At 70.8% G+C, this 55148-nt stretch carries 63 protein-coding genes, 1 pseudogene and 1 riboswitch (2 of these 65 cut by a window edge); of the genes and pseudogenes, 7 read left to right on the plus strand and 57 right to left on the minus strand.

Going from position 1 to position 55148, the window contains the following annotated elements:
* The 4 genes from QSK20_RS15125 to QSK20_RS15140 all read right to left on the minus strand — a co-directional run.
* Window positions 1–407 carry the 5' portion of a GTP-binding protein gene (locus QSK20_RS15125; RefSeq protein ID WP_285789248.1) on the minus strand. Its footprint begins 217 nt before the window's first position, so only the first 407 of its 624 coding nucleotides appear in the window; its start codon is at window positions 405–407; its stop codon lies off the left edge, out of view.
* On the minus strand, window positions 388–753 hold the full coding sequence (locus QSK20_RS15130) for a DUF742 domain-containing protein (protein ID WP_088982087.1): 366 nt from the start codon (window positions 751–753) through the stop codon (window positions 388–390). Before QSK20_RS15130 ends, QSK20_RS15125 begins: the two co-directional genes overlap by 20 nt.
* 65 nt (window positions 754–818) lie before the next feature.
* Window positions 819–1226: a roadblock/LC7 domain-containing protein gene (locus QSK20_RS15135; RefSeq protein ID WP_088982086.1), complete on the minus strand. Its 408-nt coding sequence runs from the start codon at window positions 1224–1226 to the stop codon at window positions 819–821.
* Complete coding sequence (locus QSK20_RS15140; RefSeq protein WP_285789249.1) at window positions 1223–4372, minus strand: sensor histidine kinase; 3150 nt, start codon at window positions 4370–4372, stop codon at window positions 1223–1225. Before QSK20_RS15140 ends, QSK20_RS15135 begins: the two co-directional genes overlap by 4 nt.
* A gap of 443 nt (window positions 4373–4815) precedes the next feature.
* Between QSK20_RS15140 and QSK20_RS15145 the strand changes: the two genes are divergently transcribed.
* On the plus strand, window positions 4816–6000 hold the full coding sequence (locus tag QSK20_RS15145; protein WP_285789250.1) for an ABC transporter substrate-binding protein: 1185 nt from the start codon (window positions 4816–4818) through the stop codon (window positions 5998–6000).
* A gap of 174 nt (window positions 6001–6174) precedes the next feature.
* Here the strand turns inward: QSK20_RS15145 and QSK20_RS15150 are convergent, their stop codons facing one another.
* Together QSK20_RS15150 and QSK20_RS15155 are read right to left on the minus strand one after the other, a co-directional pair.
* A complete protein-coding gene (locus QSK20_RS15150) occupies window positions 6175–7020 on the minus strand; it encodes an ABC transporter permease (protein ID WP_285789251.1) in 846 nt (281 codons plus the stop codon).
* A 138-nt stretch (window positions 7021–7158) separates the two neighbouring features.
* Window positions 7159–8190, minus strand: coding sequence for an ABC transporter substrate-binding protein (locus tag QSK20_RS15155; protein ID WP_285789252.1), 1032 nt, complete (start codon window positions 8188–8190; stop codon window positions 7159–7161).
* A gap of 274 nt (window positions 8191–8464) precedes the next feature.
* Between QSK20_RS15155 and QSK20_RS15160 the strand changes: the two genes are divergently transcribed.
* The 4 genes from QSK20_RS15160 to QSK20_RS15175 all read left to right on the plus strand — a co-directional run bounded on the left by QSK20_RS15160 (window position 8465) and on the right by QSK20_RS15175 (window position 12486).
* Entirely contained in the window at window positions 8465–9247 is a 783-nt protein-coding gene (locus tag QSK20_RS15160; protein WP_285789253.1) for an ABC transporter ATP-binding protein, read from the plus strand.
* Between the two features lie 2 nt (window positions 9248–9249).
* Window positions 9250–10197, plus strand: coding sequence for an LLM class F420-dependent oxidoreductase (locus QSK20_RS15165; protein WP_285789330.1), 948 nt, complete (start codon window positions 9250–9252; stop codon window positions 10195–10197).
* Window positions 10194–10487, plus strand: a complete 294-nt coding sequence (locus QSK20_RS15170; RefSeq protein ID WP_285789254.1) for a cupin domain-containing protein — start codon at window positions 10194–10196, stop codon at window positions 10485–10487. Before QSK20_RS15165 ends, QSK20_RS15170 begins: the two co-directional genes overlap by 4 nt.
* 157 nt (window positions 10488–10644) lie before the next feature.
* A complete protein-coding gene (locus tag QSK20_RS15175) occupies window positions 10645–12486 on the plus strand; it encodes a hypothetical protein (RefSeq protein WP_285789255.1) in 1842 nt (613 codons plus the stop codon).
* Between the two features lie 3 nt (window positions 12487–12489).
* Here QSK20_RS15175 and thiC read toward each other — a convergent pair whose 3' ends face one another.
* The 7 genes and pseudogenes from thiC to QSK20_RS15210 all read right to left on the minus strand — a co-directional run bounded on the left by thiC (window position 12490) and on the right by QSK20_RS15210 (window position 18604).
* On the minus strand, window positions 12490–14082 hold the full coding sequence (gene thiC, locus QSK20_RS15180; protein WP_285789256.1) for a phosphomethylpyrimidine synthase ThiC: 1593 nt from the start codon (window positions 14080–14082) through the stop codon (window positions 12490–12492).
* A gap of 20 nt (window positions 14083–14102) precedes the next feature.
* Window positions 14103–14888 carry a bifunctional hydroxymethylpyrimidine kinase/phosphomethylpyrimidine kinase gene (gene thiD, locus QSK20_RS15185; protein WP_285789257.1) on the minus strand — a complete coding sequence of 262 codons (786 nt, stop codon included), beginning with the start codon at window positions 14886–14888 and terminating at the stop codon, window positions 14103–14105.
* Between the two features lie 227 nt (window positions 14889–15115).
* A pseudogene (locus tag QSK20_RS15190) lies at window positions 15116–15715 on the minus strand (thiamine phosphate synthase); the annotation flags it as partial.
* Between the two features lie 74 nt (window positions 15716–15789).
* Complete coding sequence (locus tag QSK20_RS15195; RefSeq protein ID WP_396864424.1) at window positions 15790–16557, minus strand: thiazole synthase; 768 nt, start codon at window positions 16555–16557, stop codon at window positions 15790–15792.
* 5 nt (window positions 16558–16562) lie between these two features.
* The gene (thiS, locus tag QSK20_RS15200; RefSeq protein WP_285789259.1) at window positions 16563–16763 is read right to left on the minus strand and encodes a sulfur carrier protein ThiS; all 201 of its coding nucleotides are present in this window, start codon (window positions 16761–16763) and stop codon (window positions 16563–16565) included.
* A gap of 78 nt (window positions 16764–16841) precedes the next feature.
* Window positions 16842–17984, minus strand: a complete 1143-nt coding sequence (gene thiO, locus QSK20_RS15205) for a glycine oxidase ThiO (RefSeq protein ID WP_285789260.1) — start codon at window positions 17982–17984, stop codon at window positions 16842–16844.
* Window positions 17978–18604 (minus strand): thiamine phosphate synthase, encoded by a 627-nt coding sequence (locus QSK20_RS15210; protein WP_285789261.1) that lies wholly within the window; start codon window positions 18602–18604, stop codon window positions 17978–17980. Before QSK20_RS15210 ends, thiO begins: the two co-directional genes overlap by 7 nt.
* Window positions 18599–18708: riboswitch (TPP riboswitch) on the minus strand. Its footprint overlaps the gene before it by 6 nt.
* 159 nt (window positions 18709–18867) lie before the next feature.
* On the opposite strand from QSK20_RS15210, the gene QSK20_RS15215 reads away from it, so the two are divergent.
* Window positions 18868–19788, plus strand: a complete 921-nt coding sequence (locus QSK20_RS15215) for a type IV toxin-antitoxin system AbiEi family antitoxin (RefSeq protein WP_285789262.1) — start codon at window positions 18868–18870, stop codon at window positions 19786–19788.
* Window positions 19789–19898: 110 nt separating this feature from the next.
* On the opposite strand, the gene QSK20_RS15220 is transcribed toward QSK20_RS15215, so the two are convergent.
* From QSK20_RS15220 to QSK20_RS15230, 3 genes are all read right to left on the minus strand, one after another.
* Window positions 19899–20843, minus strand: a complete 945-nt coding sequence (locus QSK20_RS15220) for an aldo/keto reductase (RefSeq protein WP_285789331.1) — start codon at window positions 20841–20843, stop codon at window positions 19899–19901.
* 134 nt (window positions 20844–20977) lie between these two features.
* Window positions 20978–22657, minus strand: a complete 1680-nt coding sequence (locus QSK20_RS15225) for an ABC-F family ATP-binding cassette domain-containing protein (RefSeq protein ID WP_285789263.1) — start codon at window positions 22655–22657, stop codon at window positions 20978–20980.
* A 41-nt stretch (window positions 22658–22698) separates the two neighbouring features.
* On the minus strand, window positions 22699–23304 hold the full coding sequence (locus tag QSK20_RS15230; RefSeq protein ID WP_285789264.1) for a class I SAM-dependent methyltransferase: 606 nt from the start codon (window positions 23302–23304) through the stop codon (window positions 22699–22701).
* Between the two features lie 123 nt (window positions 23305–23427).
* Here QSK20_RS15230 and QSK20_RS15235 point away from each other — a divergent pair, with 123 nt between their 5' ends.
* Window positions 23428–24624 carry a hypothetical protein gene (locus QSK20_RS15235; protein ID WP_285789265.1) on the plus strand — a complete coding sequence of 399 codons (1197 nt, stop codon included), beginning with the start codon at window positions 23428–23430 and terminating at the stop codon, window positions 24622–24624.
* A gap of 28 nt (window positions 24625–24652) precedes the next feature.
* Here QSK20_RS15235 and truA read toward each other — a convergent pair whose 3' ends face one another.
* The 41 genes from truA to rpoB form a co-directional block, all read right to left on the minus strand.
* Complete coding sequence (truA, locus tag QSK20_RS15240) at window positions 24653–25483, minus strand: tRNA pseudouridine(38-40) synthase TruA (RefSeq protein WP_285789332.1); 831 nt, start codon at window positions 25481–25483, stop codon at window positions 24653–24655.
* A gap of 68 nt (window positions 25484–25551) precedes the next feature.
* A complete protein-coding gene (rplQ, locus tag QSK20_RS15245; RefSeq protein WP_088982069.1) occupies window positions 25552–26112 on the minus strand; it encodes a 50S ribosomal protein L17 in 561 nt (186 codons plus the stop codon).
* Between the two features lie 34 nt (window positions 26113–26146).
* Window positions 26147–27169 (minus strand): DNA-directed RNA polymerase subunit alpha, encoded by a 1023-nt coding sequence (locus QSK20_RS15250; protein WP_088982068.1) that lies wholly within the window; start codon window positions 27167–27169, stop codon window positions 26147–26149.
* A gap of 100 nt (window positions 27170–27269) precedes the next feature.
* Window positions 27270–27896, minus strand: coding sequence for a 30S ribosomal protein S4 (gene rpsD / locus QSK20_RS15255; protein ID WP_285789266.1), 627 nt, complete (start codon window positions 27894–27896; stop codon window positions 27270–27272).
* A 13-nt stretch (window positions 27897–27909) separates the two neighbouring features.
* Window positions 27910–28317, minus strand: a complete 408-nt coding sequence (gene rpsK, locus QSK20_RS15260; protein ID WP_030329919.1) for a 30S ribosomal protein S11 — start codon at window positions 28315–28317, stop codon at window positions 27910–27912.
* Window positions 28318–28335: 18 nt separating this feature from the next.
* Entirely contained in the window at window positions 28336–28716 is a 381-nt protein-coding gene (gene rpsM, locus QSK20_RS15265; protein WP_088646990.1) for a 30S ribosomal protein S13, read from the minus strand.
* A 265-nt stretch (window positions 28717–28981) separates the two neighbouring features.
* Complete coding sequence (gene rpmJ, locus QSK20_RS15270; RefSeq protein WP_088982067.1) at window positions 28982–29095, minus strand: 50S ribosomal protein L36; 114 nt, start codon at window positions 29093–29095, stop codon at window positions 28982–28984.
* Between the two features lie 97 nt (window positions 29096–29192).
* Entirely contained in the window at window positions 29193–29414 is a 222-nt protein-coding gene (infA, locus tag QSK20_RS15275; protein WP_007073013.1) for a translation initiation factor IF-1, read from the minus strand.
* 229 nt (window positions 29415–29643) lie between these two features.
* Window positions 29644–30150 (minus strand): DUF1707 SHOCT-like domain-containing protein, encoded by a 507-nt coding sequence (locus QSK20_RS15280; RefSeq protein WP_502888905.1) that lies wholly within the window; start codon window positions 30148–30150, stop codon window positions 29644–29646.
* Window positions 30151–30368: 218 nt separating this feature from the next.
* A complete protein-coding gene (map, locus tag QSK20_RS15285; RefSeq protein WP_285789268.1) occupies window positions 30369–31220 on the minus strand; it encodes a type I methionyl aminopeptidase in 852 nt (283 codons plus the stop codon).
* Window positions 31221–31332: 112 nt separating this feature from the next.
* Window positions 31333–31986 carry an adenylate kinase gene (locus QSK20_RS15290; protein ID WP_285789269.1) on the minus strand — a complete coding sequence of 218 codons (654 nt, stop codon included), beginning with the start codon at window positions 31984–31986 and terminating at the stop codon, window positions 31333–31335.
* Window positions 31987–33315 (minus strand): preprotein translocase subunit SecY, encoded by a 1329-nt coding sequence (gene secY / locus QSK20_RS15295; RefSeq protein ID WP_285789270.1) that lies wholly within the window; start codon window positions 33313–33315, stop codon window positions 31987–31989.
* Window positions 33316–33556: 241 nt separating this feature from the next.
* Entirely contained in the window at window positions 33557–34000 is a 444-nt protein-coding gene (gene rplO, locus QSK20_RS15300; protein ID WP_088982063.1) for a 50S ribosomal protein L15, read from the minus strand.
* Window positions 34000–34182: a 50S ribosomal protein L30 gene (gene rpmD, locus QSK20_RS15305; RefSeq protein WP_088982062.1), complete on the minus strand. Its 183-nt coding sequence runs from the start codon at window positions 34180–34182 to the stop codon at window positions 34000–34002. Before rpmD ends, rplO begins: the two co-directional genes overlap by 1 nt.
* Entirely contained in the window at window positions 34182–34796 is a 615-nt protein-coding gene (gene rpsE, locus QSK20_RS15310; RefSeq protein ID WP_088982061.1) for a 30S ribosomal protein S5, read from the minus strand. The genes rpmD and rpsE overlap by 1 nt, the downstream gene beginning before the upstream one ends.
* 33 nt (window positions 34797–34829) lie before the next feature.
* Window positions 34830–35219 (minus strand): 50S ribosomal protein L18, encoded by a 390-nt coding sequence (gene rplR / locus QSK20_RS15315; protein ID WP_285789271.1) that lies wholly within the window; start codon window positions 35217–35219, stop codon window positions 34830–34832.
* Complete coding sequence (rplF, locus tag QSK20_RS15320) at window positions 35216–35758, minus strand: 50S ribosomal protein L6 (protein WP_088982059.1); 543 nt, start codon at window positions 35756–35758, stop codon at window positions 35216–35218. The genes rplR and rplF overlap by 4 nt, the downstream gene beginning before the upstream one ends.
* Window positions 35759–35774: 16 nt before the next feature.
* Window positions 35775–36182 carry a 30S ribosomal protein S8 gene (gene rpsH, locus QSK20_RS15325; protein ID WP_013288624.1) on the minus strand — a complete coding sequence of 136 codons (408 nt, stop codon included), beginning with the start codon at window positions 36180–36182 and terminating at the stop codon, window positions 35775–35777.
* 97 nt (window positions 36183–36279) lie between these two features.
* Window positions 36280–36465, minus strand: a complete 186-nt coding sequence (locus QSK20_RS15330; protein WP_007073023.1) for a type Z 30S ribosomal protein S14 — start codon at window positions 36463–36465, stop codon at window positions 36280–36282.
* 1 nt (window position 36466) lies between these two features.
* On the minus strand, window positions 36467–37036 hold the full coding sequence (rplE, locus tag QSK20_RS15335; protein ID WP_088982058.1) for a 50S ribosomal protein L5: 570 nt from the start codon (window positions 37034–37036) through the stop codon (window positions 36467–36469).
* Window positions 37036–37356 (minus strand): 50S ribosomal protein L24, encoded by a 321-nt coding sequence (gene rplX / locus QSK20_RS15340; protein ID WP_172900294.1) that lies wholly within the window; start codon window positions 37354–37356, stop codon window positions 37036–37038. Before rplX ends, rplE begins: the two co-directional genes overlap by 1 nt.
* Window positions 37353–37721, minus strand: coding sequence for a 50S ribosomal protein L14 (rplN, locus tag QSK20_RS15345; RefSeq protein WP_007465279.1), 369 nt, complete (start codon window positions 37719–37721; stop codon window positions 37353–37355). The genes rplX and rplN overlap by 4 nt, the downstream gene beginning before the upstream one ends.
* Window positions 37722–37819: 98 nt before the next feature.
* Complete coding sequence (gene rpsQ, locus QSK20_RS15350) at window positions 37820–38101, minus strand: 30S ribosomal protein S17 (RefSeq protein WP_285789272.1); 282 nt, start codon at window positions 38099–38101, stop codon at window positions 37820–37822.
* The gene (rpmC, locus tag QSK20_RS15355; protein WP_088982056.1) at window positions 38098–38334 is read right to left on the minus strand and encodes a 50S ribosomal protein L29; all 237 of its coding nucleotides are present in this window, start codon (window positions 38332–38334) and stop codon (window positions 38098–38100) included. The genes rpsQ and rpmC overlap by 4 nt, the downstream gene beginning before the upstream one ends.
* Window positions 38334–38759: a 50S ribosomal protein L16 gene (rplP, locus tag QSK20_RS15360; RefSeq protein ID WP_007465292.1), complete on the minus strand. Its 426-nt coding sequence runs from the start codon at window positions 38757–38759 to the stop codon at window positions 38334–38336. Before rplP ends, rpmC begins: the two co-directional genes overlap by 1 nt.
* 3 nt (window positions 38760–38762) lie before the next feature.
* On the minus strand, window positions 38763–39620 hold the full coding sequence (gene rpsC / locus QSK20_RS15365; RefSeq protein ID WP_285789273.1) for a 30S ribosomal protein S3: 858 nt from the start codon (window positions 39618–39620) through the stop codon (window positions 38763–38765).
* The gene (gene rplV, locus QSK20_RS15370; RefSeq protein WP_285789274.1) at window positions 39620–40069 is read right to left on the minus strand and encodes a 50S ribosomal protein L22; all 450 of its coding nucleotides are present in this window, start codon (window positions 40067–40069) and stop codon (window positions 39620–39622) included. The genes rpsC and rplV overlap by 1 nt, the downstream gene beginning before the upstream one ends.
* A 35-nt stretch (window positions 40070–40104) precedes the next feature.
* A complete protein-coding gene (rpsS, locus tag QSK20_RS15375) occupies window positions 40105–40386 on the minus strand; it encodes a 30S ribosomal protein S19 (protein ID WP_020520478.1) in 282 nt (93 codons plus the stop codon).
* A 12-nt stretch (window positions 40387–40398) separates the two neighbouring features.
* Window positions 40399–41238 carry a 50S ribosomal protein L2 gene (gene rplB, locus QSK20_RS15380; protein WP_285789275.1) on the minus strand — a complete coding sequence of 280 codons (840 nt, stop codon included), beginning with the start codon at window positions 41236–41238 and terminating at the stop codon, window positions 40399–40401.
* A 12-nt stretch (window positions 41239–41250) separates the two neighbouring features.
* A complete protein-coding gene (rplW, locus tag QSK20_RS15385; protein ID WP_088997375.1) occupies window positions 41251–41553 on the minus strand; it encodes a 50S ribosomal protein L23 in 303 nt (100 codons plus the stop codon).
* Window positions 41550–42215, minus strand: a complete 666-nt coding sequence (gene rplD / locus QSK20_RS15390) for a 50S ribosomal protein L4 (RefSeq protein ID WP_285789276.1) — start codon at window positions 42213–42215, stop codon at window positions 41550–41552. Before rplD ends, rplW begins: the two co-directional genes overlap by 4 nt.
* A complete protein-coding gene (rplC, locus tag QSK20_RS15395; RefSeq protein ID WP_285789277.1) occupies window positions 42212–42877 on the minus strand; it encodes a 50S ribosomal protein L3 in 666 nt (221 codons plus the stop codon). Before rplC ends, rplD begins: the two co-directional genes overlap by 4 nt.
* A gap of 11 nt (window positions 42878–42888) precedes the next feature.
* Window positions 42889–43197: a 30S ribosomal protein S10 gene (gene rpsJ, locus QSK20_RS15400; RefSeq protein ID WP_007073037.1), complete on the minus strand. Its 309-nt coding sequence runs from the start codon at window positions 43195–43197 to the stop codon at window positions 42889–42891.
* Between the two features lie 350 nt (window positions 43198–43547).
* Window positions 43548–44741 carry an elongation factor Tu gene (tuf, locus tag QSK20_RS15405; RefSeq protein ID WP_285789278.1) on the minus strand — a complete coding sequence of 398 codons (1194 nt, stop codon included), beginning with the start codon at window positions 44739–44741 and terminating at the stop codon, window positions 43548–43550.
* 170 nt (window positions 44742–44911) lie between these two features.
* Window positions 44912–47008, minus strand: coding sequence for an elongation factor G (gene fusA / locus QSK20_RS15410; RefSeq protein ID WP_285789279.1), 2097 nt, complete (start codon window positions 47006–47008; stop codon window positions 44912–44914).
* A 77-nt stretch (window positions 47009–47085) separates the two neighbouring features.
* A complete protein-coding gene (gene rpsG, locus QSK20_RS15415; RefSeq protein WP_046567226.1) occupies window positions 47086–47556 on the minus strand; it encodes a 30S ribosomal protein S7 in 471 nt (156 codons plus the stop codon).
* A 1-nt stretch (window position 47557) separates the two neighbouring features.
* Window positions 47558–47932, minus strand: a complete 375-nt coding sequence (rpsL, locus tag QSK20_RS15420; protein WP_014440718.1) for a 30S ribosomal protein S12 — start codon at window positions 47930–47932, stop codon at window positions 47558–47560.
* A gap of 461 nt (window positions 47933–48393) precedes the next feature.
* Window positions 48394–48777: a hypothetical protein gene (locus QSK20_RS15425; RefSeq protein ID WP_285789333.1), complete on the minus strand. Its 384-nt coding sequence runs from the start codon at window positions 48775–48777 to the stop codon at window positions 48394–48396.
* Between the two features lie 638 nt (window positions 48778–49415).
* Entirely contained in the window at window positions 49416–49784 is a 369-nt protein-coding gene (locus tag QSK20_RS15430; RefSeq protein WP_285789280.1) for a hypothetical protein, read from the minus strand.
* Window positions 49785–49889: 105 nt separating this feature from the next.
* Window positions 49890–53783 carry a DNA-directed RNA polymerase subunit beta' gene (locus QSK20_RS15435; protein ID WP_285789281.1) on the minus strand — a complete coding sequence of 1298 codons (3894 nt, stop codon included), beginning with the start codon at window positions 53781–53783 and terminating at the stop codon, window positions 49890–49892.
* Between the two features lie 87 nt (window positions 53784–53870).
* Window positions 53871–55148, minus strand: the 3' portion of a protein-coding gene (gene rpoB, locus QSK20_RS15440; RefSeq protein ID WP_285789282.1) for a DNA-directed RNA polymerase subunit beta. It continues 2163 nt past the right edge of the window; only the last 1278 of its 3441 coding nucleotides appear in the window; the start codon falls outside the window, past its right edge — the gene reads right to left on this strand; it ends in the stop codon at window positions 53871–53873.

Consider the following 55148-nt stretch of genomic DNA (forward strand, 5'->3'; position numbering starts at 1 on the left):
AGCTTGCGGTTCTCGAAGTAGTCCAGCGGCGCGAACGCGTCGGTGATCCGGCGGGTGTCCACCAGTACGGCGGCCCCCACCGCGCCCTTGATGATCTCGTCCCACATGAACCAGAACCGGGTCTGGCCCGGGGTGCCGAAGAGATACAGGATCAGGTCCTCGGCCATGGTGATCCGGCCGAAGTCCATGGCGACCGTGGTGGTCTGCTTCCCCGGCACCTTGGACGGGTCGTCGATACCGACGCCCGCCGCCGTCATCACCGCCTCGGTGGTCAGCGGGGTGATCTCCGAGACCGCGCCGACCAGGGTTGTCTTGCCCACGCCGAACCCGCCCGCGATCACGATCTTCGCGGAGGTGATACCCCGGTTGCGGCGTGCCCCGGCGGGGTCATAGCCTGCGAAGTCCACTTAGCACCCTCTCAAGCAGTTCCATCCGCTCCTCGTACGCCTCGGCGGGAGCGGCAGTGTGTAGCGTCAGCAGACCCTCGGCCACCATGTCGGCGACCAGTACCCGGGCCACGCCCAGCGGCACTCGGGTGTACGCCGCGATCTCCGCCAGAGACTGCGGACGCCCCTCGCAGATCGTGGCGATGCGATGCTTGTCATGGCCGGCGAAACGGGACTCGGCGACGGCGGTGGGGCTCGCCGTCATCACCGCCTCCAGAGCGATGTCCTGGCGCGGCTCGGTTCGTCCCCGGGTGACCGCGTACGGACGCACCAACGCGCCGCGCGGGTCCTCTCGCCTCCGGTCCATTCGCGATCACCTCCTTCCGCCGGCGCCGCCTGTCGGCACCGGATGACGGTTTCTGCTCGCCGCTACTACCGGACCACGGCCTCTCGGGGCAACGGCACCAGCGCCGCCCCGACCCGTTCCACCAGCAGCGCCATCTCGTACCCGACCTGGCCCACGTCGCAGCTGCGGGCGGCGAGCACCGCCATCGACGAGCCGTCGCTGATGGACATCAGGAACAGGTACCCGCTGTCCATCTCGATGACGGTCTGGAGCACGCCACCGGCGCTGAACATCCGGGCCGCGCCCTCGGTCAGGCTGACCACGCCGGAGGTGATCGCGGCGAGCTGGTCGGCCCGGTCCGCCGGCAGGTCACGCGAGGAGGCGAGCAGCAGCCCGTCCGCGGACACCGCGACGACGTGGGCGATCCCCGCCACGCTGTCGGCGAAGTTGGTGAGCAGCCAACCCATGTCCTGCATAGCCGCTGGCCTGTTCATCGGCTCGTCTCCTTCGAATCGCTGTTCAGGTCCGCACCGGCCGTCCGACCGCGTTGCACACCGCGGTGGTAGGCCGACAGCAGACCGCGTACTTCGTCAGGGGTGCGCCGGGTGCTGGCCCGGCTGCCCTTGGGCTCGACGCCGCCGGGAACGAGCTGCGCCTGCGGCACCCGCTTCGGCAGCCCGGAACGGGTGGTGCCCGCAGCGGCCGGCTCGGCGGCCTTCACCGCCCGCGACCAGCCCTCGTCCGCCGCCGTACGCCAACCGTCCGTGCCGCCGGTCGGCGCGGGCGCCGGCGTCGGCTCGGCCTGGGCCACCGGGGCCGGGATCGGCGTCGGCTCGGCCGCCGGGGCCGGGATCGGCGGGACCGCGGCGACCGGCTCGGGGGCCGGCGTCGTCGGCGTGGTCGCCATGGGCGGCGGCGTGTACGACGGAGGCGGCGGCTGCGTCACCGGCGGCGTGGCGGCCGGGACGACCGTGGCACCCGGCGTACGTCCGGGCAGCTTCGGCAGCTGCGGAACCTCGGTGGTCGGGGCGCTGGCCGCCGGCGCGGCCGGTGCCTGGTCGAACTGCGGGCGGGCGAAGATGGCCGTCGCGTCGTTGCCGTGGGTACGGAACCAGGCGGTCTCCATCTCCCGGAAGATCGGCGCCTCGGCCGGCTCGGCCGGCCGGGGAGCCGGCAGGGCGGGCGTGGTGAGCGGGGCCACCGACGGCGGCAGGGCCGGCGGGGTGGCCACCGGACCGGCCACCGGGCCGGCGGGCAGCGTGGGAGCCGGAGGCGGCGCGGGCTGCGCCGACCGGTCGTTCCCCGGGGTCCGCTGCGGCAGCGGGTTCAGGGTGGGGAACGCGGTGGTCGGCGTACCCGCCAGTCCGCTGCCCGCGACCGGCGTCGTCGGGGTGAACGCCGAGGTGGCCAGCGTCGGCGACGCCGTGGCCGGGCCGCCCACGTTCACCGTCGGCCCGGTGTCGCGGGTCTCGTTGGAGGCCGGCCACGGGGTCGGTGACGGGTTGGTGCGCCACTGGTCGGTGGTGAGGGTGGCCGCCGAGGTACGCCCGGTGCCGGCGAGCGGCTCGCCGAACGGGGACGGCGATCCGGCGGCCGGGGCCTGCTCGACGGCGAGCGGCTGACGCGGCCGGGGCAGCGGGTCCCGGGCCGGGCCACCGCGACCCTGCGGCAGCACCACGGTCGAGTTGGGCAGGGTGACCTGGGCGACGGTGCCGCCCTCCACGTTGCGCCGCAGTTCGACCCGGATGCCGTAGCGGGACGCCAGCCGGCTGACCACGGCGAGACCCATCAGCCGGAACGCCGCGACGTCCACCGTCGACGGGGCGGCCAGTCGCCGGTTGAGCGAGTCGAGCTGCTCGTCGGTCAGGCCGAGGCCACGGTCCTCGATCTGGATCAGCACGTAGTCGCGGATCCGCCGGCCGTCGGCGACCACGGTGGTGGTCGGCGGCGAGAACCGGGTGGCGTTGTCGAGCAGCTCGGCGACGAGCCGGACCACGTCGTTGACGGCGTGGGCGGCGACCGAGATGTCGGTGTCGACGGTGCCGAACTCGATCCGGTTGTAGAGCTCCACCTCGGACTGCGCGGCGCGCAGCACGTCGACCAGGAGCGCGTCGTCACGACGCGGCACGGCCGAGTCGGCGCCGGCGAGCACCAGCAGGTTCTCGTCGTTGCGGCGCATCCGGGTGGCCAGGTGGTCCAGCTCGAAGAGCTGGGCGAGCCGCTTCGGGTCCTCCTCGCCACGCTCGATGGCGTCCAGCTCGCCGATCATCCGGTCGACCAGGGTCTGACTACGACGGGCCAGGTTGAGGAACATCGCCGAGACGCTGGCCCGCAGGGCGGCCTGCTCGGCCGCGATCCGGACCGCCTCCCGGTGGACGACGTTGAAGGCGAGCGCGACCTGGCCGACCTCGTCCTTGTTGGTCAGCTTGATCGGGTCACGGACCTCCTTGACGACCTCCTCCACGCCGCTGTCGCCGACGTTGCCCATGTTCTGCAGCCGCTTGACCGCCTCCGGCAGGTCGTGGTTGGCCACCGAGAGCGCACCCTCCCGCAGCCGGCGCAGCGAGTGGTTGAGCGACCGGGCCAGCACGACGGCGAGGGTGATGGCGATGACGAGGGTGAGCAGCACCAGCAGCGACTCGATCACGGCCTGCCGGATGACCGCCGTACGGGCGTCGTCGGTCTGGCTGAGCAGCCGGTCCTGGAGCTGCACCTCGGTCCAGCGCATCAGGTCGTTGACCGCGCCGATGGCGAAGGTCGCGTCCTCGGCCCGGACCAGGGCCGGCGTCTGCCCGACGGAGCGGGTGATGTCGGCCGCGACCCGGTCGGCGAGGACCACCGCGTCACCGGTGACCGTGTTGTCGACCAGCGCCTGCTGGGTCGGGTCCGCGGCGAGCGAGAACGTGAGCAGGGCTTCCTGCTGGCTGGTGAGCGTGGCGACGAAGGAGGAGTACTGCTCCTGGTCGATCCGGTTGGCCGCGAGCGCGGCGAAGGCGACGGCTTCCTGTTCGGCGACGGCCGACTTGGCGCGGCTGAACGCGGCGACCGCCCGCCGGCTGTCGGCGAGCGCGCCGTCACCGGGGAGCTGGGCCAGCGCGTCGCCGTAGCCGACCAGGTCGGCCAGGACGACTCCGTACCGCAGCACGGCCGCGGAGACCGGCATCTGGCGGCGGTCCACCACCTCCTGCCGGGTCGCGTTCAGGGTGGCCAGGTGGTCGTCGACGATCCGGAGCCGGTCGCTGACCGCCGAGGGCACCTCGCCCAGCTCACGCCGTTGGGCGTTGTACTGCGAGACGCGCTGGTCGGTGCGGCGCACGTGGAGGTTGAACGAGTCCGGCTTGGCGGTGGGCGAGGCCAGGTAGGTCGCCGCCGCCATCCGCTCCCGGTGCAGGTCCTGGGTGAGCGCCGAGATGTCGACCGAGAGCGCGGTCAACGAGCGGGCCTGGTTGGCCTCGACGGCGCCCTCACCGACCGAGATGAGACGTACGGTGGCCAACGCGACGACCGCGGCGACGGGTACGACGAGGATCAGCGCCAGCTTGGACCGGATCCGCGCGTCGCGCAGCCGGGGCAGCCGGCGCCGTCGCTTCTCCTGGGTGGGCTGACCGCTCTCGGGCAGGGTCGTAGGTGCGGTGCTCACGACATCGCCTCCGTCGTTTCTTCCACGCTTGACCCGCCGACCCGCGCCTGGTGCAGCGGACAGCGCCACGCGCGGCACGGCCGCGATTTCATCAGAGAAGATCGGGTTTGGGAAGCCGCAGTGAGACAGGAAACGTTAGGAGAGCACCAAACCGCTGAAGTGGTCAACTATTACCTTCATTTCCACAAGGCCCTGATCAGGGCAGATGATCCACAGTATTCGTCCGCATCTGCTCAGTGAGCATTTGCAAAACCTCGGGGCCACCACCATGTGGGACGGCCATCCCGAAACGCCCCGGCCTCCCGCGCTTGACCACGAGGGCTCGGCATTGGCAAGGTTTTGCAGGCTTCGCGCACACCGTACGGCAGACCCATCCCGTTCCTCCACTGAGGACGGAAATAGCGGGGATCGGGCACCGCCCACCCGCCACTTGGAGGACCAAGTTGAGCCCCTTCCGCTCCGTGACCACCGCGGCGCTCGCCTCGGCCGTCCTGGCCACCACGCTCACCGGCTGCCAGTTCGCCGAGGAACCACAGGACACGAGCCCCATCGTCATCGGCGTCGACCTCGAACTCTCGGGACCGCAGGCGGCCACCGGCAAGGCGTACCAGCGCGCCCTGGAACTCAAGCGCGACCAGTTGAACGCCTCCGGCGCCCTGGGCGGCCGTAAGGTCGAACTCAAGGTCCGGGACAACCGCTCCGACGCCGCCGAGTCACAGCGCAACATCGGCGACTTCGGCAACGACGCGTCGGTCACCGCCGTCATCATGGGCGGTTGCAACGAGTGCGCGGTCAACGCGGTCCGCACCATCGACGAGAAGAAGGTCCCGACGATCGCCCTGGCCGCGTCCGGCGCGATCACCACCGCATCCGCCGCCCAGCGCTCGTACGTGTTCAAGCTGGCTCCGAACGCCACGGACAACGCGAACGCCCTCACCGCCGAGCTGACCCGGCGCGGGGTCAAGGACGCGGCGCTGCTGCACAGCGACGACGACTACGGCCGGGAGGGGGTCAACACCCTGCGCGCCGAGTTCGCCAAGGCGAGGATCAAGATGACGGCCGTCCGGGCGGTCAAGGGCACCGACACCGACGTCACCGCCCCGGTGGAGGCGCTGGCCGAGGAGGAGCCCGACGCGCTGGTGCTCTGGACCCCGTCCGAGCAGGCGATGCTCGCCACGACCGCAGCCCAGAAGGCGAAGTTCAAGGGTGGGCTCTTCCTCGACGCGGCGGCGGCCGGTGAGCTCTTCCTCGGCGCCTCGGCCCGCTCGGCCGAGCAGGCCACCCTGGTCTTCACCCAGACCATGGTGATCGACGACGTCATCGCCACCACGCCGGCCAAGGCCGCCCGCCGGCAGTGGTTCCGGGACTACACCGCCCGCTTCGGCGGGTACAACGGCTTCTCCTCGTTCGCCGCGGACGCCGTGCAGCTGATCGCGGACGCCGAGCTGCGTGCCGGCGGCGAGCCCGGACGGGTCGACCGGGACGGGCTGCGCGACGTGCTGGAGACCTCCCAGATGGACGGCCTCTCCGGCCCGATCCGGATGACCCCGGACAACCACTCCGGACTGATGCCCCAGGCCCTGACCACGCTGGTCGCCCAGGGCGGTCGGTGGCGGCTCGCTGGGTGATCTGGTGGGTGTGGCCCACCACAACCGGCTCCGGGCGGTCAGGCTTGATCCCTGCGCCGGTTGTGGTGGGCCACACCTTTGGTGAGCTTCGGGGTCTACGGTCGACGTGGGGTTGCCGGTCGACGTGGGCCTCGTTGGTCGTCGGGCGGGTCCGTTGGTCGTCGGGCGCGGGTGTCAGCGGCTGGACGTGGTGGCGCGGACCCAGGGCAGGGCGAGCCGCTCCAGCAGCACCAGCGCGAAGTAGAGCACGATGCTCATGGTGGCGATCAGGACGATCGCGGCCCACGAGGTGGAGTAGGCCCCCACCCCGTTGAACTGGAGGATCTGGTAGCCCAGGCCAGCCTCACCGGCCTGGAACTCCCCGATCACCGCGCCGATCGCGGCCAGCGGCATGGCGACCTTGAGCCCGACGAAGATCTGCGGCAGGGCCGCCGGGAAGCGCACCTTCCGGAACGCCTGCCACCAGGAGGCGTTCAGGGAGCGGGCCAGTTCGGCGAGCTCGGCCGGCGTGGTGGTCAACCCGGTCGCGGTGGAGAGCACGATCGGGAAGAAGCAGAGCAGGAACACCATGGTGAGGATCGGCTTCTGCCCCCAGCCGAGGGAGACCACCAGCAGCGGCCCGAGCGCGATTTTCGGGACCGCGTTGACTGCCACCAGCAGCGGTGAGAACATCCGCTCCACCCGCCGGGAGGCGGCCAGCGCCAGACCGATCAGGATCCCGGCCACCGTCGACAGCAGGAAGCCGACGACCGTGGACAGGGTGGTCGCCCCGGTCGCCTCCAGCAGCACCGACCAGTTCTCGACCAGGGCCCCGAAGACGTCCTCCGGCGGGGGCAGCGAGGCCGGGTGGACGAGCTGGAACACCGAGGTGACCAGCCACCACGCGACCATCGCGACGAGGACGCCGAGCAGCGGCAGGCCGATGGCCGCCGACCCGGGTCCGAGCCGACGGGCCCCCGCCCGGGCCGGGGTCGGCTTGGTTGTCGCGGGCTCCGCAGCCCGCTCCTGCAACTCCGTCATGTCATCTTCCTTCTCCTCGGTCCGTCGGGTGGAGGTGTCCCGGGCCATGCGTGGGAGCCTCCCCCGCGCCGACGGCCGGAGCGCGAGCGGGGGGTGCGTTCCGCCGGTCACGGCGGAACACACCCCCGGGTGGATCGGTCAGGCCTTCGGCGCGAGGTTGAAGTCGACGACCTGCTCCGGGGTGATGTTCTGCTTGAGCGCCCCGGCGCCCTGGAGGATCGCGATGCTCTTGGCGACCCGGCCGCTGTCCAGCGCGCCGATGGCGGTGCCGGAGTTGCTGGACCGGACGTAGCCGGCCATCAGCTCCAGTTCGGCGGCGGCGGAGACCGGGTTGGCCTCGGCGACGTTCTTCTTCAGGATCTCGCCGGCCTCCTTCGGGTTGGCCAGGCTGTACTCCAGGCCCTTGAGCAGCGCGGCGGTGAAGCGCTTGACCATCTCCGGGTCTTCCTTGGCGATCTTCTTGGAGGTGATCAGCGCGTTGCCGTAGAGGTCGGTCATCACGTTGCTGTACGGCAGCATGACCGGCTCCTTCTTGGCCACCGCCCGGACCGTGGGCGCACCCACGACGAACTGGCCGATGCCGTCGACGCTGCCGGCGGCGAGGATGCCCATCAGGGCCTGGGCCTCGCCGTTGACCCACTTCACCTTGCTGTTGTCGATGCCGGCCAGCTTGGCGTAGGTCGGGAAGAGGTTCCGGACCACCGAGGACGGGGTGTCGGCGAGGGTCTTGCCCTCCAGGTCCTTCGGGGAGGCGATGCCCTTGTCCGACGTGGTCACGATGGCGGCCATGGTGCGCTGCTGGATGGCCGCGACGGCGACGAAGTCCTTGGGCTTGTCGTCCCCGCCGCCGAGCTGGAGGAGGCCGCCGGTCAGGTCGATCGGACCGAAGTCCGCCTGCCCACCGACGATGTTCTGGATGACGGCGCCGGTACCCTGGCCCGGCTTGATGTCGACGTCGAAGCCGGCCTCCTTGAAGAAGCCCTTCTCCTTCGCCACCCACGCGTAGGAATCCCGGCCGAAGTTACCGAAGGAGGTGAGATACGTCACCTTCCGCATCGAAGCGCCGTCGCCACCACCGGAGCCGGAGTCGGAGTCACTGCTGCAAGCGGAGACCAAAGCCAGGGCCGTAGCCAACGCAGCCACGGCGACAGTGCGGGTCAACCTTCTCATTGTCGTGCACCATGTCCTTTCCAGACCGGCAGCGATGGCCACCGGAGGAGTTGTCGAGCCGGATGACGCCGTGGTGAGGGGGGGGGTGGGGACCGGCGTCATCTTCGCGGGGGACTCTTCGCCGGCACAGCGTACGAGAGAGTCACCTTGGCGACACCAGGTGGATCCGGTTACGGAACGACAACAGATTGTTGTCCACCCTGGACGGTGTCAAGCAGACGTAATGCCGTTAGCCTTGCGTCGCTCGCGAATACCGTGGATGGGAGAACGCCGGATGATACGACTGTCGGGGGTGTCGCGCACCTTCACCGGTCGCTCCGGTCAGGTCGAGGCGTTGCGTGGCATCGACCTGGACGTTGCCGAGGGCGAGTTCGTCGCCGTGCTCGGGCGGTCCGGTTGCGGCAAGTCCACCCTGCTCCGGCTGATCGCCGGGCTGCTCCCGGTCACCGCCGGGCAGGTCGAGGTGGACGGCCGGCCGATCACCCGGCCCCGGCAGGACATCGCGATGCTGTTCCAACGCCCGGCGCTGCTGCCCTGGCGCAACGTGCTGGACAACGTCCTGCTGCCGGTGGAGATCTTCGGCTGGAGCCGGTCCAAGCACCGGCAACGGGCCCGTGACCTGCTTGAGGTGGCCGGGCTGGCCGGATTCGAGAAGCGGCTGCCGCACGAGCTCTCCGGCGGCATGCAGCAGCGGGTCTCGCTCTGCCGCTCGCTGATCGCCGAGCCTCGGGTGCTGCTGATGGACGAGCCGTTCTCCGCCCTCGACGCGCTCACCCGCGAGGAGCTCTCGGTCGAGTTGCAGCGGGTGCACATGCAGAACCAGGCCACCATCGTGTTCGTCACCCACTCCATCGACGAGGCGGTGCTCCTCGCCGACCGGGTGGTCGTGCTCAGCCCCCGGCCCGGGCGGATCCGCAAGGTGGTCGACGTGGACATTCCCCGCCCACGCAGCCTCGGCCGCAACGCGCACCTGGCCGACGTCGCCCGGGTCAGCGCCGACCTGCACGAACTGCTGATGGAGCGGGACCCGGCGCCGGCCGGGACGAAGGGGCGATGACCGTGCGGGTGTGCGTCTTCGTCGAACCGCACCGGGGAGCCACCTACGACGACCAGCTCCGGTTCGCCCGTCGGGTGGAGGAGACCGGCTTCGAGGGGTTCTTCCGGGCCGACCACTACCAGTCGATGGGGACCGACGCCGGCCTGCCCGGCCCGACCGACGCCTGGCTGACCCTGGCCGCGCTGTCCCGGGAGACCTCCCGGATCCGGCTGGGGACGCTGGTCAGCTCGGCCACGTTCCGGCTGCCCGGACCGCTGGCCGTGATGGTGGCGCAGGTCGACCAGATGAGCGGCGGCCGGGTCGAGCTGGGCATCGGCGCCGGCTGGTACGAGCGTGAACACCTCTCGTACGGCATCCCGTTCCCACCCGTGGTGGAACGTTTCGACCGGCTGGCCGAGCAGCTGGAGGTGGTCACCGGCCTCTGGCGTACCCCGGTCGGTGAGACGTACCACCACGACGGCCCGTACTACCGGCTGGTGGACGCCCCCGCCCTGCCCAAACCGACGCAGGTGCCCGGTCCGCCGATCATCGTCGGCGGCAAGGGCCCGAAGCGCACCCCCGAGCTGGCCGCCCGGTACGCCGACGAGTTCAACATGCCGTTCCGGAGCGTGGCCGAGACGGCTGCGGCGTACGAGCGCGTACGCGAGGCGTGCGACCGGCACGGCCGGGACGCCTCGGGACGCCCCCCGCTGGTGTTCTCCGCCGGGATCGTGGTGGCGGTCGGGCGTACCGACGCCGAGACCCGGCGACGGGCCGAGCCGCTGCACGCCAAGAGCGCGCTGCCCCCGGAGGACGCGGTGGTCGGTTCGCCCGCCCAACTCGTCGACCGGCTCGGTGAGTTCGCCGCGATCGGCGCCACCCGGGTCCACCTGCGTCTGATCGAACTCGACGACCTGGACCACCTCGACCTGATCGCCGGCGAGGTGCTACCCCGACTGGAGGCGCGATGAGCACGGAACTGGGCCCGGTGGGCCAGGAGATCGTCCTGGAGAACGACAAGGTCCGGGTCTGGCACATCCGGCTCGAACCGGGTGAGTACCAGCCGCTGCACCGCCACGACCACCCGTACCTGGTCATCGCGGTGCAGGGCGGGAAGAACGTCATCCAGACCGTCGACGGGACCCGGATCGACGCCGACGAGCCGACCGGCGGCGTGGTCTACCGGGACCCGGGTGCCGTCCACATGCTCACCAACGTCGGCGACACGACGTACCTCGCGCGGCTTGTCGAACTGAAGTAGTCACCACCGGTGGATTGAGTAGCCACCCCCGCGGACCGACGTAGCCGTCGGGTAGGTACCTGAGTTGCCGTCACCTTCGAGCGTCGAGGACGGCGCGCCTGTCGCGTGATGCCCCGTTTTGGTGGCGATCGGGGTCGACGGGCCGTAACGTGCGCACATGGCCATACGGACCTGGGGCAGATCTCTGCTGGTGGCGCTCGGGGTGAGCGCGCTGGCCGGGGCCGGCCAACTCGGCATCGCGTACGGTCTCGGCATCCTCCGGTTCGCCCGGTCCTTCGTCGACGCTCCCGGCCACTGGCCGGCGCAGCTCGTCTGGGTGAGCTGGTTCGCGGTCGGCGCCACCATGGTCGGGGCCGTGTTCGCCGAGCGGTACGCCCGCCGGGCCGACCTTCCGGTCACCACCGTCGTGCAGGTCACCATCGCGGTGGCCGCCACGCTGGGCGCGACGGTGGTCGCACCGTTGTGCATGCTGCCGGCCGGCAACGCGCAGGTGCCCTCCGGGGACCCGGTGCTGACCGTCGCGGTCAGCGCCCTCTTCGGCGCGCTGGCCGGGACGGTCGCCGCCCTCGCCGTGCTCCGGTACGCCCCGGTGACCTGGAACGTCGCCGCGTCCACCGCCGCGCTCTGGCTCCTCGCGCTGCTGTCGGTCGTACCGTCGCTCGGTACGACCGGGCCGCTGCCGACCGTACGCCTCGGCGCGCTGGACCCGGCCTGGCTCTCGCCGGACACCGCCGGACGCCTGGCCATGCTGATCCTGCCCGGTCTGGCGCTGCTCGTCGGAGCGGCCGTGGCCGGGGTGGCCCGGTGGCGCGGCCAGCCCCCGCTCTTCGGCGGCGTCAGCGGCGTGGCGGCACCGCTGCTGGTCGCGGTCGCCTACCTGCTCGCCGGTTCGGGGCAGGGCGACGACGGCTACCAGTCCGGGCCCTACCTGGCCGCGCTGCTCGCGGTGCCGGCCGGAGCGCTCGGGGCGACCGCCGCCACCGTGCTGCGCCGGCCGGCGTTGGACGCCGCCACCCTGCTGCGGTGGCCGCCGCCGGCCCTCGCCACCCTGCTGCACCGGTCACCGCCGGCCCTCACCGCCCTGCTGCGGCGACCGCTGCGGACCCGGTCCCGGAGCGACGCCATCGAGCCGACCGACATCCTGCGTCCCCTGCCCACCGACCCCGGACTGCCGCCCGTACCGGCACCCGCCCACCCGACCGACGCCCCGGTCTCCGCTCCGGCCCGGCCGACCGGTGACCCGGCACCCGCTCCGGCCGGCTCCGCCGCGGCGGCCCCGCCCGTTTCCGCCGCGACCGGCCACGACGTCGAAGCCGCCTGGTTCGAGACCACGATCCCCCAGCCGGCCGTACCCACGCCGGAGCCGGCCGGAGGCGTCACCGCAGAGTCGTCCGGCCAGGCCGGGCCCCAGCCGATCGGGCGACTCCCGTGGCACGTCCCCCAGCCCGCCGGCGCCGACCGGGACCGGCCGGGCACGACGGACTGGCCGAGTACGCCCGGCACGGCGCAGACCGTGTCGACCGGGGGGTTGGACTGGTCGCGCCCCTCCCCGGACCGGTACGCCGGTGACGTTGGTCCCGTCCCGGTACCCACCCCCCGCGAGATGCCGGGGCCCGGACACACCGACCCGACGAGCGGCGGCACACCGGAGGACACCGGCGCGTCGACCGGCACCGGACCGGGGGCGCACGGTTCGGCAGCTCCCTTGCCCAGAGCGGCCGGAAGCGCCGGTGACCCGGGTGACGCCTCGGCCGTCGGCGGGTTCCGCAAGCTGCGCGGCCTGCTCCGGCGCGACCGGTCCCCGGCCGGCGCGGGCACCGGCGGCCGTTCGGAGGGGAGCGGCGGTCGCGAGCGGGCGGAGCCGGCGCTGCTCCCCCACGACGAGGAGTACGTCGACTGGGTCGCCCAGCTGGGTCAGCCGATGCCGGACCCGGTCGCCCCCTCGGACCCGGGCGACCGGCGCAGCCTCCGCTCCGACGCACGGCACCCGCACGACTGACGGTCAGGCCAGCGGAAGGTAGACCCGGCTCCCCGAGGCGACGAACTCCTCGGACTTGTCCCGCATGCCCCGGGCCGCGTAGTCCTTCAACTCCTGCGTGATCTTCATCGAACAGAACTTCGGCCCGCACATCGAGCAGAAGTGCGCGGTCTTCGCCGGCTGGGCGGGCAGGGTCGCGTCGTGGTACGCCCGCGCGGTCTCCGGGTCCAGCGAGAGGTTGAACTGGTCCTCCCAGCGGAACTCGAACCGGGCCTTGGAGAGCGCGTCGTCCCGGGCCTGTGCGCCGGGATGCCCCTTGGCCAGGTCGGCCGCGTGCGCCGCGATCTTGTAAGCGATCACGCCGGCCTTCACGTCGTCCCGGTCGGGCAGGCCGAGGTGCTCCTTCGGCGTCACGTAGCAGAGCATCGCGGTGCCGAACATGCCGATCATCGCCGCGCCGATGGCCGACGTGATGTGGTCGTACGCGGGCGCGATGTCGGTGGTCAGCGGGCCGAGCGTGTAGAACGGGGCCTGGTGGCACCACTCCTGCTGGAGGTCCACGTTCTCCTTGATCTTGTGCATCGGCACGTGTCCCGGGCCCTCGATCATCACCTGCACGTCGTGTGCCCAGGCGACGCCGGTCAGCTCACCGAGGGTCCGCAGCTCGGCGAACTGGGCCTCGTCGTTGGCGTCCGCGATCGAGCCCGGTCGCAACCCGTCGCCGAGGGAGAACGTGACGTCGTAGCGGGCCAGGACCTCGCAGAGCTCGGCGAAGTGGGTGTAGAGGAAGTTCTCCTCATGGTGGGCCAGGCACCAGGCGGCCATGATGGACCCGCCCCGGGAGACGATCCCGGTCACCCGGTCGACGGCCAACGGCACGTACGGCAGCAGCACCCCGGCGTGCACGGTCATGTAGTCCACGCCCTGCTCGGCCTGCTCGACCACGGTGTCCCGGAACACCTCCCAGCTCAGCTTCACCGGGTCACCGCCGATCTTCTCCAGCGCCTGGTAGATCGGCACCGTCCCGATCGGCACCGGCGAGTTGCGGACGATCGCCTCCCGGGTCTCGTGGATCCGCCGGCCGGTGGAGAGGTCCATCACGGTGTCCGCGCCCCACCGGGTCGCCCAGGTCAGCTTCTCCACCTCCTCGGCGACCGAGGAGGTGACCGCCGAGGTGCCGATGTTGGCGTTCACCTTGACCAGGAACGCCTTCCCGATGATCGCCGGCTCGCACTCGGGGTGGTTGACGTTCAACGGCAGCACCGCCCGTCCGGCCGCGATCTCGGCCCGGACGAACTCCGGGGTCACGCCCTCCCGGATCGCCACGAACTCCATTTCCGGGGTGACGGTTCCCGCCCGGGCATACCGGAGCTGCGTCGGCCGTTTCCCGGTCACGCCCGCGAGCGGGGTGCCCGCCCCGCGTACCGGGGCGACGTCGCCGCGTTCGGCGATCCACGGTCCACGCAGCGGTGGCAGTCCGACCTCCGGGTCGGAGCCGGGGCCGGAGGTGTCGTAGAGCCGCACCGGCGGGTTGTCCCCGGTCAGCTCCACCTCGGCGAAGGGCACCCGGACATCCGGCCGGGACCCCTCGACGTAGACCTTGCGTCGTGCCTGCATGACAGCCTCCCTGGTGGTCGTCAGGACCAGCCGAAGTGGTCCAGCGGGCCACGGCCCGCGCCCAGTTCCCAGTTCCGCGCGCCGGTCAGCGCGCGGGTGACGTACTCCTTGGCGGTCGCCACCGCCGTCGGCACCGGTTCGCCCGCCGCCAGTCGGACGGCGACCGCCGCCGAGAACGAGCAGCCGGTGCCGTGGTTGTGCCGGGTGTCCACCCGGGGCGCGCGGAGCACGGTGGTGCCGCCCGGCCCGTGCAGCACGTCGACCGCCTCGCCGTCGGTGTCCACGTCGCCGCCGGTGACCACCACGTACGCCGGGCCGCCGGCCGCGAGCGCCTCGGCGGCGGCGACCATCTCCCCGACCGTGGTCACCGGCGCTCCGGTGAGGGCCTCGGCCTCCGCCCGGTTCGGCGTCACCACCAGCGCGTACGGCAGCAGCCGCTCGACCGCCCCGACCACGCCGAGCCGGTGTCCGCTGGTGGCGACGAGCACCGGGTCGACGACCAGGTTCGGCAGCCGCCCGGCCCGGGCCGCCCCGGCCACCACGTCGGCGATCGCCGGGGTGCCGAGCATGCCGGTCTTCACCGCCCGGACCCGGAAGTCACCGAGCACGCTGTCGAGCTGGTCGGTGACCGTGGCCGGGGGCAGCGGCAGGACGGCGTCCACGCCCCGGGTGTTCTGCGCGGTCACGGCGGTGAGCACGCTGGTGCCGTACGCGCCGAGCGCGGCGAACGCCTTCAGGTCGGCCTGGATGCCGGCACCGGCGCCGGAGTCCGAGCCGGCGATGGTCAGCACGGTCTTCGGGGTCACTGTCGGTCTCCGGTGGTAGCGGTTTTGGTTGCGGTGGGGGGCTGCGGCCGGGCGTGCCCACTCCGGGCGGTCAGGCTTGGTCCCTCCGTGGTCACGCCCGGCCGCAGCCCCGGGTCGGAGACCTTCGTCCCGACGTTTCGGGTAGCTGGGACGGGGGTGGCGACCTTCGTATGGGCGTGGCGGGTAGCTGGTCCGGGGGTGGCGACCCTCGTCTCGGCGTGGCGGGTAGCTGGCCCGGGGGTGGTCGCCTGCTCGAAGGCGTGGGTCAGCGTGGCGGCGGCCTCGGTGGGGTGCTCGGCGCGCATGAGGGCGCCGAGCACCGCCACGCCGACCGCGCCGGCCGCGACGCAGGAGCGCACCTGGCCGGGGGTTTCGATCCCGCCGAGGGCGAGGACCGGCACCGGGCTGACCCGGACCAGCTCGGCCAGGCCTTCGGGGCGCAGGGGTGGCCCGTAACCGGGTTTGGTCGGGGTGGGATGGACGGGCGAGACGGTGACGTAGTCCTCGGTGGTGAGTCGGGCCAGTTCGGCCGCGTCGTGGCAGGAGCGGCCGACCAGGCCGAGTCGGGGCGGCGGGTACGGGCCGGCGGCCGGCAGGTGGACCGCGTCCCCGTCCAGCGGGTCGGGGCCGGCGACGACCAGGGTGCCGCCCGCGTCGGCCAGGATCGCCCGCAGCTCGGCGGCGAGGGCGGCGCGCTCGGGACGGGGCAGGTCCTTCTCCCGCAGCACCACCCAACGCACTCCCCCGGCCACCGCTGCGGCGACGACCTCGGCCAGCCCCCGGTCGGCCGACCGCCGGTCGGTCAACAGCACCACACCGGACGGGATCGTGGTGGGGACGGGCCCGCCCGGGGGCCGATGCGCACCACGATCGGGAGGTCGAGCGGCGGCGAGCGGGGCGGTCACAGCTCCGGCCGTCCCTCGTCGGGTGTGGACGCCAGCGCGTGGAAGCGGCGTGGGATCCGACCGGCCCGGTACGCCAGCCGTCCCGCCTCGACGGCGTGCCGCATCGCGCCGGCCATCGCCTCCGGGTCCGCGGCCCGGGTGACCGCGCTGGCCAGCAGCACCGCGTCGCAGCCGAGTTCCATGGCGAGCGCGGCGTCACTGGCGGTGCCGATGCCGGCGTCCAGGACCACCGGCACGTCGACCTCCTGCCGGATCAGCCGGATGTGGTGTGGATTGGTGACGCCCAGGCCGGAGCCGATCGGCGCGCCGGCCGGCATCACCGCCGCACAGCCCACGTCGACCAGCCGCCGGGCCAGCACCGGATCGTCCGAGGTGTACGGCAGGACGGTGAATCCGTCGTCGACGAGTTGTTCGGCGGCGCGCAGCAGTTCCACCCCGTCGGGCAGGAGGGTCCGCTCGTCGCCGATCACCTCCAGTTTCACCCAGTCGGTGTCGAAAGCGTCCCGCGCCAGGTGGGCGACCTTCACCGCCTCCCCCGCCGTGTAGCAACCGGCGGTGTTGGGCAGCAGCCGCACGCCGCACCGGTCGAGCAGGTCCAGCAGGCCGCCGTGCCCGCTGGTCGGGTCGACCCGGCGCAGCGCCAGGGTGACCAGCTCGGTGCCGGAGGCGCGGATCGCCCGTTCCAGCACGTGCAGGTTGGCCGCGCCACCGGTGCCCAGGATCAGCCGGGAGGCGAACGTCGTACCGCCGAGGACGAAGGACATACTGCTCACCCGCCCTGAGCCGCGCTGAGCACCTCGACCCGGTCGCCGTCGCGCAGCGCCGTGGCCGGCCAGCCGGCCCGGGGCACCACCTCGCCGTTGACCGCGACCGCCACCCCGCGCTGGTCGGCGGTGACCTCGCGGACCAGGTCCGCCACCGTCGCCGCGTCGGGCAGGCTCCGCCCGACGCCGTTGACCGTCAGTTCCACCTGTCGTCCTTCCGTTGCAGATCACGGACTTCCGTGACGTGTTCGTGGGTCACGGAGCGTGCGTACGCCCTGGTGGGGTCAGCGACCGGTCGCCGGCCGGGTGGGCGGGCCGAACCGGTCCGGGGCGAAGGGGGCGAGCATCGCGTCGGGGGTTCCGGTGGTGACCAGGTCGGCGACCAGGTCGGCGGTGACCGGGGTGAGCACGATGCCGTGCCGGTGGTGGCCCGACGCGACCAGCACCCCGGGCCGACCGGGGAGCGCGCCGATGACCGGGGCGTTGTCCGGGGTGCCGGGACGGAAGCCGACCGTCGTCTCGACCAGGTCGTACTCGGCCAGCTCGGGCAGGAGGTCGACGGCCGCCCGGAGCAGTCGCAGCACCGCCCCGGCGGTGACGGCCGGATCCGTGCGCTCCTCGACGGTCGCCCCGACCACCACCTCCCCGTCGGCGCGGGGCACGACGTACACCTGCTCGCCGTCGACGTACCCCCGGACGACGTGCCGGAAGCCCGGCGGACCGCCACCGGGCGCGCGGAGCCGGAGGATCTGCCCCTTCACCGGCCGGACCGGCAGGCCGGTGAGGGCGGCGGTGCCGCAGCCGGCGGCGACCACGACGGCCGGCGCGACCACCTCGTCGAGCCGGCCGACCGGGGCGTCGACCAGCACCGCGCCGGCCCGCTCGGCGGCGGTACGCAGGGCCACCAGCAGGCGGCGCGGGTCGACCTGGTGGTCGCCGGGGGCGAACGCGCCGCCCCGCACCCCGGGCGCGAGCGCCGGCTCGCGGTCCCGCAATCCGCTGGGGCGCAGCGCGGTGACCGGCAGCCCCAGCTCCCGCTGGTACGCCCCGAGCCGGCGTACCTCGGCCAGGTCGTCGCCGGTGAGACCGACGATCAGGGTGCCCTCGGTGCGGTACCCCAGGTCGACGCCGCTGGCGGCGGTCAGCTCGGCGGCGAATCCCGGCCAGCGGGCGGCGGACTCGACGAGCAGCCCGGTCAGCGCGGTCTCCCCGAAGTACGCCTCGGCGACCGGGGCGAGCATCCCGGCGGCCACGGTGGACGCCCCCGAACCGGACGCCGGATCGTTCACGGTCACCGACAGTCCCCGGGCGGCGCAGCGCCACGCGATCGCCCACCCCACCGCGCCACCCCCCACCACCGCCACCTCCGGTGCAAGCAGGGGACCCCTGTTACCGCCTTTTGATGAGCAAGGGCCCCCTGCTACCACCTGAGGGCTCCGAGCAGCTCGGCGGTCGCGCGGGCCGGGTCGGCGGCGGTGGAGAGCGCCCCGACCACCGCCACCCCGTACGCCCCGGCAGCGCGCAGCGCCGGCACCGTCGCCGCGGTCACCCCGCCGATGGCGATGACCGGCACCGGCACCGCGTCGGCCACCGCGCGTATCCCGTCCGGACCGATCGGTGCCGGCAGGCCGTCCTTGGTGGTGGTCGTGTGGCAGGGACCGACGCCGAGGTAGCCGGCCCCGGCAGCGACCGCCCGCGCGGCGGCTACCGGTTCCCGGGCGGTCGCGCCGAGCACCGCGTCAGGGCCGAGCACCCGGCGGGCCGCGCCGACCGGCAGATCGTCCGCGCCGACGTGTCCGCCCGCCGCGCCGGCCGCGAGCGCCACGTGCAACCGATCGTTGACCAGGCACGTCGCGCCCACCGGCCCGCACAGGTCGAGGATCCGGCAGGTCAGGTCGTACGCCTCGCGGTCGGTGGCGGAGTCCTCGACCCGGACCTGCACCACCAGCTCGGAGCCGGCGACGCCGAGGGCGGCCCGGACCACGGCGAGCGGATCGCGCCCGGGGCGGGTGTCGGTGACCAGATGCAGTCGTCCCATGGACGGCACGGCAACTCTCCTCCCTGCGCCGGCATTACCCGGATCAGGTTCGACGGTCGGGGGCTCCCAGCCCCCCTCTCAGCCCGGTCCACCGGGCTCCCGTGGGTTACTTGCGTGCCACACCGTACGACGGATCCGGGAATCCGCCAAGGAAGCGGTGTCCGTTTTTCCGCAGGTAGGGATGGTTTTCCCGCAACGAGGACAGTGGAGAAAATCTCACAATTGCCCTTCGGGGGCAGCGCGTGACCGTCCGGTCACGGCATGCTGTCCTGATGCCGCGCCTACCCCAGGTTCCGCCCGGTCTCGAGTCCCGGCCCTTCCGCGGCAGCACCGCCGTGGCCCACGGCCTTCTCACCTGGACGATGTTGCGCGGACGCGCCTGGCAGCGGCTGCTGCCGGACGTCTACGTGCACCGGGCGGCCCAGCGACCGGACGACCATCGCATGTGGTGCAAGGCCGTGGCACTGGTGCTCCCGGCCGGCGCCGCGATCGCCGGGTTGAGCGCGGCATACCTGTGGGGCGCCGGTCTGCTGCCGCCGGACGCGCCGGTCACCGTGGTGCTGCCCCGGTCGGCCCGGATGCGCCCGCACGCCCGGGTGGCCGTCACCCGCTCGGTCCTGCCCGACGCTGATCTGACCGTCCACACCGGGCTGCCGGTCACCACCGCGCTCCGGACGGCCTTCGACCTGGGTCGCCGGCCGCCGCGCACCGAGGCGGTGGTCGCCGTCGACGCGCTGCTGCACCATCGCGTGGTGGACCTGCCCGCCCTGCGTCAGTACGCTGCCGGCCGCGCCGGCTGGCCCGGGCTGCCGCTGCTGCGGGAGGTGCTCTCGCTCGCCGATCCGCTCGCCGGGTCCCCGATGGAGACCCGGCTGCGCCTGCTCCTGCTCGACGCCGGGCTACCCACGCCGGCCGTGCGACACGACGTACGCGACGCCGTGGGTCAGCTCGTCGGCCGGGTCGACCTCGCCTACCCCACCCGCCGGGTCGCGGTCGAGTACGAACCCGGCCCGCCCCGCGACCCGGCATGGCTCCGTCGGGAGGCGAACCGGTTCCACGCGCTGCGCGCGGCCGGCTGGCGGGTGTTCCGCTGCACCTCCGACGACGTGCTCCGCCACCCTGCCCGGACGGCCCGGATGGTGGCCGCCGCGCTGCGCGGACGACCCGCGCAACGGGTCAACGGTCTGGTCTGAACCGACCGCCGGCCGGCGTGACACGGATGGCTGCGCCGCCATCCGGGTCCGCTTCCGGCGGCGCGCTCCTGCTCGGTGAGATCGGCCAGCGGTCGGTGCGGAACCGGTGGTCAGAGAAGGGCGCGCAGGGCGGCCAGGTCGTCGTCGTCCGGCTGCCAGGCGCCGGCCTCGGCGTTGGCCCGTACCTGCTCCGGCGTGGTGGCCCCGGCGATCACCGAGGTGACCGCCGGCTGGGCGGCCAGCCCACCGATGGCCACCTGGAGCATGGTCAGCCCTCGCTGGTCGGCGTACGCCCCGATGGCCTCGATGGTCTCCCAGTCGGCGGTGGCGAACCGCTGCGCGTACCGTCCGCCCCCGGAGAGTCGACTTCCCGCCGGAGGCTGCTCGCCGCGCCGGTACTTGCCGGTGAGCAGGCCGTCGGCGAGCGGGAAGAACGGCAGCAGCCCGAGCCCGAACCGCTCGCATGCCGGCACCACCTCGGTCTCCACCGCGCGTTCCAGCAGGCTGTAGTGGTTCTGGGCGCTGACGAACCGGGTCGTGCCGGCGGTCCGGGCGGTCCAGTCCGCGTCGGCGATCTGCCAGCCGCTGAAGTTGGAGTTGCCCAGGTAGCGGACCTTGCCGGCGCGGACCAGGTCGTCCAGGGCGGCAAGGGTCTCCTCGACCGGAGTGCCCGGGTCGGGCTCGTGCATCTGGTAGAGGTCGATGTGGTCGGTGCCGAGTCGGCGCAGGGACGCCTCGACCGCCCGGGCGACGTACCGGCGGGCACCCCGCGCACCGTGGTCCGGGCCGTTCATGCCGTTCATGTCCATCCCGAACTTGGTGGCCAGCACCACGTCGTCGCGCCGCCCGCGCAGGGCCGCACCGAGCATCTCCTCCGAGCCGCCCTGCGGCTGGCCGTAGATGTCGGCGGTGTCGAAGAAGTTGATGCCGGCGTCGAGGGCGGCGTCCACCACCGCACGGGTCCCGGCGAGGTCGAGCTTGCGGCCGAAGTTGTTGCAGCCGACACCGACCACGGACACCACGAGCCCCGAGTCGCCCAGCCGGCGGAAGGTCATCTCAGTCACGAGATCAACTCTAGGCCGCGATGGTTGCAGGGGTCCCCTGCTACTCAAAAAGCGGTAACAAGGGTCCCCTGCTACCACCCGACAACCGCCACCACCCGACAACCGTCGCCGGGTGTCGCCGGGTGTCAGCCGACGTCCCAGACCGGCTCGGGGGTCTCGCGGACCTCGCCGTCGCCGGCAAAGAGGACGAAGCGGTCGAACGTGCGGGTGAACCAGCGGTCGTGGGTCACCGCGACCACCGTGCCGGCGAACGCCTTCAACCCCTCTTCGAGAGCCTCGGCGCTGGCCAGGTCGAGGTTGTCGGTGGGCTCGTCGAGCAGCAGCAGCGTCGCCCCGGACAGCTCCAGCAGCAGCACCAGGAACCGGGCCTGCTGCCCACCGGAGAGGGTGCCGAACCGCTGGTCGCCCTGGCCGGCCAGTTCGTACCGGCCGAGGGCGGCCATCGCGGTGTGCCGGTCCATGCCGGCCCGGTGCTCGTCACCCCGCCAGAGGATCTCGACGAGGGTCCTGGCCATCAGTTCGGGGCGGTCGTGGGTCTGCGAGAAGTGCCCGGGGCGGACCCGGGCGCCGAGCCGGACCACCCCGTCGTGGGCGACCGGGGCGAGCGCCGCGGCCCCGTCGACCGGACCGTTCGCCGGGTCCGGGTCGGTGCCGCCCCGGGCCAGCAGGCGCAGGAAGTGCGACTTGCCGGTGCCGTTCGCGCCGAGCACCGCGACCCGGTCGCCGTACCAGATCTCCAGGTCGAAAGGGTAGGTCAGACCGTCCAGTTCCAGGGCCTCGCAGATCACCGCGCGCTTGCCGGTCCGTCCGCCGGTCAGGCGCATCCGGATGTCCTGGTCCTTCGGGGGTACGGGCGGCGGCCCGGCCTCCTCGAACTTGCGCAACCGGGTCTGCGCGGCCTGGTAGCGGGACGCCAGCCCGTCGTTGTACGCGGCCTTCTGCTTGTACATCAGCATCAGCTCGCGCAGTTTCTGGTGTTCCTCGTCCCAGCGGCGGCGCTGCTCGTCGAGGCGGGCGTGCCGGGCCACCCGGGCGTCGTACCAGGTCGCGAAGCTGCCCGGGTGCACCCAGGCGCTGCCGCCCTCGACGGCGACCACCCGGTCGGCGGTCTGGGCCAGCAGTTCCCGGTCGTGCGAGACGTACAGCACGGACTTGGTGGACTCGCGCAGCCGCGCCTCCAGCCATCGTTTGCCGGGCACGTCGAGGAAGTTGTCCGGCTCGTCGAGCAGGAGCACCTCGTCGGGGCCACGCAGGAGCAGTTCCAGGGCGAAACGTTTCTGCTGGCCGCCGGAGAGCGTCCGCACCGGACGGTCCCGGGCGGCGTCCCAGGGCAGGCCGAGGACGATGGTGGCGACGGTGTCGAAGAGCACCTCCGCGTCGTAGCCGCCGACCTCGCCCCAGGCGGCCAGCGCGTCCGCGTACGCGAGCTGAGCCTTGCCGGCGGCGGTGCTGTACTTGCCGCGCACCTCGGCGGTCCGCATCGCCGCCTCGGTCGCGACCAGCCGGTGGCCGGCGTCGCGCAGCGCGGGCGGGGCGAGGCCGAGCGCCAGGTCGGCGAGCGTGGAGTCGTCGCCGATCATGCCGATGAACTGCCGCATCACGCCGAGCCCACCGGCGCGGGCCACGCCGCCGACGGCGATCGGCAGGTCCCCGGCGACCATGCGCAGCAGGGTCGTCTTGCCCGCCCCGTTCGGCCCGACCAGGGCGACCTTGGCCCCCTCACCGACCCGGAACGACACGTCGGCGAAGAGTTCCCGACCGTCCGGCAGGGTGTGCGCCACCCCGGCCACGTCCACGTATCCCACCCGGGCATCCTGCCCGAGCGAACCGGGCCCGGGACATCCATTTACCGGGTGACGCGGAGCACCCGGTAGCCCTTCTGGCTGGCGTGCCGGACGACCTGCCAGCCCTGGTCGGTGAGCCAGCCGTGCAGCGAGTCGCCGCCGAGGTGCCGGGCGACCACGAGCCAGGCGACGCCGTCCGGGGCGAGCCGGGGCAGCCAGCGCCGCAGCAGGGTGTGCAGCTCCTCCTTGCCGACCCGGATCGGCGGGTTGGACCAGAGCTGGCTGAAGGTGACGTCGTCGGGTACGTCGTCCGGCGCGGCCACCCGCACCCGTCCGGCGGCCCCGACCCGGGCGGCGTTCCCGGCGGTGAGTTCACGGGCGCGCTCGTTGACGTCGACCGCCCAGACCGTCGTCGCCGGGGCGTGGGTGGCGAGGACGCAGGTGATCGGGCCGAATCCGCAGCCGAGGTCGAGTAGCGCCCCGGTGGTCTCCGGCGCGGGCAGCTCGGCCTTGCGGAGCAGGACCGCGGTGCCCGGGTCGAGTCGGTCGGCGGAGAAGACCCCGCCGGCGGAGTCCAGGGTGTAGTCGCGCCCGGCGACGGAGAACTCGACCTGCCGCGGCTGGGGCAGGCTCGCGGGACGGGAGCTGAAGTAGTGGTCGCCGGTCACGTCCGCATTCTCCCGCACCGGCGCGGAGGCGCCGGCACCGACGTTCTGCTGTCCGGAGCGGAGCGTCCAGGGCTAATTTCCCGTTTTACTCCCCGAAAGGAGTAATGCACCTAATCTGAGGCCATGGTGTACCGGTACGAGTCCGATGAGGACGCATTGCAGGGGCTTCCGCACTCCGGAGCCGACCCGTCGGTGGCCCGCGCGCGACGCGCCTCCGCCGGCCCCTCCCCCTCCCGCTTCCCGACGCCGGACCTGCCCCCGGTCCCCCGGGTGACCGCCGAGCCGGCCCGGGCCGCCGTTCCGGTGCCAGCCCCGGGCACGCCGGTGCCCGAGGAGAGCCCTGTTCCCGCCGCCCCGCCCGAGCCACAGCCCACCGACCCGGAACCCGCCGCGCCCCAGGCCGCCACGCCACCGACCACCGCACCACAGACCTTCGCACCACAGGCCGCCGCGCCCCAGACCGTCGACCCGGATCGGGCCGCCGGGGCGGAGGGCGCGCCGCAGCCGGCCGCAGCGTCCGCCGTGGTGTCCCCGACGGTACGTGTGCCCCGGATGGGCGGCCGGCTCTGGCAGGTGGTGGTGGGGGGCGCGGCGGTCCTGGTGCTGCTGGCCATCTGCGGCCTCGGCACCGCCGCCATGCTGATGGAACGGGATCCGGCGTCGGAGTCGCAGAGCCCACCGCCCGCCCAGCCCGGCACGGCGCGCACCGATGAACCGGCCCGGACCGACCTGGACTCGCGTGACACCGACCCGCTGCCGCTGACCGCGCGGGAGGTGTTCCCGAGCCAGCAACTGGTCGTCGCCGACGGACAACCGGCGTACCAGGTCCTCAAGACCCACTCCAGCGCGAGCTGCGCGGTGGCGGCCACCGACGACCTCGCCGACCTGCTGGTCCGACTCGGCTGCAACCAGGTCGTCCGGGGCACCGTCCGGGCACCGGACGGCGAGCACCTGGCCACCGCCGGGCTGTTCAACCTCACCGACCAGGCCACCGCCGAGCGGGTCCGGGAACGGATCCGGGAGATCCTCCAGGAGCGCCGGGGCCGGTTCCTGGCCCTGGAGGCCGGCGACGAGACCGAGGCGTTGACCACCGCCTCGGCCCGGGTCGCCTGGCAGGTACGCGGCCACTACATCGCCTACTGCCTGGTGGTCCGGACCGACGGTCAGTCGGTCGGCGCGAACGACCCGGAGGCGAAGCAGGTGCTCCACGACCTGATCGAACGCCACCTCGACAAGGGCGTGCTGGAACGCCGGGCCGAGGGCGACCTCCTCCAGCCCAACCCGGAAGGGACCCGGAGAACGGATCCGGACACCGACTGAGCCGCCGGCCGGCGGGCCGCCCCGGCGCTCAGGACGTGCTCGGCACCCGCAGGCGACGGGTGAGGTCGGCGCGGCGGGCGTACTCCGTCGGGTCGTCGGGGTAGCCGACCGCGACCAGGGTCAGCCCGTGCGCGGGCGCCACGGTCACCTCGCTCGACCGGTCCCGTCGGCTCAGCAGGCTAGCCGGCCAGTCGACCGGGCGTCGGCCGTCCCCGGCGACCAGCATCGCCCCGACCAGGCTGCGCACCATCGCCTGGCAGAACGCGTCCGCCTGCACGGTGGCGACCAGCAGGCCGTCCGGGTCCCGTCGCCAGTCCAGGCGGGTCACCTCGCGCAGCGTGGTGGCGTTCTCCTTGCGTTTGCAGTACGCGGCGAAGTCGTGCTCGCCCACCAGCCCGGCTGCGGCGGCGTTCAACGCGGCCAGGTCCAGCGGGCGCGGCCAGGCCAGCACCTCGTGCCGGCGCAGCGGCTCGGCGCCCCACGGGGCGTCGGTCACCCGGTACTCGTAGCGCCGGAAGGTCGCCGAGAACCGGGCGTCGAAGTCGGCGGGCACCTCGGTCATCGCCCGGATCCGCACGTCCGGCGGGAGCAGCCGGGCGAGCCGGCGCAGCAGCGCGCCCTCGTGTGCGCGCCACACCTCGCCGGGCAGATCGAGGTGACACACCTGCCCGGAGGCGTGCACCCCGGCGTCGGTCCGGCCGGCCACGGTCAGTCCGGTCGCGACGCCCGCCCCGAGCACCAGGTCCAGGGTCGCGGTGAGCACCCCGGCCACCGTCCGCCGCTCCGGCTGCGCGGCCCACCCCGAGAAACCGGTGCCGTCGTACGCGACGTCCAGCCGAAGCCGGATCCGCTCCTCCACTCGTACCTCCGCGTCATGCATCGGGCCCGGCACCCCGAGGGGTGCCGGGCCCGATGGTGGCCTCATGCTCAGGCCTTGTCGTTCTCGCCGGCCTCGTCGCTGTCCTCGCGGGCGGCGGCGGTGTCGCCGGACGCCGACACCGGTGCCTCGGCGTCCTGGTCGCCGCTCTTGGCCTGCGGAGCCTCGTCGGCCGGGGCGAGCGCCTCGACCTTGTCCTGCTGCGCGGCCTTGCGGGCGGCGGTCTTCCGGTTCGCCTTGGCCTCGGCGACCTGAAGCTCCTCGACCAGCTCGATGATCGCCATCGGCGCGGCGTCGCCCTTGCGCGGACCGGTCTTCACGATCCGGGTGTAGCCACCGTTGCGGTTGGCGTACCGGGGCGCGATCTGGTCGAACAGGGCGTAGACCACGTCCTTGTCCTTGACGACGCCCAGCACCCGCCGCCGCGAGGCCAGGTCACCGCGCTTGGCCTTGGTGATGAGCTGCTCGGCCAGCGGACGCAGCCGCCGGGCCTTCGTCTCGGTGGTCTGGATCTTGCCGTGCTGGAACAGCGCGGTGGCCAGGTTGGCCAGCATCAGCCGCTCGTGCGCGGGGCTGCCGCCGAGGCGGGGGCCCTTGGTGGGCGTGGGCATGCCTGTTGCTCCTCGTTTAGATGCTCAGCCGCGGTTACAGCTGCTCGGTCTCGCGGTAGTCGTCGGTGTCGTAGTCAGCCTCGCCGAAGGTGTCCACGACGTGTGCCGGGTCGAAGTTGGGCGCGGAGTCCTTCAGGCCCAGCCCCATCCCGGCGAGCTTCATCTTGACCTCGTCGATCGACTTCTGACCGAAATTGCGGATGTCGAGGAGGTCGGCCTCGGTGCGCCCGATCAGCTCACCGACGGTGTTGATGCCCTCGCGCTTCAGGCAGTTGTAGGAGCGGACGGTGAGGTCCAGCTCCTCGATCGGCAGGGCCAGGTCCGCCGCGAGCTGGGCGTCCTGCGGGGACGGCCCGATGTCGATGCCCTCGGCGGTCTCGTCCAGCTCCCGGGCCAGCCCGAAGAGCTCCACCAGCGTCGAACCGGCGGAGGCCAGCGCGGTACGCGGCCCCATCGACGGCTTGGTCTCGACGTCGATGATCAGCCGGTCGAAGTCGGTCCGCTGCTCGACCCGGGTCGCCTCGACGCGGTAGGTGACCTTCAGGACCGGCGAGTAGATCGAGTCGACCGGGATCCGGCCGATCTCCGCGCCGGCCTGCTTGTTCTGCGCCGCCGTGACGTAGCCACGACCCCGCTCGACGGTCAGCTCCATGTCGAGCCGGCCCTTGCCGTTGAGGGTGGCGAGCTTCAGCTCCGGGTTGTGCACCGAGACGCCGGCCGGGGGCTGGATGTCGCCCGCGGTCACGTCGCCCGGACCCTGCTTACGCAGGTACATGCTGACCGGCTCGTCGTGCTCGGAGCTGACGCAGAGCTCCTTGATGTTCATGACGAGCTCGACCACGTCCTCCTTGACACCGGGGATCGTGGTGAACTCGTGCAGCACGCCGTCGATCTTGATCGAGGTGACCGCCGCACCCGGGATGGACGACAGCAGCGTACGCCGCAGCGAGTTGCCCAGGGTGTAGCCGAAGCCCGGCTCCAGCGGCTCGATGGTGAACCGGGACCGGGTCTCGTTGATCGACTCTTCGGAGAGGGTCGGTCGCTGGCTGATGAGCATGTCTTCTCTTCTCTTCCGGGGCGCCCGCCATATGACGCCCACGACAAACTGTTCCGGTGGTCCGCCCCGGAACGGGACGGACCACCGCAACGAGCTCCGACTACTTCGAGTAGAGCTCGACGATCAGCTGCTCCTGGACCTGCGTGTCGATGACCTGCCGGGCCGGGAGCGAGTGCACCAGGATCTTCATCTGGCTGGGGATCGCCTCCAGCCAGGCCGGCACCGTCTTCGAGCCGGCCTCGGCCTGGGCCACGATGAACGGGGTGAGCTCCTTGCTCTTGCCCCGGACCTCGACGATGTCGTGCTCCTTCACGCGGAACGACGGGATGTCGACCTTCTTGCCGTTCACCGTGAAGTGGCCGTGCTTGACCAGCTGACGGGCCATGTCCCGGGACTTGGCGTAGCCAGCCCGGTAGACCACGTTGTCCAGCCGCGACTCGAGGATCTGCAGGAGGACCTCACCGGTCTTGGCCTGCTTGGCCACGGCCTCCTCGTAGTACCCGCGGAACTGCTTCTCCAGCACGCCGTACACGCGGCGGGCCTTCTGCTTCTCGCGGAGCTGGAGCAGGTACTCCGTCTCCTTGGTGCGGCCCCGGCCGTGCTGTCCGGGCGGGAACGGCCGCGACTCGAACGGGCACTTCGGGCCATCGCACTTGCTGCCCTTGAGGAACAGCTTCATCTTCTCCCGCCGGCAACGGCGGCAGTCAGCACCGGTGTAACGAGCCATCTCTCTCTACCTCTCAGACCCGACGACGCTTCGGCGGACGGCATCCGTTGTGCGGCTGCGGGGTGACGTCGGCGATCTGGCCGACCTCCAGCCCGACGGCCTGCAGCGAACGGATCGCGGTCTCCCGGCCGGAGCCGGGGCCCTTCACGAAGACGTCGACCTTGCGCATGCCGTGCTCCATCGCCCGGCGCGCGGCGGCCTCGGCGGCCAACTGCGCGGCGAACGGGGTCGACTTGCGCGAGCCCTTGAAGCCGACCTGACCGGCGGAGGCCCAGGAGATGACCGCACCGGTCGGGTCCGTGATGGACACGATCGTGTTGTTGAAGGTGCTCTTGATGTGCGCCTGCCCGTGGGCGACGTTCTTGCGTTCCTTGCGCCGGACCTTCTTGACGGCGGCTCCGGCACGAGCCTTCGGTGGCATAAGTCTGTGCGCTCCTAGTTACTTCTTGCCGGGCTTCTTCTTGCCGGCGACGGTCCGCTTCGGGCCCTTCCGGGTCCGCGCGTTGGTCCTGGTCCGCTGCCCGCGCACGGGCAGACCCCGGCGGTGCCGGATGCCGGCGTAGCAGCCGATCTCGACCTTGCGGCGGATGTCAGCGGCGACCTCGCGGCGCAGGTCGCCTTCTACCTTGTAGTTCGCCTCGATGTGGTCGCGGAGCTGGACCAGCTCCTCGTCCGTGAGGTCCCGAGCGCGCTTGTCCGGCGAGATGCCGGTGGCGGCGAGCGTCTCCTGGGCGCGGGTGCGGCCCACGCCGAAGATGTAGGTGAGCGCGATCTCCATCCGCTTTTCGCGGGGGAGGTCGACGCCGACTAGACGTGCCATGTGCGGGCGTACTCCCTTGTGGTGTTCTGGCGGAGGTCTGAGCCCGCCCCACCCCGTTCCGACCGTCGCTCCGACCGGACGCGCCGTGGCGCGTCGCGACCGGGGGCGGTCGTTGCCCGAACGGGCCCCGGCCTCCGACCGGGGGTCAGCCACGTGGGAGTACGCGATGCGTACCGCTCGCGGCTGGGACGAGCTGATGATGTGGTGTCGGGATCCGCGGCCCGAACCGGATCGACCGACCGTCGGACGGTCGGTCAGCCCTGGTTCAGCCCTGGCGCTGCTTGTGGCGCGGGTCGGAGCAGATGATCATGACCCGGCCGTGCCGGCGGATGACCCGGCACTTGTTGCAGATCCTCTTGACGCTCGGCTTGACCTTCACGGTTGCCTTACTTCCCATCTGGCCCGGAGACGCGACGAAGCGCGACACCGGACGTCGAAGACGGACACGGGGACTACCCGGCCGTCGTCAGGCGTGGTTACTTGTAGCGGTAGACGATGCGCCCGCGGGTCAGGTCGTACGGCGAGAGTTCGACGACGACCCGGTCCTCCGGCAGGATGCGGATGTAGTGCTGCCGCATCTTGCCGCTGATGTGAGCCAGCACCTTGTGACCGTTCGCGAGCTCCACCCGGAACATGGCGTTCGGCAGGGGCTCGATGACTCGACCCTCGATCTCGATGGCTCCGTCTTTTTTCGGCATGTCCTCCGCTGTCCTGACGTCGGTTGCTCCGGACGGCCCACAACGTCTTACACGAACTCCTGACAGTGATCAGAGGGTTCGAGCCAGCCGCGGCTCCGGCCGCCGCCGAAGCGCAGGGCGGGCATGCCGGAGTGGACGCTGTGCGCCGATCTGAAAGTGTACGCTCGCCGACCTGCGCTCGCCAAACCGGCCACCCCGGTCACTCGAAATCAGGACAAACAGCCGCTGATCACGCCTCGTCGCCGCTGTCCTGCCTCCGGGCCTCGCGCTTCCGGCGGCGCTTCTCCTGTTTCGCCGCCCAGCGCGCCGGCTCACCGTGGGCCAGGCCACTGACCGTCTGGACCAGGTTCACCGCGCCCCACGGACCGGCCACCCACCCGGGCCAGAAGTAGTACGCCTCCCCCGCCATCAGCGCGGTGACCCCCCAGATCGCCGTCACCAGGGCGACGACCGTCAGCCACGGCTCCCACAACTGCAACAGCCAGCGTCGGGTCGCCCCAGCCGGCACGGCCGGCGCCGCCGGCGGGGGCACCACCGGGACACCTGACGAGGGCACCAGAACGCCCTGCCCACCGACCGGCAGGTCGGCCACCAGGACGTCCAGCTCGGCGTACGTCCGCGCGGCGTACGCCCGACGCAACCGCTCGTCGTACTCGTGCAGGTCCAACCGCCCCTCGTCGAGCGCCACCCGCAACCGCTGTGCCGACATCTCCCGGTCGGTGTCGGCCGCCCGCATCCCGCTCCGGTCCATGGGCCGAGTGTGCCACCGGTCGACCACCCCCGGCCCCGGCTCCCACCTGCGTGCGGGCAGGTGGCACCGGAGGACCGGGCGAGCGGGCGGTTCCCGGCGGTCGGTGACCGGGAGCCGGCGGTCGGCCCGAGGTGGATAGGTGACCGGGAACCGGCGGTCGGCCCGGGGTGAGGAGGTGACCGAGAAGGGCGGCGGACGACCGGTCAGAGCGCGGGCGAGCCGGCGGGCTGGCGGGAGGTCACCAGGTCACCCAGGCGGGCCCGGCCGCCGTCCGGGGCGGTGAGCACCCAGACACCGTCCTCCAGCAGCGCCATGGAGTGCTCGACGTGTGCGGCGACCGAACCGTCCCGGGTCGCCACCGTCCAACCGTCGGCCAGCTCGACCGTACGCGGCGACCCCATCGTGATCATCGGCTCGATGGCGAGCGCGATCCCCGGGACCAGGCGCGGCCCGCGCCCCGGACGCCCGTGGTTGAGCACGTGCGGGTCCTGGTGCATCTCGGTGCCGATGCCGTGCCCGCCGTACCCGTCGACGATGCCGTACCGGCCGCCCTTACGGACCGCCTTCTCCACCGCGTGGGAGATGTCGGTGAGCCGGCCCCGGCCGTTCGCCGCCCCTCGGGCCGCGGCGGCGATTCCCGCCCACATGGCGTCCTCGGCGACCTCGGCCATCCGCAGCAGCGCGGGATCGACCGTACCGACCCCGACGGTGATCGCCGCGTCGCCGTGCCAGCCGTCCAGGACCGCGCCGCAGTCGATCGAGATCAGGTCGCCCTCCCGGAGGACCTGGTCGGGCGCGGGGATGGCGTGCACGACCTGCTCGTTGACCGAGGAACAGATCGAGGCGGGGAACCCGTGGTAGCCCTTGAACGAGGGGACCCCGCCGGCACCCCGGATCACCGACTCGGCGATCGCGTCCAGGTCGGCGGTGCTGACCCCCGGTGCCACCGCCTCGCGCATCCGCTGCAGGGCGGCGGCCACCACCAGGCCGGCGGCCCGCATCTTCTCGATCTGCTCGGGGGTCTTCAGCTGGATGTCCAGCTGGGGACGGCGCATGACGCGGTTACCTTTCGTCAACGGGAGGCGGGGGCACGACGGGACGCGCTCGTACTCCTCGCACTCTAGCCGCCACGAAGGCAGGGCCCCGGCCGTCGCGGGAGCGCGGGCGTCAGCCGCCGTAGGAACGCAGGGCGTCGATCGCGCGGACGGTGACGTCCTCGACCGGTCCGGTCGCGTCGATCCCGACCAGCTTGCCCTGGGCGCCGTAGTAGTCGACCAGCGGAGCGGTCTTCTCGGCGTACTCGCGCAGCCGGGCGGCGATCGTCTCGGGCTTGTCGTCGTCACGCTGGAACAGCTCCGCGCCACAGCGGTCGCAGATGCCGTCCCGGGTGGTGGCGTCGAACTCGACGTGCCAGATCTTGCCGCAGCCCCGGCAGGTCCGGCGGCCGGAGAGCCGCCGGATCACCTCGTCGTCGTCCACGACCAGTTCGAGCACCAGTTCAAGCGCGGTACCGAGGTCGGCGAGGAGCTTGTCCAGGGCGGCGGCCTGCGGCGTCGTCCGCGGGAAGCCGTCGAGCAGGAAGCCCTCGGCGGCGTCCGGCTCGGCGAGCCGGCCCCGGACCATGTTGATGGTCACCTCGTCCGGGACCAGCTTGCCGGCGTCCATGTAGCGCTTGGCCTCGACCCCGAGCGGCGTCCCCTGCGAGACGTTCGCCCGGAAGATGTCGCCGGTCGAGATCTTCGGAACCGACAGGTGCGCGGCGATGAACTCCGCCTGTGTGCCCTTGCCCGCGCCCGGCGGGCCAACCAGAACGAGTCGCATCTACCGCAGGAACCCTTCGTAGTTCCGCTGCATGAGTTGGCTCTCGATCTGTTTCACGGTCTCCAGACCCACGCCAACCATGATCAGCACGGCGGTGCCACCGAACGGGAAGTTCACGTACGCCTGGCTGTCCAGCCAGATGAAGAAGAAGTTCGGCAGGACCGAGATGAGCGCGAGGTAGAGCGCGCCCGGCAGGGTGATCCGGCTGAGGATGAAGTCGAGGTACTCGGCGGTCGGCTTGCCGGGGCGGATGCCCGGCACGAAGCCGCCGTACTTCTTCATGTTGTCCGCGACCTCGGTCGGGTTGAACGTGATCGAGACGTAGAAGTACGTGAAGAAGATGATCAGCAGGAAGTAGACCGTGATGTAGATCGGGCTGGTCGGGTCAGCCAGGTTGTTCTGGACCCAGGCCTGGGTCTTGCCCGGGTCGTTCTGGTCGAAGAACTGGAGCGCCAGCTGCGGCAGGTAGAGCAGCGACGAACCGAAGATCACCGGGATGACACCCGCCTGGTTGACCTTCAGCGGGATGTAGGTGGAGGTGCCGCCGTACATCCGCCGGCCGATCATGCGCTTGGCGTACTGCACCGGGATCCGGCGCTGGGCCTGCTCGATGAAGACGACCGCGGTGATGACCACCAGGACCAGCAGGATGACGAGGGCGAACCAGCTCCAGCCCTTGCTGATCTTGATCTGCCAGCCCTCGCTGGGGAGGCGGGCGGCGATCGAGGTGAAGATCAGGACGGACATGCCGTTGCCGACGCCCCGGTCGGTGATCAGCTCACCGAGCCACATCACCATGCCGGTGCCGGCGGTCATGGTCATGACCAGGATGGTGAGGGTCAGCCAGTCCGGGATGCCGGTGCCCTGGGGGATGATCGGGAACTGGTCGCACTGGTTGTTGAAGAGCTGACCGGAGCGGGCCAGCGCCACGAAGGCCGACGCCTGGAGCACACCCAGCCCGAGGGTCAGGTACCGGGTGTACTGGGTGATCTTCGCCTGGCCGGCCTGGCCCTCCTTGCGGAGCTGCTCCAGCCGGGGGATCACCACCGTCAGCAGCTGCAGGATGATCGACGCGGTGATGTAGGGCATGATGCCCAGCGCGAAGACCGAGAGCGACAGCAGCGCGCCGCCGGAGAAGAGGTTCAGCAGGTTGAAGACTCCGTTGGAGCCCCCCTCCATGCTGTCGATGCACTTCTGCACGTTCGCGTACGAGACGCCGGGGCTGGGCAGTGTCGCACCGAGCCGGTAGACCGCGATGATGCCGACTGTGAACAGCAGCTTCTTGCGCAGGTCAGGCGTACGGAACGCACTGAGAAAGGCGGACAGCAACTTCTTCCTCCTGCGCGAGGCGGGCCGCCGGTGGAACCCTGGCGGGGACGGGGCGGGGTGGCGGTCGGGCGAGCGCCCGATATCCATAGCTGGGAAGGGACTCTAACAGTCCGACCGCCGTCCGGGCAGGCTTGCCCGGGAACATAAACCGGTAACGATGTGATTCGGAACACTGACACGCAGTAGACCGTGGCGCCCGCCAGTTGTCGTCAACTGAACGAGCGCCACGGTCCTGGTTGCCCTACAGCTCGGTGACCGAACCACCGGCGGCAGCGATCTTCTCCTTGGCCGACGCGCTGAACGCGTGCGCCGACACCTGGAGCGCCACCCCGCCGAGATCCCCGCTGCCGAGCACCTTCACCGGGTGGCCCTTGCGGACCGCGCCGGCCTCGACCAGCTCGTCGGGGCCGATCTGGCCGCCGTTGGGGAAGAGTTCGGCGAGCCGGTCCAGGTTGACCACCTGGAAGACCACCTTGAACTTGTTCTTGAAGCCCTTCATCTTCGGCAGGCGCATGTGGATGGGCATCTGCCCACCCTCGAACGCCGGCGAGATGTTCTTACGGGCCTTGGAGCCCTTCGTACCGCGGCCGGCGGTCTTGCCCTTGGAGCCCTCACCGCGACCCACCCGGGTCTTGGCGGTCTTGGCACCGGGCGCCGGGCGCAGGTGGTGGACCTTGATCGTCATTACTCGACCTCCTCGACCTTCACGAGGTGGTTGACCGCGAAGATCATGCCCCGAATCTCGGGGCGGTCCTCCTTGACCACCACGTCGTTGATCCGCTTGAGACCGAGCGAACGCAGCGACTCACGCTGGTTGTGCTTGGTCCCGATCCCGGACCGGACCTGGGTGACCTTCAGGCGTGCCATCAGGACGCCACCCCCGCCCGCGCGGCCAGCATCGCGGCCGGCGCGACATCCTCGACCGGCAGGCCACGACGGGCGGCGACCTGCTCCGGGGACTCCAGCCCCTTCAGGGCCGCCACCGTGGCGTGCACGATGTTGATCGGGTTCGACGAGCCGAGGCTCTTGGAGAGCACGTCGTGGATGCCCGCGCACTCCAGCACGGCACGCACCGGGCCACCGGCGATGACGCCCGTACCGGCGGAGGCCGGCTTGAGCAGCACCACACCGGCGGCGTCCTCGCCCTGCACCGGGTGCGGGATCGAGGCACCGATCCGCGGCACCTTGAAGAAGTGCTTCTTGGCCTCCTCGACGCCCTTGGCGATCGCCGCGGGCACCTCCTTGGCCTTTCCGTAGCCCACGCCGACGGTGCCGTCGCCGTCGCCCACGATCACCAGGGCGGTGAAGCTGAAGCGACGACCACCCTTCACGACCTTGGCGACGCGGTTGATCGCGACGACCCGCTCGAGGTGCGGGGTCTTCTCGACGGGCGCGTTTCCGCGGCCGCCCTCACGGCGGTTGTCGCGGCGACCACCCTCGTTGCCACCGGACCCGCCGCCACGGCGCTGTTGACCTGGCATCAGCAGCCTTCCTTCTCTCTCGTGACGGGGTTGTTAGAACTCGAGTCCGGCTTCGCGAGCGGCGTCGGCCAGGGCGGCGACCCGCCCCGCGTACCGGTTGCCACCACGGTCGAAGACGACCTTCGAGACGCCGGCGGCCTTGGCCCGCTCGGCGAGCAGGGTGCCGACCTTGCCGGCCAGGGCGCTCTTGTCGCCCTCGGTGCCCCGCAGCGAGGCGTCCAGGGTCGAGGCCGACGCCAGGGTGTGACCCTTGGTGTCGTCCACGATCTGGGCCACGATGTGGCGCAGCGACCGGGTGACGACCAGGCGGGGACGCTCGGCGGTGCCGTTGACGTTCTTGCGCACCCGGAAGTGCCGACGCGCACGCCCGACGGCACGCTTGGCGGCGACGCCGCGGCGGCGCTTGAGCAGCGTGGCGCTCACTTCTTACCTGCCTTTCCAGCCTTACGGCGGATGACCTCGCCCTGGTACTTCACGCCCTTGCCCTTGTAGGGCTCCGGCGGGCGGATCTTCCGGATGTTGGCGGCGACCTCACCGACGAGCTGCTTGTCGATGCCGGCCACGTGGAACAGCGTCGGCTTCTCGACGGTGAAGGTGATGCCGTCCGGGGCGGGGACCAGGACCGGGTGCGAGAACCCGAGCGCGAACTCCAGGTCCTTGCCCTTGGCGGTCACCCGGTAACCGGTGCCGGCGATCTCCAGGCTCTTGCGGTAGCCCTCGGTGACCCCGACGATCATGTTCGCCACCAGGGTACGGCTCAGGCCGTGCAGCTCCTTGGCCTTCCGCTCGTCGTTCGGGCGGTTGACCTGCAGCTCGCCGTTCTCCGCCTTCTCCACCGTGATCGGCTCGGAGAGGGTGTGCGACAGCTCGCCCTTGGGGCCCTTGACCTTGACGGTCTGGCCGTCGATCGTGACATCGACGCCGGCTGGCACCGGGATCGACTTACGTCCAATACGCGACATTTCTACCTGTCTCCCGTTACCAGACGAAGGCGAGGACTTCCCCGCCAACGCTCCGCTTGCGGGCCTGCCGGTCGGTGAGCAGCCCCTGGGACGTCGAAATGATCGCCACGCCGAGGCCGCCGAGCACCCGCGGGAGCCCATCCGACTTGGCGTACACCCGGAGACCGGGCTTGGACACGCGCTTGATGCCGGCCAGGCTCCGCTCCCGGTTCTGGCCGTACTTCAGCTCGACGACCAGTCGCTTGCCGACGGCGCCCTCCTCGGGCTCCTCGACCGACCAGGTGGCGATGTAACCCTCGGCCTTCAGGACCTCGGCGATGTTCGCCTTGATCTTGGAGTAGGGCATCGTCACCCGGTCGTGGTACGCCTGGTTGGCGTTACGCAGACGCGTGAGCATGTCTGCGATCGGGTCGGTCATCGTCATGGATTTCGTCTACCTTTCTCGCCGGGGTTCCCGCGGGTACGCCCGGGGGCCTACGGCGAAGAGACAGTGCAGCTGACGCGCGGAGCGCGCCGGGCTATTACCAGGAAGCCTTGGACACGCCGGGCAGCTCACCGCGGTGGGCCATCTCCCGGATGCACACCCGGCAGAGACCGAACTTGCGGTAGACCGCCTTCGGACGCCCGCACCGCTGGCAGCGGGTGTACGCGCGAACCGAGAACTTCGGCTTCGCGGCCGCCTTGAGGATCAGCGCCTTCTTGGCCATCTCAGTTCTCCTTGAACGGGAAGCCCAGGAACTTGAGCAGCGCCCGGCCCTCGTCGTCGGTCGTGGCGGTCGTGACCACCGTGATGTCCATGCCCCGCTGGCGATCGATCTTGTCCTGGTCGATCTCGTGGAACACCGACTGCTCGGTCAGACCGAACGTGTAGTTGCCGTGCCCGTCGAGCTTGCGCCCGTCGAGGCCGCGGAAGTCCCGGATACGCGGCAGCGCGATGGAGAGCAGCCGGTCCAGGAACTCCCACATCCGGTCGCCCCGCAGGGTGACCTTCGCGCCGATCGGCATGCCCTCACGGAGCTTGAACTGCGCGATGGACTTGGTGGCCCGCCGCACCTGCGGCTTCTGGCCGGTGATCGTGGCCAGGTCGCGGACCGCGCCGTCGATCAGCTTGGCGTCGCGGGCGGCCTCGCCCACACCCATGTTGACGACGATCTTGACCAGCCGCGGAACCTGCATGGGGTTCGCGTAGTTGTGCTGCTCCTGCAGCTTGGCCACGATCTCGTTGCGGTACCGCTCCTTGAGGCGCGGCAGGGTCTTGGTTTCGGTAGCCGTGGTCATCACAGGTCCTTACCGGTGCTACGCGCGATGCGGACCTTCTGGCCGTTCTCGTCGAACCGGTACCCGATGCGGGTCGGCTTCCCCTCGGAGTCCAGGACCTGCACGTTGGAAACGTGGATCGGGGCTTCCTGGGTGACGATGCCACCGGTCTTGGCGCCACGCTGGGTGGTGCGGATGCGGGTGTGCTTCTTGACGCGGTTCACGCCCTCGACCAGGACCTTGTCCTGCCGCGGGTAGGCCGCGATGACCTTGCCCTTGGCACCCTTGTCCTTGCCGGCGATGACGACGACCGTGTCGCCCTTCTTGACCTTCACGGTCACAACACCTCCGGCGCGAGAGAGATGATCTTCATGAACCGCTTGTCCCGCAGCTCCCGACCGACCGGGCCGAAGATACGGGTACCGCGCGGGTCCCCACCGTCCTTGATGATGACGGCGGCGTTCTCGTCGAAGCGGATGTACGAACCGTCCGGCCGACGCCTCTCCTTGGCGGTGCGGACGACGACGGCCTTGACGACGTCGCCCTTCTTCACACCGGCACCCGGGATCGCGTCCTTGACGGTGGCCACGATGACGTCGCCGATGCTCGCGTAGCGCCGACCGGAGCCACCGAGAACCCGGATGCACAGGATCTCCCGGGCACCCGTGTTGTCGGCGACGCGCAGTCGCGACTCCTGCTGAATCACGTCTATCTCCTATGTCTGCCGGTTCTCCGGCCGCTGAACGCGGCCGGAGCCTGGCGGAACCTTGCGCCCGACTGCCGCCGGGCGAGCTCGAGCCTTCGCTACTTGGCCTTTTCCAGGATTTCCACGAGCCGCCACCGCTTGGTGGCCGACAGCGGCCGGGTCTCCATGATCAGGACCCGGTCGCCGATGCCGGCGGCGTTCTGCTCGTCGTGCACCTTCAGCTTGCTGGTACGGCGCATGATCTTGCCGTACAGCGCGTGCTTGACCCGGTCCTCGACCTCGACGACGACGGTCTTGTCCATCTTGTCGCTGACCACGAGGCCCTCACGGACCTTGCGGCGAGCCCGCACGGTGGCGGTGGTGTTCTCGGTCTCGCTCATGATGCAGTCACCTCAGTCGGCGCGGCCGAGAGCCCCAGCTCGCGCTCACGCATGATCGTGTAGATCCGGGCGATCTCCCGACGGATGACCTGGAGCCGCCGGTTGTTGTCGAGCTGACCGGTGGCGGCCTGAACGCGGAGGTTGAACAGCTCCGCCTTGGCCTCCCGCAGCTTCGTGACCAGCTCCTCTTCGGAGAGCTCACGCAGCTCGGCGGCCTTAACGCCCGCTGCCATCAGGATTCACCCACTTCGCGCGTCACAATGCGGCACTTCATCGGGAGCTTGTGGATCGCGCGACGCATCGCCTCTCGCGCGATCTGCTCGTTGGGGAAGGACATCTCGAAGAGGACCCGCCCCGGCTTCACGTTGGCCACCCACCACTCGGGCGAACCCTTGCCGGAACCCATCCGGGTTTCCGCCGGCTTCTTGGTCAGCGCCTGGTCCGGGAAGATCGTGATCCAGACCTTGCCGCCACGCTTGATGTGGCGGGTCATCGCGATACGAGCCGACTCGATCTGCCGGTTCGTGACGTACGCCGGCTCCAGAGCCTGGATCCCGAACTCGCCGAACACCACCCGGTTACCACCCTTGGACGCGCCGCTGCGGTCCGGGTGGTGCGGCTTGCGGAAGCCCTTCGGGGGCTTGCGCGGCATCAGCATCTGTCAGCCCTCCTGCTGCGTTTCTGCCGCGGCGGCGACGGCGGACGCGTCCACCGGCTCGCCACTCGGCGTCTCGGCCTGCTGCGCGACGGTGGTCGCGGCGGCCCGGCCGGCCTCGGTGCCACCGGAGGTCGTGCCGGCGGAACCGGAGCGACCACGGCGCGGACGGTCGGGACGGTCGCCACGCTCACGACGCGGGCGGGACGGGGCGGTCTCGGCCGGGGCCTCCCGGCCCGGAACCGCGTCGCCCTTGTAGATCCAGACCTTCACGCCGATCCGGCCGAAGGTGGTACGGGCCTCGAAGAAGCCGTACTCGATGTTGGCCCGCAGCGTGTGCAGCGGAACCCGGCCCTCGCGGTAGAACTCGGTCCGGCTCATCTCGGCGCCGCCGAGCCGGCCCGAGACCTGGACCCGGATGCCCTTGCAGACCGGGTTCTTCATCGCGGACTGCATGGCCTTACGCATCGCCCGACGGAAGCTGACCCGGCTGGAGAGCTGCTCGGCCACGCCCTGCGCGACGAGCTGCGCGTCCGACTCGGGGCTCTTCACCTCGATGATGTTGAGCTGCACCTGCTTGCCGGTGAGCTTCTCCAGCTCGCCCCGGATCCGGTCGGCCTCGGCGCCCTTACGGCCGATGACGATGCCCGGACGGGCGGTGTGGATGTCGACCCGGACCCGGTCGCGGGTGCGCTCGATGTCGACCTTGGAGATGCCGGCCCGCTCCAGCCCCTTGGACATCATGCGGCGGATCTTGACGTCCTCGCCGATGTAGTCCTTGTAGAGCTTGTCCGCGAACCAGCGGGACTTCCAGTCGGTCGAGATGCCGAGCCGGAACCCGTGCGGGTGAACCTTCTGACCCATTACTCGGCACCCTCCGTCGTGCTCTGCGTCTCGGCCTTCTTCGCCGGCTCGGCCTTCTTCGCCGAAGCCTTCTTCGGCGCGGCCGGCGCGACGGCCTCGACCGCCACGGTGATGTGGCACGTGCGCTTGCGGATCCGGTACGCCCGGCCCTGCGCCCGCGGCCGGAACCGCTTCATGGTCGGGCCCTCGTCGACGAACGCCTCGCTCACGAGCAGCGCGTCGGGGTCCAGCCGCTCGTTGTTCTCCGCGTTGGCGATCGCGCTAGCGAGCACCTTGTACACCTGCTCGCTCGCAGCCTGCGGCGCGAACTGCAGCACCGTGAGCGCCTCCTTCGCGGGCAGGCCGCGGACGAGGTTGACCACCCGGCGCGCCTTCATCGGCGAGATGCGCACGTGCCGCGCAACCGCCCGCGCGCCCGGAAGCACCGGAGCGTCGCCCTTTCCTGGCATCGCTGTAACCCCTTGTTCCTCTATCCGTGGCTCGCCTAGCGGCGGCGGCTCTTGCGGTCGTCCTTCTCGTGACCCTTGAACGTGCGGGTCAGCGCGAACTCGCCGAGCTTGTGCCCGACCATCGCCTCGGTGACGAACACCGGGACGTGCTTGCGTCCGTCGTGCACGGCGATCGTGTGCCCGAGCATCTCCGGGATGATCGTCGAGCGCCGCGACCAGGTCTTGATGACGTTCTTCGAGCCCTTCTCGTTCTGCACTTCCACCTTCTTGAGCAGGTGGTCGTCGATGAACGGGCCCTTCTTCAGGCTGCGAGGCATCTTCTATCTCCCTCAGCCGCGCTTACGCGTGGCGTAGCGGCGGCGGACGATCAGCCGGTCGCTCGGCTGGCCCTTACGGCGGGTACGGCCCTCGGGCTTACCCTTCGGGTTGACCGGGTGGCGACCACCGGAGGTCTTACCCTCACCACCACCGTGCGGGTGGTCCACCGGGTTCATCGCCACACCACGGACGGTCGGGCGCTTGCCCTTCCACCGCATCCGGCCGGCCTTGCCCCAGTTGATGTTCGACTGGTCGGCGTTGCCGATCTCGCCGACGCTCGCGCGGCAGCGGACGTCGACCCGCCGGATCTCACCGGACGGCATCCGGAGGGTGGCGTACGCGCCCTCCCGGCCGAGCAGCTGGATGCCGACGCCGGCCGAACGGGCCAGCTTGGCACCGCCGCCCGGACGCAGCTCCACCGCGTGGATGGTGGTACCGACCGGGATGTTGCGCAGCGGCAGGTTGTTGCCCGGCTTGATGTCCGCGCCGGGGCCCGACTCGACGGCGTCGCCCTGCTTCAGGTCCTTCGGCGCGAGGATGTAGCGCTTCTCGCCGTCGGCGTAGTGCAGCAGCGCGATGCGCGCGGTGCGGTTCGGGTCGTACTCGATGTGGGCGACCTTCGCCGGCACGCCGTCCTTGTCGACCCGCTTGAAGTCGATCAGACGGTACTGACGCTTGTGACCGCCACCCTGGTGCCGGGCGGTGATCCGGCCGTGGGCGTTCCGACCGCCCTTCTTCGGCAGCGGAGCCAGCAGCGACTTCTCCGGCGTCGACCGGGTGATCTCGGCGAAGTCGGCGACGCTGGAGCCACGCCGGCCCGGCGTCGTCGGCTTGTACTTACGGATAGCCATTGTCTACACCCCTCAGCTGACCGGGCCGCCGAAGGCCTCGATACGGTCACCGTCAGCCAGCTTCACCATCGCGCGCTTGGTGGCCTTGCGCTGGCCGAACCCGGTGCGGGTCCGCTTGCGCTTGCCCTCGCGGTTGAGCGTGTTGACCGTCAGGACGCGGACGTTGAAGATCTGCTGGATAGCGATCTTGATCTCGGTCTTGTTGGCGTCCGGGTGCACCAGGAAGGTGTACCAGTTGCGGTTCAGCTCGCTGTAGCTCTTCTCCGAGACGACCGGCGCCACGATGATGTCGCGCGGGTCGGCGATCGTGCTCACTTGCCACCCTCCTCGGTGGTCTCGGCGGGCACGCCGAGGAACTCGTCCAGGGCGTCCTTGGTGAAGACCACGTCGTCGGCCACCAGCACGTCGTACGTGTTGAGCTGGCCGGCCTCGATCAGGTGCACCCGGCTGTCCCGCCCGTTGCGCAGGTTGCGGAGCGACACCCAGTTCAGCTCGTCGGTGCTGCTCAGCACGACCAGGACCCGCCGGGCCCCGGTGAGCTTCGTCAGCGTGGCCAGGGCCGCCTTGGTGGACGGCTTCTCGCCGGAGACGAACGCCTCGACGACGTGCACCTGGCCGGCGCGGGCCCGGTCGGAGAGGGCACCGCGCAGCGCGGCGGCCTTCATCTTCTTGGGGGTCCGCTGGCTGTAGTCGCGCGGCACCGGGCCGTGCACCACACCACCGCCGGCGAACTGCGGCGCCCGGGTCGAACCCTGGCGGGCGCGGCCGGTGCCCTTCTGCTTGTACGGCTTCTTGCCGCCACCGGAGACCTCGCCGCGGGTCTTCACCTTGTGCGTGCCCTGGCGGGCGGCCGCGAGCTGGGCCACCACCACCTGGTGCATCAGCGCGACGTTGGCCTGCACGTCGAAGACGTCTGCCGGGAGCTCGACGGAGCCCTTCTTGGTGCCGTCGACGGTGAGCACGTCAACCGTGGTCACTTCGCCGCACCGCCCTTCTTCGCCTTGGCCTTGGCCGCGGTACGGACCAGGACCAGCGCGCCCTTGGGGCCGGGGATGGCGCCACGGACGAGCAGGAGGTTGTTCTCGGTGTCGACCGCCTGGACGGTCAGGTTCTGGACGGTGTAGCGCACGCCACCCATCCGGCCGGCCATCCGGGTGCCCTTGAAGACGCGACCCGGGGTGGCGCAGGCGCCGATCGAGCCGGGCGAGCGGTGCTTGCGCTCGACACCGTGGCTGGCGCGCAGACCGTGGAAGCCGTGCCGCTTCATCGGGCCGGCGTAGCCCTTGCCCTTGGTCTTGCCGGTCACGTCGATCGAGGCGCCCGGGGCGAACTCGGAGACGGTGACCTCCTGGCCGAGGGAGTACTCGGCGGCGTCGACGGTGCGCAGCTCGACGATGTGCCGGCGCGGGGCCACGTCGGCCTTCGCGTAGTGCCCGCTGATCGGCTTCTTGACCTTGCGCGGGTCGATCGCGCCGTAGGCCAGCTGGATGGCCGAGTAACCGTCCTTCTCGGCGCTACGAACCTGGCTGATGACGCACGGGCCGGCCTGCACCACGGTCACCGGGACAACCTTGTTGTTGTCCCAGACCTGGGTCATGCCGAGCTTTGCGCCCAGGATCCCCTTTACTTGCCTGTCCATTTGTCCGGTCCCTACAGCTTGATCTCGATGTCGACGCCAGCCGGCAGGTCGAGGCGCATGAGCGAGTCGACCGTCTTGGGGGTCGGGTCGATGATGTCGATCAGCCGCTTGTGCGTACGCATCTCGAAGTGCTCGCGCGAGTCCTTGTACTTGTGCGGCGAGCGGATAACGCAGAAACGGTTGATCTCCGTGGGCAGCGGCACCGGGCCCGCGACCTGCGCCCCGGTGCGCGTCACCGTCTCGACGATCTTCCGAGCCGAGGAGTCGACGACCTCGTGGTCATAGGCCTTGAGCCGGATGCGGATCTTCTGTCCCGCCATGGTGGCTTCTGTTCCTTCTCTCGATGCCGCTGTGTTGCGGGCGCCTGCACCGGCTGGCACAGGCCCACTTCCGCCGACCCCCGCGGTCGGGCGTGTCGCGCCCTCGGGCCAGGCTCCGCCCCGGGAGGCCGGAGCGATTCTGACCGCGCGGTGGGTCAAGGCGCCGATCGCACTACCGCGACCTGAACGCCGTGCGAGGGTGGTTGGCGGCCTGCCGCCAACCACCCTACGCCCGACTGTTCTCTCACCCGGAGGTTCGGCGAAATCCGAACGCAGGCGACGAACTGTCGTTACGCAACCTGACTAGTATGCCGCACGACCGGCGGCGGGTCTAATCGGGGTTACCCAGCTCACTTGATGATCTTGGTGACGCGACCAGCGCCGACCGTACGGCCACCCTCCCGGATCGCGAACTTGAGGTTGTCCTCCATCGCGATGGGCTGGATCAGCTTCACGGTCATCGTGGTGTTGTCGCCCGGCATGACCATCTCGGTGCCCTCGGGCAGCGTGACGACGCCGGTGACGTCCGTGGTCCGGAAGTAGAACTGCGGACGGTAGTTCTGGAAGAACGGGGTGTGCCGGCCGCCCTCCTCCTTGGAGAGGATGTAGACGGTCGCCTCGAACTCCGTGTGCGGGGTCGAGGTGCCCGGCTTGACGACCACCATGCCGCGCTCGACGTCCTCGCGCTTGATACCCCGCAGCAGCAGACCGACGTTCTCACCCGCGCGGGCCTCGTCGAGCAGCTTGCGGAACATCTCGATACCGGTGCAGACCGTCTTCATCGACTTCTCCTTGATGCCGACGATCTCCACCTCCTCGTTCGGCTTGAGGATGCCGCGCTCCGCGCGACCGGTGACGACGGTGCCACGACCGGTGATCGTGAAGACGTCCTCGATCGGCATCAGGAACGGCTTCTCGGTCTCGCGCTCCGGCTGCGGGATCGCGGTGTCGACCGCGTTCATCAGCTCCAGGAGCTTCTCGGTCCACACGGGGTCACCCTCGAGGGCCTTGAGCGCCGAGACCTGGACGACCGGCAGGTCGTCGCCCGGGTACTCCTGGTTCGAGAGCAGCTCACGAACCTCGAGCTCGACGAGCTCCAGGAGCTCCTCGTCGTCGACCATGTCGCTCTTGTTGAGCGCCACGACGATGTACGGCACGCCGACCTGGCGGGCCAGCAGCACGTGCTCGCGGGTCTGCGGCATCGGGCCGTCGGTCGCCGCGACCACCAGGATCGCGCCGTCCATCTGCGCGGCACCGGTGATCATGTTCTTGATGTAGTCGGCGTGCCCGGGGCAGTCGACGTGCGCGTAGTGCCGGTTCTCGGTCTGGTACTCGACGTGCGCGATCGAGATCGTGATGCCGCGGGCCTTCTCCTCCGGCGCCTTGTCGATCTCGTCGAACGGCGTGTACGGGTTGAGGTCCGGGTACTGGTCGTGCAGGACCTTCGTAATGGCCGCCGTCAGCGTCGTCTTACCGTGGTCGATGTGACCAATGGTGCCGATGTTGACGTGCGGCTTAGTCCGCTCGAACTTCGCCTTCGCCACTGGTGTCCTCCTGTGGACTTCTTGGTTCGTACGCCCCGGCGCGCCGTTGTAGCGCTTAGGACTCTGTCGACAGCCTTTCCGACCGTACGGCCGGAGAGCTTGTGGGACTTGCGGCGGTGAAGCCTACAGGCCCGGTCTCACACAGCCCCGCGGAGGCCGCGGGCGAGAAACTACTCGCCCGTGGCCTTCGCGATGATCTCCTTCGCCACGCTGGCCGGAACCTCGGCGTAGGAGTCGAACTGCATGCTGTAGCTAGCCCGGCCCTGGGTCTTCGACCGCAGGTCGCCGACGTAGCCGAACATCTCCGACAACGGCACCAGGGCCCGGACGACGCGGGCGCCGCTGCGCTCCTCCATCGCCTGGATGATGCCGCGGCGGGAGTTGAGGTCGCCGATGACGTCACCCATGTTCTCCTCCGGAGTGGTGACCTCAACGGCCATCATCGGCTCGAGGAGAGCGGGGTCGGCCTTGCGGGCCGCCTCCTTCATCGCCATCGAGCCGGCGATCTTGAATGCCATTTCCGACGAGTCGACCTCGTGGTACTGGCCGTCCACCAGGGTGAGCTTGACGCCCACCAGGGGGAAGCCGGCGAGGATGCCGAACTGCATGGCGTCCTGCGCACCCGCGTCCACCGACGGGATGAACTCCCGGGGGATACGGCCACCGGTCACCGCGTTGGCGAACTCGTAGGTCGGGGCGTCGTTGCCCAGCGGCAGCGGCTCCAGGCTGATGATCACCCGGGCGTACTGGCCGGAACCACCGGTCTGCTTCTTGTGGGTGTACTCGACCTTCTCCACCTTGCGGCGGATGGTCTCGCGGTACGCCACCTGCGGCTTGCCGATGTTCGCCTCGACGTTGAACTCGCGGCGCATCCGGTCGACCAGGATGTCCAGGTGCAGCTCGCCCATGCCGGAGATGACCGTCTGGCCGGTCTGGTCGTCGAGCTTGACCCGGAAGGTCGGGTCCTCCTCGGCGAGCCGCTGGATGGCGGTGCTGAGCTTCTCCTGGTCGGCCTTGGTCTTCGGCTCGATGGCGACCTCGATGACCGGCTCCGGGAAGGTCATCGACTCCAGGATGACCGGGTTCGCCGGGTCGCAGAGCGTGTCACCGGTGGTGGTCTGCTTCAGACCCTGCACCGCGATGATGTCGCCAGCCTGGGCCGAGCTGCGCTCTTCCCGCTTGTTGGCGTGCATCTGGTAGATCTTGCCGATCCGCTCCTTGCGGTCCTTGGTGGAGTTGACCACCTGGGAGCCGGACTCGAGCGTGCCGGAGTAGATCCGCACGTAGGTGAGCTTGCCGAGGTGCTTGTCCGTCTGGATCTTGAACGCCAGCGCGGAGAACGGCTCCGACTTCGAGGGCTTCCGCTGCATCGGGGTCTCACCGTCGGTGGCGGTGCCCTCGATGGCCGGGATGTCCAGCGGCGACGGCAGGTAGGCCACCACCGCGTCGAGCATCGGCTGGATGCCCTTGTTCTTGAAGGCGGTGCCGGTGAGGACCGGGTTGGCCTTGCCACCGATGGTGGCCCGGCGGATGGCGGCCTTGACCTCCTCGACGGAGATCTCCTCGCCCTCCAGGTACTTCTCCATCACCGCGTCGTCGACGTCGGCCAGGGTCTCCATCAGCTTCTCGCGCCACTCGGCGGCGGAGTCGGCGAGGTCGGCCGGGATCTCCTCGACCGCGTAGTCCTCACCCTTCTGGGTCTCGCCGCGCCAGGTGAGGGCCCGCATCTCGACCAGGTCGACGACGCCGATGAAGTCGGACTCGTTGCCGATCGGGATCTGGAGCACCAGCGGGGTGGCGTTGAGCCGGTCGATCATCATCTGCACGCAGCGGAAGAAGTCGGCACCGGTCCGGTCGAGCTTGTTGACGAAGCACATCCGGGGGACGTTGTACTTGTCGGCCTGCCGCCAGACGTTCTCCGTCTGCGGCTCCACGCCGGCGACACCGTCGTAGACGGCCACCGCACCGTCCAGCACCCGCAACGACCGCTCGACCTCGACCGTGAAGTCGACGTGGCCGGGCGTGTCGATGATCTGGATCGTGTGGCCCTTCCACTCACACTTGGTGGCGGCGGAGGTGATGGTGATCCCCCGCTCCTGCTCCTGCTCCATCCAGTCCATGACGGCGGCGCCCTCGTGGACCTCACCGATCTTGTACGTGATGCCGGTGTAGAACAGGATCCGCTCGGTGGTCGTGGTCTTACCGGCATCGATGTGCGCCATGATGCCGATGTTGCGTACGTTGGCGAGCGCGTCTGCGGCGGCCACTTCAATCCCTACTTATCGTCGTCTCGACTCAACTGGCGGCGGTTCCGGTGCCCCGGAGGGCACCGGAACCTGATGTGTTACCAGCGGTAGTGCGCGAAGGCCTTGTTGGACTCGGCCATCTTGTGCGTGTCCTCACGCCGCTTCACGGCGGCGCCGAGGCCGTTGCTGGCGTCCAGCAGCTCGTTCATCAGCCGCTCGACCATGGTCTTCTCGCGCCGGGCACGGGAGTAGGTCACCAGCCAGCGCAGGCCCAGGGTGGTCGCCCGCGCCGGACGCACCTCGACCGGGACCTGGTAGGTGGCGCCACCGACCCGGCGGCTGCGCACCTCGAGGGTCGGCTTGACGTTGTCCATCGCCCGCTTCAGGGTGACGACGGGGTCGGTGCCGGACTTCTCGCGGCAGCCCTCCAGGGCCGCGTACACGATGCGCTCGGCGAGCTGGCGCTTGCCGCGCAGCAGGATCTTGTTCACGAGCTGGGTGACCAGCGGCGAGTTGTACACCGGGTCAGCGACCAGCGGCCGCCGCGGAGCGGGTCCCTTACGGGGCATCTCAGCTCTTCTCCTTCTTCGCGCCGTAGCGGCTGCGCGCCTGCTTGCGGTTCCGGACGCCCTGGGTGTCCAGCGATCCGCGGACGATCTTGTAACGCACGCCGGGGAGGTCCTTCACCCGGCCGCCACGGACGAGCACGATCGAGTGCTCCTGCAGGTTGTGACCCACGCCCGGGATGTAGGCGGTCACCTCGATCTGGCTGCTGAGCTTGACACGAGCGACCTTGCGCAGCGCCGAGTTCGGCTTCTTGGGGGTGGTGGTGTACACGCGGGTGCACACGCCACGACGCTGGGGGGAACCCTTCAACGCCGGGGTCTTGGTCTTACTCGTCTTGGCCTGGCGGCCCTTGCGGACCAGCTGCTGGATCGTGGGCACCGGGTTTCTCCGCTCCCTTCGGCCGCATCACGCGGCCGCGCCGTCTGCTCGTAGCCGTCCTGATGGACGACTCTCCTACATTCCGACCAGGGCCACCTCTCGGAGGTCCCGGCACCCGCGGTCGGGCGTGTCGCTCAACTCACGGTTTCCGGTGCCGACGCGCGCGCCGCACCGGGTGTGTCCCTGGCGCACGGTCGCCCGCTTGCCAGGTGTTGTGGCTCTGTGATGCTGCTGCCCGACGACCGGGTCGTCGGATCCAGCGCACGCACGAGTTGCCCGGGCTGGCCGGGCACAAGGGGAAAGAGTACCTACCACAAGCGTGCAGGTCAAAACGGGGTGGTCCGGTAGGAATGCGTACCCGCTCTTCCGGCTCCCGACGACCTGCCCGTCCGCGTCGGGCATCTACGGGTAACAAGTGTAACGGCTACCCCGCGTTCCGGCCCGGCGACCCCGCACCGGCCTCAGGCGAACTGGACGAGCACCGCCACACCGAGCCCGAGCAGGCTGAGCGCCAGCCCGGTCGCGCCACAACTGATCCCCGCGACGGCCAGCCCACGACCGGTGAACCGGACCGCCGGCGGCACCACCGGCCGGCGGATCTGCCGGGCCCCGAGCAGGCCGGCGACCACCGCGCCGGCACCGGTCAGCACACCCAGCAGGGTGAACGCTCCGGCTGCCCAGGCCCCCCAGCCCCCGGCGGCACCGACCAGGCCGAAGCAGCCGACCACCAGGGAGACCAGGATCGAGGTGATGCCGGCGACCAACGAGCCCACCGCGAGGCCGGAGGTGACCGGGGGCACCTCCAGGTGGGCCACGCCGAACGGCGTACCTGGGACGGGGTCGATCCGCTTGGGCGGCAGCACCGCCTCCCGGGGCGGTGGCGGCACGGGCGGGCCCGGATACCCGGCCGGGCCCGGCGGTGGAAACGGCGACGGGAACGGCCCGGCGGCGGGACCGGGGTACGCCGGACCGGGCCCCGGAGCCACACCGCTTCCCACCGGGGCGGCGTCGGCCCCGACCGGCGGCGGGACCGGAGCCGCAGCCGACCGGGCGAGGGCCGGCGGCACGGCCGGCGGGGCGGGAACCGGGTCGGCTTCCGGGGTCGCCGCCAGCGGCGCGGGGGCCGGGCTGCCGGCGGGGTCGGCTCCCGGGGTCGCCGGCGGGACGGGGGCCGGCCCGACGGCGGGGTCGGCTTCCGGGGTCGCCGGCGGGACGGGGGCCGGCCCGACGGCGGGGTCGGCTTCCGGGGTCGCCGGCGGGACGGGAGCCGACCCGGCGGAGAGGTCGGAGGTCGGGGCCGCCGGGACGGGGGCAGGACTGGCAGAGGAACCGGCGTCGGGGGTCACCGCCGGCTGCGCCGGGGCGTCCGCCGACGGCTGCACCGGTTCGGTCACTTGGTCCTCCTGTCGACGGGCACCGGCCACCGCCGCGCGGCGGGTACCGGGGTCAGGCTACCGCCGGGACGCCGCCCGGCACGGCCGGGTCAGTTGACGTTCGGCGCGAAGTCCTGGGTGTAGGGTGCCTCCGCGAGCCGGACCAGGCCGTACACCACGGCGAGCACCACGGTCACCGTGGCCAGGCCCAGACCGATCCAGGCCAGCCGCTCCCCCTGGCGCAGCCAGGACCCGCCGGTCAGGAAACCCCCCGAGGCGTACGCCTCCCGGCGTGCCTGCCGGGAGAGTTGCAGCGCCACGGTCGCCGGCACGACACCGCCGAGGAAGAGGCCGGTCAGCGCGGCGATCAGCCCGAGGGCGAACACCGCCCGGGCCTTCGTCGAGCGGGCCGGGTCAGGGTCGAGCGGATGGCGCAGGCCCTGACGCACGGCGGGTGGCTGCCCGGGCGCCGTCGTCATGCCCTCCATCATGCCCCGGTCCGGTCGCCGGGGTGTCGGCGGAGGCCGACGCCCGGTATGCGACGAGGCCCCCGGCAGGTGCCGGGGGCCTCGTCGTGGCACTACTTAGCGGTACGACCCGAAGTCGAAGTCGTCCAGCGGCACCGCCTGGCCGCTGGCCGGCCCGAAGCCGTAGTCGGTCTCCGGGTAGCCGGTCATCGAGTAGACCTTGGCCTTCGCCTCCTCGGTCGGCTCGACCCGGACGTTGCGGTACTTGCTGATGCCCGTACCGGCCGGGATGAGCTTACCGATGATCACGTTCTCCTTCAGGCCGATCAGCGAGTCGCTGCGGGCGTGGATCGCCGCGTCCGTCAGCACCCGGGTGGTCTCCTGGAAGGAGGCCGCCGACAGCCACGAGTCGGTGGCCAGCGACGCCTTGGTGATACCCATCAGCACCGGACGTCCGGCCGCGGGCTCGCCGCCCTCGGAGACGAGTCGGCGGTTCTCCGACTCGAACAGCGCCCGGTCGACCAGCACACCCGGCAGGAACTCGGTCGAGCCGGAGTCGATGACCGTCACCCGCTTGAGCATCTGGCGGATGATGATCTCGATGTGCTTGTCGTGGATGAGCACACCCTGCGAGCGGTAGACCTCCTGGACCTCCTGGGTCAGGTGGACCTGGACCGCGCGCGGGCCGAGGATGCGCAGCAGCTCGTGCGGGTCGATGGTGCCCTCGGTGAGCTTCTCGCCGACCTCGACGTGGCCCCCGTCGTGCACGCCCGGCCGCAGCCGGACCCGCTTCGAGATCTTGTCGTAGACGATCTCGTCGCTGCCGTCGTCCGGGATCACGATGATCTTCCGCGACCGCTCGCCGTCCTCGATCCGGATCCGGCCCGGGGTGTCGGCGATCGGCGCCTTGCCCTTCGGGACCCGGGCCTCGAAGATCTCCGTGACACGCGGCAGACCCTGGGTGATGTCCTCACCCGCGACACCACCGGTGTGGAAGGTACGCATCGTCAGCTGCGTACCCGGCTCACCGATGGACTGGGCGGCGATGATGCCGACGGCCTCGCCGATGTCCACGGTCTTGCCGGTCGGCAGCGACCGGCCGTAGCAGGCACCGCAGACGCCCAGCTTCGACTCGCAGGTCAGCACGCTGCGCACCCGGACGTTCTCCACCCCGGCGGCGACGATCTTGTCGACCAGGATCGAGTTCAGGTCCGCGCCCCGCTCGACGACGACGGTGCCGTCCGGCCCCTTGATGTCGTCGGCGATCGTCCGGGCGTGCACGCCGGTCTCGGCGTGCTCGTGCACCACCAGCTTGCCGTCGATCCGCTCGCCGACCTGCATCGGGATCGCCCGGTCGGTGCCGCAGTCCTCCTCGCGGATGATGACGTCCTGCGAGACGTCCACCAGACGACGGGTCAGGTAACCCGAGTCGGCGGTCCGCAGCGCGGTGTCCGCCAGACCCTTCCGGGCGCCGTGCGTGGAGATGAAGTACTCCAGTACGGACAGACCCTCCCGGTAGCTCGACTTGATCGGCCGGGGGATGATCTCACCCTTCGGGTTGGCCACCAGGCCACGGATCGCGGCGATCTGCCGGAGCTGGAGCAGGTTACCGCGGGCGCCCGAGTGGATCATCTTCCACAGCGGGTTCTCCCGGGGCAGCGAGGTCTCCAGGTTCTTGGCGACCTCGTTGGTGGCCTTGGTCCAGATCTCGATGAGCTCGCCGCGGCGCTCCTCACCGGTCATGAGACCACGCTGGTACTGCTTGTCGATCCGGTCGGCTTCCTTCTCGTACCGGGCCAGGATCTCCTGCTTGCTCGGCGGGGTGACGACGTCCTCCATGCCGATGGTCACGCCGGACCAGGTGGCCCAGTGGAAACCGGCCTCCTTGAGCCCGTCGAGGGTGGCCGCGAGGGCCACCTTCGGGAACCGCTCGGCGAGGTCGTTGACGATCGCGGAGAGCTGTCCCTTGCGCACCTCGTAGTTCACGAAGCGGTAGCCGACCGGCATGGTCTCGTTGAACAGCACCCGACCGAGGGTGGTGTCGACGATCAACGGCTCGCCCTCGACCCAGCCCTCCGGCGCGACCCACGGCTCGGCCCCGGCGCCGTTGTCGACACCGGTGACGCCGTGCAGCCGGATCCGCACCGGCGACTGGAGGTGCAGCTCACCGTTGTCGAAGGCCATCCGCGCCTCGGCGTCCGAGCTGAACGCCCGCCCCTCGCCCTTGCCACCCGGGGTGAGGTGGGTGAGGTGGTACAGACCGATGATCATGTCCTGGGTGGGCATGGTCACCGGCTTGCCGTCGGCCGGCTTGAGGATGTTGTTCGACGACAGCATCAGGATCCGCGCCTCGGCCTGCGCCTCGGCGGAGAGCGGCACGTGCACCGCCATCTGGTCACCGTCGAAGTCGGCGTTGAACGCGGTGCAGACCAGCGGGTGGATCTGGATGGCCTTGCCCTCGACCAGCTGCGGCTCGAACGCCTGGATGCCCAGCCGGTGCAGGGTGGGCGCCCGGTTGAGCAGCACCGGGTGCTCGCCGATGACCTCTTCCAGCACGTCCCACACGACCGGCCGCTGCCGCTCGACCATCCGCTTGGCGGACTTGATGTTCTGCGCGTGGTTGAGGTCGACCAGCCGCTTCATCACGAACGGCTTGAACAGCTCCAGCGCCATCTGCTTGGGCAGGCCGCACTGGTGCAGCTTCAGCTTCGGGCCGACGACGATGACGGAACGGCCGGAGTAGTCGACCCGCTTGCCGAGCAGGTTCTGCCGGAACCGGCCCTGCTTGCCCTTGAGCATGTCGGAGAGCGACTTCAGCGGCCGGTTGCCCGGACCGGTGACCGGACGACCGCGACGGCCGTTGTCGAACAGCGCGTCGACGGCCTCCTGGAGCATCCGCTTCTCGTTGTTGACGATGATCTCGGGCGCGCCGAGGTCGATCAGTCGCTTGAGGCGGTTGTTCCGGTTGATCACCCGGCGGTACAGGTCGTTCAGGTCGGAGGTCGCGAAGCGGCCACCGTCGAGCTGCACCATCGGCCGCAGGTCCGGCGGGATCACCGGGACGCAGTCGAGCACCATGCCGAGCGGCGAGTTGCGGGTGTTCAGGAACGCGGCGACGACCTTGAGGCGCTTGAGCGCGCGGATCTTCCGCTGCCCCTTGCCGGAGCGGATGATCTCGCGGAGGTTCTCCGCCTCGGCGTCGAGGTCCATGTTCTGGACCAGCGCCTTGATCGCCTCGGCGCCCATGCCGCCGGTGAAGTACTCGCCGAACCGGTCCCGCAGCTCACGGTAGAGCAGCTCGTCGGTGACCAGCTGCTTCGGCTCCAGCTTGCGGAAGGTGTCGAGCACCTCGTCCAGACGGTCGATCTCGCGCTGGGCCCGGTCGCGGATCTGGCGCATCTCGCGCTCTCCGCCCTCCTTGACCTTGCGCCGGACGTCCGCCTTGGCACCCTCGGCCTCCAGCTCGGCCAGGTCGGCCTCGAGCTTGGCGGCCCGCTTCTCGATCTCCGAGTCGCGGCTGTTCTCCGACTGCCGCTTCTCGGCGAGGATCTCGTTCTCGATGGTGGAGAGGTCACGGTGACGCGACTCGGCGTCCACGCTCGTCACCACGTACGAGGCGAAGTAGATGATCTTCTCGAGGTCCTTGGGGGCGAGGTCCAGCAGGTAGCCCAGCCGGCTCGGCACGCCCTTGAAGTACCAGATGTGGGTCACCGGGGCAGCCAGCTCGATGTGCCCCATGCGCTCACGACGCACCTTGGAGCGGGTCACCTCGACGCCGCAGCGCTCACAGATGATGCCCTTGAACCGGACCCGCTTGTACTTGCCGCAGTAGCACTCCCAGTCCCGCTGAGGACCGAAGATCTTCTCGCAGAAGAGCCCGTCCTTCTCCGGCTTCAGGGTGCGGTAGTTGATCGTCTCAGGCTTCTTGACCTCGCCGTGGGACCACTGCCGGATGTCGTCGGCGGTGGCGAGGCCGATGCGCAGCTCGTCGAAGAAGTTGACGTCGAGCACTTGGTTATCCCTCACATCAAGTCAGCTCGGTTGATGGTTCGGCGGATCGGGTGCGGCGGCGGGCTCACGCCGCCGCACCCGGCCCGATCAGACTTCGTCGACGCTGCTCACACCCTCGTTGGGACGGCGGGAGAGGTCGATGCCGAGTTCCTCCGCCGCCCGGAACACCTCGTCGTCGGTCTCGCGCATCTCCAGGGCCACACCGTCGGAGGAGAGCACCTCGACGTTGAGGCAGAGCGACTGGAGCTCCTTGAGCAGGACCTTGAACGACTCCGGGATGCCCGGTTCGGGGATGTTCTCGCCCTTGACGATCGCCTCGTAGACCTTCACCCGGCCCAGGACGTCGTCGGACTTGATGGTCAGCAGCTCCTGGAGCGCGTAGGCCGCGCCGTAGGCCTGCATGGCCCAGCACTCCATCTCACCGAACCGCTGGCCACCGAACTGCGCCTTACCACCCAGCGGCTGCTGCGTGATCATCGAGTACGGGCCGGTCGACCGAGCGTGGATCTTGTCGTCGACCAGGTGGTTCAGCTTGAGGATGTAGATGTAGCCGACCGCGATCGGGTCCGGCAGCGGCTCGCCGGAGCGACCGTCGAACAGCTGCGCCTTGCCACTGGACCCGATCAGCTGCTTGCCGTCCCGGTTGGGCAGGGTCGACGCGAGCAGACCGGAGATCTCCTCCTCGCGGGCACCGTCGAAGACCGGGGTGGCCACGTTGGTGTCCGGCTCGGCCTCGGCGGCGTCGATCGAGCGCAGCGCGCGCTTCCACTCGTCGTCGTCGCCCTGGACGTTCCAGCCGGTCTTGGCCACCCAGCCGAGGTGGGTCTCCAGGACCTGACCGATGTTCATCCGGCCCGGCACACCGAGCGGGTTGAGCACGATGTCGACCGGGGTGCCGTCCTCCAGGAAGGGCATGTCCTCGACCGGCAGAATCTTGGAGATGACGCCCTTGTTGCCGTGCCGGCCGGCGAGCTTGTCGCCGTCCTGGATCTTCCGCTTCTGGGCGACGTAGACCCGGACCAGCTCGTTGACGCCCGGCGGCAGCTCGTCGCCGTCCTCGCGGGAGAAGGTCCGGACGCCGATGACCGTGCCGGTCTCGCCGTGCGGCACCTTCAGCGAGGTGTCCCGGACCTCGCGCGCCTTCTCACCGAAGATCGCGCGGAGCAGCCGCTCCTCCGGGGTCAGCTCGGTCTCGCCCTTCGGGGTGACCTTGCCGACCAGGATGTCGCCGGGGACGACCTCGGCGCCGATCCGGATGATGCCGCGCTCGTCGAGGTCGGCGAGCATCTCCTCGCTGACGTTCGGGATGTCGCGGGTGATCTCCTCCGGGCCGAGCTTGGTGTCCCGGGCGTCGACCTCGTGCTC

Source organism: Micromonospora sp. NBRC 101691 (assembly GCF_030269285.1).
In the GTDB taxonomy this organism is placed as follows: domain Bacteria; phylum Actinomycetota; class Actinomycetes; order Mycobacteriales; family Micromonosporaceae; genus Micromonospora; species Micromonospora echinospora.

Bases quoted from the DNA above. Each gene is read 5' to 3' on its own strand.
- QSK20_RS15130 (WP_088982087.1), bottom strand. From the start codon at position 753: ATGGACCGGAGGCGAGAGGACCCGCGCGGCGCGTTGGTGCGTCCGTAC.
- QSK20_RS15135 (WP_088982086.1), bottom strand. From the start codon at position 1,226: ATGAACAGGCCAGCGGCTATGCAGGACATGGGTTGGCTGCTCACCAAC.
- QSK20_RS15150 (WP_285789251.1), bottom strand. From the start codon at position 7,020: ATGACGGAGTTGCAGGAGCGGGCTGCGGAGCCCGCGACAACCAAGCCG.
- QSK20_RS15155 (WP_285789252.1), bottom strand. From the start codon at position 8,190: ATGAGAAGGTTGACCCGCACTGTCGCCGTGGCTGCGTTGGCTACGGCC.
- QSK20_RS15160 (WP_285789253.1), top strand. From the start codon at position 8,465: ATGATACGACTGTCGGGGGTGTCGCGCACCTTCACCGGTCGCTCCGGT.
- QSK20_RS15170 (WP_285789254.1), top strand. From the start codon at position 10,194: ATGAGCACGGAACTGGGCCCGGTGGGCCAGGAGATCGTCCTGGAGAAC.
- QSK20_RS15175 (WP_285789255.1), top strand. From the start codon at position 10,645: ATGGCCATACGGACCTGGGGCAGATCTCTGCTGGTGGCGCTCGGGGTG.
- thiC (WP_285789256.1), bottom strand. From the start codon at position 14,082: ATGCAGGCACGACGCAAGGTCTACGTCGAGGGGTCCCGGCCGGATGTC.
- QSK20_RS15195 (WP_396864424.1), bottom strand. From the start codon at position 16,557: ATGTCCTTCGTCCTCGGCGGTACGACGTTCGCCTCCCGGCTGATCCTG.
- QSK20_RS15215 (WP_285789262.1), top strand. From the start codon at position 18,868: ATGCCGCGCCTACCCCAGGTTCCGCCCGGTCTCGAGTCCCGGCCCTTC.
- QSK20_RS15220 (WP_285789331.1), bottom strand. From the start codon at position 20,843: ATGACCTTCCGCCGGCTGGGCGACTCGGGGCTCGTGGTGTCCGTGGTC.
- QSK20_RS15235 (WP_285789265.1), top strand. From the start codon at position 23,428: ATGGTGTACCGGTACGAGTCCGATGAGGACGCATTGCAGGGGCTTCCG.
- rplQ (WP_088982069.1), bottom strand. From the start codon at position 26,112: ATGCCCACGCCCACCAAGGGCCCCCGCCTCGGCGGCAGCCCCGCGCAC.
- QSK20_RS15250 (WP_088982068.1), bottom strand. From the start codon at position 27,169: ATGCTCATCAGCCAGCGACCGACCCTCTCCGAAGAGTCGATCAACGAG.
- rpsD (WP_285789266.1), bottom strand. From the start codon at position 27,896: ATGGCTCGTTACACCGGTGCTGACTGCCGCCGTTGCCGGCGGGAGAAG.
- rpsK (WP_030329919.1), bottom strand. From the start codon at position 28,317: ATGCCACCGAAGGCTCGTGCCGGAGCCGCCGTCAAGAAGGTCCGGCGC.
- rpsM (WP_088646990.1), bottom strand. From the start codon at position 28,716: ATGGCACGTCTAGTCGGCGTCGACCTCCCCCGCGAAAAGCGGATGGAG.
- infA (WP_007073013.1), bottom strand. From the start codon at position 29,414: ATGCCGAAAAAAGACGGAGCCATCGAGATCGAGGGTCGAGTCATCGAG.
- QSK20_RS15280 (WP_502888905.1), bottom strand. From the start codon at position 30,150: ATGCGGGCGGCCGACACCGACCGGGAGATGTCGGCACAGCGGTTGCGG.
- map (WP_285789268.1), bottom strand. From the start codon at position 31,220: ATGCGCCGTCCCCAGCTGGACATCCAGCTGAAGACCCCCGAGCAGATC.
- QSK20_RS15290 (WP_285789269.1), bottom strand. From the start codon at position 31,986: ATGCGACTCGTTCTGGTTGGCCCGCCGGGCGCGGGCAAGGGCACACAG.
- rplO (WP_088982063.1), bottom strand. From the start codon at position 34,000: ATGACGATCAAGGTCCACCACCTGCGCCCGGCGCCCGGTGCCAAGACC.
- rpmD (WP_088982062.1), bottom strand. From the start codon at position 34,182: ATGGCACGCCTGAAGGTCACCCAGGTCCGGTCCGGGATCGGGACCAAG.
- rpsE (WP_088982061.1), bottom strand. From the start codon at position 34,796: ATGCCAGGTCAACAGCGCCGTGGCGGCGGGTCCGGTGGCAACGAGGGT.
- rplF (WP_088982059.1), bottom strand. From the start codon at position 35,758: ATGTCGCGTATTGGACGTAAGTCGATCCCGGTGCCAGCCGGCGTCGAT.
- rpsH (WP_013288624.1), bottom strand. From the start codon at position 36,182: ATGACGATGACCGACCCGATCGCAGACATGCTCACGCGTCTGCGTAAC.
- QSK20_RS15330 (WP_007073023.1), bottom strand. From the start codon at position 36,465: ATGGCCAAGAAGGCGCTGATCCTCAAGGCGGCCGCGAAGCCGAAGTTC.
- rplE (WP_088982058.1), bottom strand. From the start codon at position 37,036: ATGACCACGGCTACCGAAACCAAGACCCTGCCGCGCCTCAAGGAGCGG.
- rpsQ (WP_285789272.1), bottom strand. From the start codon at position 38,101: ATGAGCGAGACCGAGAACACCACCGCCACCGTGCGGGCTCGCCGCAAG.
- rpmC (WP_088982056.1), bottom strand. From the start codon at position 38,334: ATGGCAGCGGGCGTTAAGGCCGCCGAGCTGCGTGAGCTCTCCGAAGAG.
- rplP (WP_007465292.1), bottom strand. From the start codon at position 38,759: ATGCTGATGCCGCGCAAGCCCCCGAAGGGCTTCCGCAAGCCGCACCAC.
- rpsC (WP_285789273.1), bottom strand. From the start codon at position 39,620: ATGGGTCAGAAGGTTCACCCGCACGGGTTCCGGCTCGGCATCTCGACC.
- rplV (WP_285789274.1), bottom strand. From the start codon at position 40,069: ATGCCAGGAAAGGGCGACGCTCCGGTGCTTCCGGGCGCGCGGGCGGTT.
- rpsS (WP_020520478.1), bottom strand. From the start codon at position 40,386: ATGCCTCGCAGCCTGAAGAAGGGCCCGTTCATCGACGACCACCTGCTC.
- rplB (WP_285789275.1), bottom strand. From the start codon at position 41,238: ATGGCTATCCGTAAGTACAAGCCGACGACGCCGGGCCGGCGTGGCTCC.
- rplC (WP_285789277.1), bottom strand. From the start codon at position 42,877: ATGGACAGGCAAGTAAAGGGGATCCTGGGCGCAAAGCTCGGCATGACC.
- rpsJ (WP_007073037.1), bottom strand. From the start codon at position 43,197: ATGGCGGGACAGAAGATCCGCATCCGGCTCAAGGCCTATGACCACGAG.
- rpsG (WP_046567226.1), bottom strand. From the start codon at position 47,556: ATGCCCCGTAAGGGACCCGCTCCGCGGCGGCCGCTGGTCGCTGACCCG.
- QSK20_RS15430 (WP_285789280.1), bottom strand. From the start codon at position 49,784: ATGACGACGGCGCCCGGGCAGCCACCCGCCGTGCGTCAGGGCCTGCGC.